This window comes from Silvimonas sp. JCM 19000, assembly GCF_054652575.1.
Map to the genome: position 1 here is coordinate 1 of NZ_BAAIHC010000004.1, position 55406 is coordinate 55406.

Consider the following 55406-nt stretch of genomic DNA (forward strand, 5'->3'; position numbering starts at 1 on the left):
TGGACCCACCCCTTAAAGCCGTGGGCCCCAGCGCTACAGCTCGCTATGCGGCTTTGGAGTTGCACTTAACCACAGAAAAAAAGTGGCATAGCAAAGCGATGCGCCTTGCCATGCCACTTTGAGGGGTGGGTCCAGACCCACCCTCTGCCAGTCTCAGTGAGTTTTAGCGTCGTTACTGCAACGGTTTGCCGGTCAGGTCAAACACCAGCACTTCGGCGTTGTCGCCGTCGCTGACGCTCACCTTGGGTTCGCCGGTCAGCATGGCTGCATCGCCCGCCTGCAGCGCTTTGCCATTGACGCTAACCTTGCCGCGCGCCACGTGGATATATGCGATGCGGCCCATTTGCAGCGGCAGTTCCGCGGCCTCGGCGCCATCAAACAAACCGGCATACAAGCGCACATCCTGATGCAACTTGACCGAACCTTCTGCGGCATCCGGGCTGGCCACCAGGCGCAACTTGCCGCGCTTGTCGGCTTCGCTAAAAGTCTTTTCCTCATACGAAGCATCAACGGCCGCATCCGGAATAATCCAGATCTGCAAAAAGTGCACCGGGTTGGTGGTGGACGGGTTGTATTCCGAATGGGTGACGCCATGACCGGCGCTCATGCGCTGCACGCTACCTGGCTTGATAATCGAGCCGTTACCCATGCTGTCTTTATGTTCGAGTTCGCCTTCCAGCACATAGCTGATGATGTCCATGTGTTGATGCGAATGCTTGCCAAAGCCTTGTCCGGCCGACACGCGATCTTCGTTGATCACGCGCAACGGGCCAAAATGCACATGCTTCGGGTCGTGATAGTTAGCGAACGAAAAGCTATGCCAGCTATCCAGCCAACCATGGTTGGCGTGACCGCGTTCTGTGGCAGGGCGAATGGTGATCATGCTGCTTCTCCTTCAGTGGATTTCAACGATGAAGCGATTATAGGCTGGCGTTTTCCGGCTTGATATTAGAAAATATGCGACAAGTTGTTCAAAAAATCGATATTAGAAAACGGGGTGCAAAATGCTGCGGTTAAGCCTGGAAGCGTTGGAGATTCTTGACGCAATTGCCCGCAAAGGCAGCTTTGCGGCCGCCGCAGAAGAAGTACACCGCGTGCCGTCCGCCGTGACCTATGTGATCAAGAAGATCGAAGACGAGATGGGGGTCAATTTATTTGATCGATCCGGCCACCGGGCCAGACTGACGCCGGCGGGCGAAACCTTGCTGGAAGAAGGTCGGCATTTGCTGCGAGCGGCTGGCGATCTGGAATATCGGGTCAAGCGCGTCGCCACCGGCTGGGAGCCCGAACTGCGCATCGCCGTCGATACCATGATTCCGCTGAGCCTGCTGCACCCGTGGATACACGAATTTGATCAGTTGCAATCGGGCACGCGGCTGCGCTTCTTGCATGAAGCCTTGGGCGGGATGTGGGATTCATTAATCGACCATCGCGCCGATCTGGCCATAGGCGTGCCGATTGAAGGCCCACATGGTGGCGGCTACAGCACCGTGCCGCTAGGTGATGTTGATTTTGTGTTTGTGGTGGCCCCCAACCATCCGCTGGCTGATGTGCCCGACCCGCTGCCCACCGCCTTGATCCAGCAACATCGAGTGGTGGCGATTGCCGACAGTTCGCGCGCTTCGTTGCCGCGCACCGTGCATATCCTGTATGGCCAGGAAACGCTGACCGTACCTGATGTCAACGCCAAGCTGGCGGCGCAGCTGGCAGGCCTGGGCTGCGGATATATTCCGCGTTGTCTGGCGCGGCCGCATATCGAGGCCGGTTGGCTGGTGGAAAAACACCCGCAAGAGCCGCGTAACTCACCGCGCTTTTATGCCGCCTGGCGCAATGCCGGCGGCGGCAAGGCGCTGAAATGGTGGTGCAGCAAAGTGGAAAACGAACGCCGCATCGACGACTGGCTGGCCGGACGCGTGTTGCTGCCCAGTCGTTAGGCCATAGCCGCTGGACCAAAAAAAACCCACCGTGCGGTGGGTTTTTGCAGCTGTTGAGGCCGGGCCAGTTATTGCTTGGCGGCTTCAACCGGGATAACCAGATGCACTTCGTCCGAAATAGCCGGGACGAAGGTGGTCATGCCAAAGTCGCTACGCTTGATGGTGCCGGAGGCTTCCGCGCCGCAGACAAATTTCTTCAGCATCGGGTGGTCGCCGCAACGGAACTGGCTCACCGACAGGGTCAGCGGCTTGGTCACGCCCAGCAGGGTGAAGTTGCCGTCCACCGAAGTCAGCTTGTCGCCGTCAAACTTGAACGAGGTAGCCTTGAAAGTCATGGTCGGGAATTTTTCAACGTTGAAAAAATCCGGTGACTTCAGATGCTTGTCGCGTGCGGCCCAATGGGTATCCAGGCTGTTGGCGTCGATAGTGATGTCGGCGCTACCGGTTTTCTTTTCGGCATCGATCACGATGGTGCCGTCGACCTTGGCGAAGGTACCGCGCTGGATGGAGTAGCCAAAGTGGCTGACTTCAAAGTACGGCTGGGAATGCGAGCCATCTACCACCAGCGTGGTCGGAGCAGCAAAAGCGGCAGAAGCGAGGCCGGCCAACAGCACGGCGGCGAGTTTCAGTTTCATTGAGGTTTCTCCTGGAAAAAATATAAGACGCTTATAAGGGTGTAGCGAACGACGCGGTATCAGCCGGGCTTGCCAGCCAGTACCAGTTTGAATTTGACGGTGACTTCATCGGCCACGGTACCGGTATCGGCCCAATCGCCATCACCGATCTTGAATTGCAGACGCTGGATAGGAAAACTGCCTTCCACATCGGTATTGGCGCCATCGGCTTTGGAGGTCAGCGTGGCGGTCACGTCGCGGGTGATGCCTTTGATGGTGAGCTTGCCCTTGGCTTCGAACTTGCCACCGCCCACCGCCTTGACCGAGCTGGCCACAAAGGTGGCTTTGGGCGTGGCGCTGGTGTTAAACCAGTCCTTGCCTTGCGTGGTCTTGTTGCCATCGGCGCTGCCGACGTCAATGCTGGTCAGGTCGACCGTGATATTGGCCTGGGTTTTTTCCGGCTTGGCCGGATCAAAATCCACTTTGGCGTCAAAGCGCTTGAAGCTGCCTTCCACCGGCACATTCATTTGCTTGAAGGCAAAGCCGATCTTGCTTTGCGCTGGCACCAGCGTCTGTGCGGCAAGTGCGGGTACTGCAGCGAACATCAGGCCAGCGGTGGCCAGCAATGCGGCAAGCTTACGTGTCTTCATATTCAACTCCAGATTAAGGCAGCACTGCGCGGGGAGGCGCAGCGGCCTGGATAGCAGAGATTGCTGATTTCAATCATCAATGTTTGCCCGGCAACATGCGGCGCAGGGTTTCGTCACGGTCAATCACATGGTGTTTGAGCGCGCCAGCCACATGCAGGCCCACCACGGCGGCCAGTATCCAGGCCAACACCACGTGCGCGGTCTCCAGTACTTCGCCCAGATCATGGTTGACCGGCACCCAGTTGGGCAGCGGTAGCACGCCGTACAGCACCACCGGAATACCCTTGGCCGAACTCATGGCCCAGCCCACCAGCGGCAACACAATCATCAACAGATAGAGTGAATGGTGCACAGCGGCAGCCAGTACCCGTTGCCAGCGCGGCTGGCTGGCCAGCGGGTCAGGCGTACCTTTGGCTTTGCGATAGCCCAGTCGGATACAGGCGAGGATTAATACGCTGATGCCCAGCCATTTGTGATAGCTGTACAACTTGAATTTGAGCGGCGACAAGGGCAAGTCGTCGAGATAGAGCGCCAGGATAAATGCAGCGACGATCAGCAGCGCGATCAGCCAGTGCAGCGTTTTTTGCATACCGTCGTAACGCAGTCGCGCCATCGCAGTATTCCTTGTAATGGGTTGTGTCAATCAGCCAGCACTATAGTCGGCTGTCGGGCAAGCTATCTAGCGAAAAGTTCTGCTCAACTCCTTCAGAATTTTTAAATAAATGCGGCAAAGCGCCGTTTATAAGGCGAAACAGCGCGGCAATCTACTGCCTTAATACCGAGGCCAGCACCGCTTTGCGCCTGCGTTTGCAGCATACGCCGCGGTATGTTGCGATTTTTTGCGCAATCTGTAGCGGGCGTTTGCCGCCCACTCCGGTACAATCTGCCGCCGTATTCGCGCTCACGCGTTACGTCACTGGACCGGATATCACAGCAAAAACAGGAGATTGCACCTTGGACGAGATGGAAAAATTCATCGGCGGGTTTCGTCGCTTCCAGCACAAGTACTTCGGCCGGGAGAGCAATAGCAATCTGTTCGACCAACTCAAGCGCGGCCAGAGCCCCAAGACACTGGTGATTGGTTGTTCGGACAGCCGCGTTGACCCGGCTATCGTCACCGATTGCGACCCGGGCGACCTGTTTGTGGTGCGCAACGTGGCTAACCTGGTACCGCCCTACGAAAAAGACGGCACCTTCCACGGTGTGTCTTCGGCCATCGAATTTGCCGTGTGCGACCTGAATGTGCAGCAAATCCTTGTGTTGGGTCATTCGTCCTGTGGTGGGATTGGCGCGCTGATGAAAGGCTATGCCGCCAAGACCGATGCCAACTTTGTCGGGCGCTGGATGCGCATTGCGGAAACCGCGCGCGAAAAAGTGCTGGCCGAGATGACCGCAAAGCCGCTGGCTGATCAGCTCAAGGCCGCTGAAATGGGCAGTATTGCGGTGTCGATCGACAATCTGCTGACCTTTCCGTTTATTGCCGACCGTGTGCAGCAAGGCACGCTGCAATTGATAGGCTGGTATTTCGATATCGAACTGGGCGAATTGCATCAGCTTGACCACGGCAAGCGCGAATTTCATTCGCTGGTTGAGCCGCTGGAAGAATAATCCCCAGACCGCAGTCGCAAAAGAACGCCGCAGCAATGCGGCGTTTTTTTGTGGTTCAGCCCGCATTGCCCGGCCAGAAGTGACTATCTGGCAACGCCCGCGCGCCAAAAATGGCCTGACCGACGCGGACCACGGTGGCGCCTTCTTCCACCGCAATCTCGTAATCGCCCGACATGCCCATCGAGAGCTCCTGTAGTCCGGCCTGGTTGGGCACTTGCTCACGCAGCTGGTCGCGCAACTGGCGCAATAACACAAAGCAGGCGCGCACCTGCTGCGGATCGCTGGATAACACCGCCAGCGTCATCAAGCCGCGCACGCGCAGGGTGGGCCAGGCACTCAGTTCGCGCACAAACGCAGCGGCATCGGCCGGGGCCAGACCGTATTTGCTGGCCTCGCCCGAGGTGTTGATCTGCACATAGACATCGAGCTGCCGGTCCAGCGGCTGCAGATGCCGGTGCAGCGTTTCCGCCACCCGAAAGCTGTCCAGCGCCTGGAACTCGCAAGCGTGCTGCGCCACCCAGCGGGCTTTGTTGGTCTGCAGATGGCCGATGACTGACCAGCGTAAATCGGCCAGATCGGCCAGCGCGGCCTGCTTGCGCGTGGCTTCCTGCACCTTGTTCTCGCCCAGCTCGCGGCAGCCAGCGGCATAGGCAATGCGGATTTCAGCTTCGGATTTGGTTTTGCTGACGGGCAACAAGCGCACTTCTGCCGGATTGCGTCCGACGCGCTGGCAGGCGGCAGCGATGCGGGCGCGGACTGCGGCCAGATTGCGTTGGTAATCAGCGATGCCATGTGGCGCCGGATAGCGTGGGTCAAGCAGAACGCTGGCGCTTTCGGCCGCTGGTTGAGGCGTGGGGGGCGAGTGGGGCATGGGGCAGACTCCGGTTGAAAAGCGCGCTGGGCGTATTCCCAAAAATTGATGCGCGCTGCAGCAAACAACTGCGATGTGCTATCGTGCCAGTCCAATGTGTACTTTGTCATAGGTCAAAAGTGGAATTGACAGGCAAAACCGCCGCCGAGATTTTTGATTGCATCCGTCTGCACGCCCAGTCCGGCCAGCTTGCGGCTGGCCAGAGCCTGCCGCCGCTGCGCGATCTGGCCAGCGCGCTGGGCGTCAACCGCAATACGGTCGCCGCGGCCTACAAGCGGCTGACCAGCGCGGGCATCACCGAAACCCGGGGGCGGCTGGGGACGGTCATCCGTGCACAGAACACATTACGCGAACAAGAGGGCGCTGCGCCGGCATCGCCCTTGACCGATCTGGCGAGCGGTAATCCCGCGGCGGCGTGGCTGCCTGATCTGGCCACGGTACTGGCCCAGCAAACCCGCCCACCGCATTTGTACGGCGAAACCACCTTGCATGCCGGTCTGGCTGAGCAGGCGCGGGCCTGGCTGGCGCCGGATTGCCCGGCGGTGACGCATCTGCAGGTCACCCATGGCGCGGTCGATGCCATTGAGCGCTTGCTCGAAGCGCATCTGGTCGCGGGCGATACGGTGGCGGTCGAAGACCCGTGTTTTATCACCAGCATCAACACCTTGTGTGTGGCGGGTTTGCAGGCGCTGGGGGTGGCGGTGGATCAGGAGGGCATGCGCGCGGACGCGCTTGAAGCGGCCCTTGCGGCGGGCGCCCGCGCCGTCATCATCACGCCCCGCGCCCACAATCCCACCGGCTACAGCATCAGCCGGCAACGTGCGCTGGCTTTGCGTCAGGTGTTGGCGCGCTATCCGCATGTGCTGGTGATTCTGGATGACCACTTTGCCTTGCTGGCGCGTACGCCGTATTACTCGGTGCTGCCTGCGGCCACCCTGCATTGGGCCTTGGTGCGCTCCCTGTCGAAGGCGCTGGGCCCGGATTTGCGCCTGGCCGTGCTGGCGTGCGATGCGCAAACTGCCGCGCGCTTGCAAACCCGGTTGGCGCCGGGCACGCAGTGGGTCAGCCATCTGTTGCAAGGGGTGGCGCATACCTGCCTGAGCGATGTGACGATACGCGCCCGCATTGCCGCCGCAGCCGCCGATTACATGCGGCGGCGTGATGCGCTGCTGAGCGCGCTGGCGGCGTCGGGCATCGCCACGGCCGCGCCGGGTGATGGCCTGAATGTGTGGCTGCCGCTGGCACGGCCCGGTTTGGCGATTGCCCATGCCATGGCCCGGCTTGGCTGGCTGCTGCGCAGTGGCGAGGCGTTTTCAGTGCAGCACACCGTGCCTGGTTTGCGCATCACCATTGCCGAGCTGGAACCCGCGCAATTGCAGCGCCTGCTACCGGATTTGCAGCGTTGCCTGGCTTGACCGGCGCGACCCATTCCCGATGCGGGCGTGTATCCATGCCCGCGCTCGGACCCCGAGCGGTTATCCCCGCTCTTATTGCTGTAAAGGAGTTTGTGTAATGTCTAGCAAAGCTGTGTTTTTCCACGCCGGTTGCCCGGTATGTATCGAAGCTGAACAGCAAGTGGCCAGCGCCCTTGATCCGGCCCGGTTTGACGTAGAAATTGTGCATCTGGGCACCGACAAATCGCGCCTTGAAGAAGCCGCCGCCCTCGGTGTGAAGTCGGTGCCGGTGCTGGTGATCGATGGCTTGCCGTTCCATATCAATTACGGCGCGGCGCTGGACGACCTGCGCTAAGCGCGGCGGTTAAACCTACGCCAACAAAAAGGCAGCCTGCAGGCTGCCCTTTTTGCGTATGCGCGGATGCGGCTTAGTCTGCAGCCACCGATTCAGCCAGCGGCGGCAGTTCAAACAATTCCCGCAATTTGTGCGCCACAGCGGCCTCGGAATTACGTCCGATGCGCGGCACATCGGGCAGCGTTTCCATCAAGCGCGGCGCGGCATTGCCCATCATGAACGGATGGCCAGCCGTCTTCAGCAAGAAGATATCGTTCAGCCCATCGCCAAACGCAACGCAATCGGCTGCCGGCAACTGCAGTTCATCCAGCACTACTTGCAGCGCATGACCTTTCGATACGGTGGGCGCCATCACTTCCAGACAGTCCGGCATTGAGAACGTGATATAGAGCGTGTCGCCAAAGCGCTCCAGCAACCGGGCTTCCAGATCGAGCAGATGTTCGTGTTCGCCGATGTACAGCACCTTGGCGATGCCTTCGCCGCTGTGGTTTTTCAGGTCGACCACATCAAACGTAAAACCGGAGTCCTGGTGCAGATCAGCCAGCCAGTCCAGATGCCGGTCGGCCAGCCAGGTTTCGTCTTGATAGGCGTTGAGGTGGGTGCCCGCCGAAAACTCCGGCTGCAGCAACTGGCGCGCCATGGCCGGATCGATATCTTCTTTGTGCATCAGGCGGTTATCAGGATCATGCACGCGCGCACCGTTGGAGGTGACCAGCCAGGCGCGGATGCCGAGCACGTCGCGGATGCCTTTGACATCACAGTAATGGCGCCCTGTGGCCAACACGATAGGCACGCCGCGCGCTTGCAGCTCGCGCAGGGTGGTGGCGGTGAACTGATCGACCGTGTGGTCGGCATCCAGCAAAGTGCCGTCAAGGTCGGACGCGATTACCTGATACATAAAGCCATCCTTTTGCGTAAAAGCGGATTCTAAGCCAAACGCCCGCTTCGATCGACCTTGACGATTGCCTTGACCTGGCTCAATAAACCGTTACGCGGCATCCATGAGGAAATCTTGATGTTCCAGGTCTAGACTGGCGCATGGGTCACGCAAGGAAACTCGGCTAATGCCATTGTCCAGTGCCGCAGGCGATGTCAACGCGCATTATCTGCAACGTCTTAACGAGGTTGCCGACCAGCGCGAAGTGCGCGCCAACCGTGATATTTATGCCGAGTCGGGCATGAAACTGCTGGCGGCCGGGGCGCGGGTGGACCGCAGCACCAGCGACCGCCTGCTAATGCACAAGCTGCGCCAGCCACTGGAGCAATCGCTGAAGATAGGCGATGCGGTAGATGCCAGAACATTGTCGCAACTGGCCGATCAGGTGCGCCAGCAAACGCCGACGCTGGCGCGTTTGCTGGCGTCATCCGATCTGGTTGAACGCTTTGCCGCCTTCGGCTTCAGTGACACGGTGCGCGGCGTGCTGACCGTAATGCATGGCGCGGATGGCAAATCGTTGCAGCACGCCATCCTTACCGGTTTGCTGGCGACCGGCCTGGCGCAACGGCTGCAACTGGATAAGGAAGCGATCACCGCGCTGGCATGGGCCGGCTTGCTGCATGACGCGGGTGAGCTGTATCTGTCGCCGCACTACCAACAGCCCGGGTATGCCCTGAAGCTGGCAGATTGGCGCCAGTTGTCGGCGCATCCCGTCATCGGCTATCGCCTGGCCAAAAGCGTGTGTGGTTTCTCCGAAGCCGCCGCCACAGCCATCTTTGTGCATCACGAACGCTATAACGGCCATGGCTACCCGGGCGGCATCCGCCTGCAAAGCATGACCGGCGAGGTACTGGCAGTGGCCGAGGTCATCACCTCCTTATCAGCGCGTGATCATCCGCTGCAACGAGCCGAAGTTGCCCTCAAGCTGGTACCGGGCGAGTTCAGTCCGGCGCTGATGACCAGCGTGTCGATGGCGCTGAATGAGGTAAAGGATGATTCGATACCGATATCGCTGGAGCTGACGCTGGCTGATATTGCTGCGGTGCAGGCGCGTTTGCGCGAGGCGGAATTGCTGTTCAAGGCCTGTGAAGACGTGCCCGGCCTGCATGCGGGTGATCAGGTAGAAAAGCTGTATTTGCGCAGTCGCGCACGCCTGCTCAGCCTGGTGCAAGCGATGTCCAGCACCGGGCTGGGCAGTATCAATACTGACGCGGCCTGGCATGACACGCCGCAATGGCTGCGCTTTGAGATGGGGCTGATCCTGAACGAGATTCGCTGGCGACTGCGCGCGCTGGCCAGAGACATCGCCATGCGCGCGCATTTGTTGCCCGATCTGGCCGGCGACGCGCTGGCACCGGTGGTGCAAGCGCTCGACCGGCCCTGATGCCGCGGGCTCAGGCGAGGGTGGGGTAGTCGGTGTAGCCGTGTTCCGCGCCACCGTAGAAGGTGGATTGGTCCGGCGTATTCAATGCGGCCCCTTGGGCAAACCGCTCGGCCAGATCCGGATTGGCGATATACAGCCGACCATAGCCGATTGCATCTGCCTGGCCGGACTTGATCCGCGCGTCGCCCTTGGCGGCGTCGTAGCCACCGGTGGTGATGATGGCGCCCTTGTATGCCTCGCGCAGCGCATTGCGGAAGTCATCGCTCATGGGCTGGCCGCCCACCCAATCCGGCTCGGCGATATGCAAAAAAGCCACGCCACGCTGGCTGAACTCACGCGCCAGATACAGCGTCATTGCTTCGGCCTGGCTGTCCACCATATCGTGCGCCGGAAAATTGGGCGACAGCCGCACACCCACCTTGTCCGCGCCATACACGCCGATCACGCCATCGATGACTTCCAGCAACAGACGCGCGCGGTTTTCCTGGCTGCCACCGTAGTTGTCGCTGCGTTGATTAATCCCGTCGGCCAGGAATTGATGCAGCAGATAACCATTGGCCGAATGGACTTCAATAAAGTCGAAACCGGCGTTTTTGGCGCGTTTGGCCGCGGCCACATAATCGGCCACGATGCCCGGCAGTTCAGCCGTTTCCAGCGCACGCGGCGGGCTGCACGGATCGTTGCCCGCAGAGCCATCCGGGAACACCACAAAAGTTTGCGATTTGACCGCCTGGATGGCGCTCGGCGCCACCGGCGCGGCACCGTCTTGCTGCAGCAACTTGTTCGAGATCCGACCCACGTGCCACATCTGCAGCGCAATCTTGCCGCCTTTGGCATGCACGGCATCGACTACTTTTTTCCAGCCTGCTTCTTGCGCATCGGTATAGATACCCGGCGTCCAGGCATAGCCCTGGCCCTGGCGCGAAATCTGGGTGGCTTCCGAGATGATTACGCCAGCGCTGGCACGTTGTGCGTAATAGGTGGCATTAAGTTCGGTGGGTACATCGCCGGGCTGGCTGGCGCGGGAGCGGGTCAGCGGGGCCATGACCAGGCGGTTGTTAAGGGTGGTGTTGCCGATCTTGAACGGCGTAAGCAGTTTGTCCAGCGACATGCGTGGTCTCCCGAGGGTTGGGTGGGGTAGAGATCGGATGCTCGTTACTGCGACCGCGCCCGGGGTGCCGAGTGCAATCGCGTGTAAAACAGATTTTTGCTACGGCCGCGCGGGACCGTTTGAGCAAGATGGGGCAGGGGTCGTCAAATACTAGACCAGTCGTCTAAGTTTTTCTCGCGGCATGAGCTGCGCAACCCGGCGCGGGCACATAAAAGAAAACCGGGCCTGCATCTGCAAGGCCCGGTTTGGGGAGTAGGTTCAGGGCGTCAGCAACTGGCGCGTGATCACCATGGCGGTGTCCAGCCCTTGCGCGTCACGACGCAGTTTGGTCATCAGGCTGGCGCCCAGCCAGAACTCATACAAGGCCAAAGCCAGCAAAGGCGCGGGTTGTACACGACTGATGCTGCCGTCTTGCTGGCCTTGTTCCACCGTGCGGGTGATGGCGGCGACAATGATTTCCGCGCCGTTTTGCAAAGCCGCGCGCATGGTATCGGACAAATCCGCCACCTCGGCTGCCAGTTTCACCACCAGACAGGGCACCGAGGCGCCGCATGAGCGCTGATGCCAGCCGCTAAAGAAACCAAGCACGCGTTCATACGGCGAGCCGTCGACCGCGTTGAGGCGCTGCTTGAGTTCTTCGGTGTAATTGGCGAAATACCGTTCCAGCAAGGCCACGCCAAACGCTTCTTTGGAGACAAAGTAGTGATAGAACGAACCCTTGGGTACGTCGGCAGCGGACAGGATTTCTGCCAGACCGACCGCGGCAAAACCCTTGCCCAGGATGATCTGTTCGCCCGTGGCCAACAGATGTTCGCGAGTATCTTCAAAGCGCTTTTTTACCATGCGCGGCATTCCAGTGAAATCTAAAAGACCCTGCGGGCAGGGCGCGTAACGATAGCGGAAACTGCGTAATTATTGCAATTGGCAAATATCCAGCAACGGCGCGCCCGCCACATTTATTGCCCGGCTTGCAGCGCCTTGCTGACAATTTCAAAGGTGTCCGACGACAAGCCCGGTTCGCGCGCAATGCGTTCCAGCTCGGCTTTCATCAGTGCGCGACGGCCCGGCTCCAGCCGCGTCCAGCGGTTGAAACACGCAGCCATCCGCGCTGCGATTTGCGGATTAAGCTTGTCCAGTTGCAACACCCGGTCGGCGGCAAAGGCGTAGCCATAGCCATCGGCCGCATGGAACGCCACCAGATTGGAATGGCAGAACGCACCGATCAGCGAGCGCACCTTGTTCGGGTTGGTAATGGCAAAGGCCGGGTGTTCCATCAGCTTTTGCACCCGGCTCAGCGTGCCCGGACGGTCGCTCAGCGCTTGCAGCGCAAACCATTTGTCCATCACCAGCGCGTCGTCCTGCCACATGGTGGCGAAGTCTTCCAGCCAGGTTTCGGCGCCGTCGCGCTGGATCAGCGCTTTGAGCGCGGCCAGACGGTCGGTCATATTGTCGGCGCGACGATACTGGTTGCTCAGCAGTTCGGCCATCATCGGCTCGTCCAGCTCGGCCAGATAGCTCAGGCACACATTCTGCAGACTACGCCGTCCGGCTTCCTCGGCGCTGTAGCGATAGGGCGCGCCAGTGTGGTGTTTCTGATAAGCCGCAAACAGTTGCGAGCGCAGCTCACGCGCCAGCGATTGTTGCAGGCCGTGGTGCACCGCGTGCAGACGGGCCGGATCAACGTCGCTGAGCGCTTCAAACAGATAGTTCTCGCTGGGCAGTTCCAGCATCAACGCCACTAGCGCCGGATCCAGCCGGTCTTGCGTCAGCAGGCGCGCAAATGCCGCCACCAGTTGTTCCGGTGCTTGCGGCTTGCCTTCGCTGCGATACAACTGCAGCAGCAGGCGCACCAGATAGGTATTGCCGGCTTCCCAACGCGCAAACGGATCGGTGTCGTGTGCAATCAGGAACACCAGTTCGTCGTCGGTATACGGATAGTCCAGCTTCACCGGCGCGGAGAAATCGCGTAGCAACGACGGCACCGGTTTGCTGCTGATGCCGGTGAACACATAGCTTTGCTCGGCTTCACGTACATGCAGCACGCGGCTGGTCAGCGGCTCGGCCGGGGCGTCTTCGCCTTGCAGAACCAGCTTGAGTTCAGCGCCAGATGGGTCAAGCAAGCCCATCGCCAGCGGAATGTGATAAGGCAGTTTTTCTGGCTGGCCCGGCGTCGGCGGGGCCGACTGGCGCACGTTCAGGGTAAAGGTTTGTGCGGTCGCGTCGTAGATGCCTTCCACATGCAGTTCCGGCGTACCGGACTGGCTATACCAGCGCTTGAACTGGGTCAGATCAAACTGGTTGGCATCCTGCATGGCATTGGCAAAGTCGTCGCACGTCACCGCCTGGCCATCGTGGCGCTTGAAGTACAGATCCATGCCTTTGCGAAAGCCATCGCGGCCGACCAGCGTCTGGTACATGCGGACGACTTCGGAGCCCTTCTCATACACCGTCGCGGTATAGAAGTTATTGATTTCGAGATACGAATCGGGGCGGATCGGGTGCGCTTGCGGGCCGGCATCTTCCGGAAACTGGCGTTCACGCAGCACGCGCACATTGGAAATCCGTTGCACGGCGCGGCTGCCGATATCGCTGGAGAATTCCTGATCGCGAAAAACGGTCAGGCCTTCCTTGAGCGACAGCTGGAACCAGTCGCGGCAAGTCACGCGGTTGCCGGTCCAGTTGTGAAAATATTCGTGGCCGACCACGGCTTCGATGCCGTCAAAGTCAACGTCGGTGGCGGTTTCGGGCTTGGCCAACACATATTTGGTGTTGAAGATGTTCAGGCCCTTGTTCTCCATCGCGCCCATATTGAAGTCGGATACGGCCACGATCATATAGGTATCGAGGTCGTATTCCAGGCCAAAGCGTTCTTCGTCCCATTTCATGGCGGCTTTGGCCGAGGCCAGCGCGTGATGGCATTTGTCTTGTTCGCCCGGCTCAACCCAGACTTCGACATTGACGGTTTTGCCACTGGCCGTGGTGTGGCGATCGGCCAGCACCACCAGCTTGCCCGCCACCAGCGCAAACAGGTAGGACGGTTTCTTGAACGGATCAACCCATTTGACCCAATGGCGGTTCTTGTCCAGATTGCCCTGGCCCACGCGATTGCCGTTGCCCAGCAGCACCGGATAGCGGGTTTTGTCCGCCACGATGGTGGTGGTGAACTTGGCCATGACATCGGGCCGGTCCAGATAATAGGTAATGCGGCGGAAGCCTTCGGCTTCGCACTGGGTAAAGAAATTGCCGCTGGATACATACAGGCCGCTTAGCGTGGTATTGCTCAGCGGATTGATGCTGTTGGCAATTTCCAGAATGGCTTCGTCCGGCAGATCGGGCAGCGTCAGCGTTTGCTCGCCCAGGGCGTATTCCGTTGCCGTCAGCTGACGGCCATCGACCTTGATGCTTTCCAGCGTCAGTTCTTCGCCATTAAGCACCAGCGGCGCGCCGGCCACGGGATGGGCCGGATTGCGCTTGAGCACCAACCGCGACAGCACGCGCGTGTGGGTTTCTTCCAGTTCAAAGGTCAGATCGACGCGATCGATCAGGAAGGCGGGCGGGGTGTAATCAAGGCGCTGAATGGCGGTTCTTTGTTCTGTCATGACATACCTGGATAAGGTTGGGCGCAACGCGGGTAACAGGGGGGCGGGCTGTAAGGCCCGGTCGCACGGGTAAGTGCTCGTGGCGAATATGGTAGCCCCCGCTCCCAAAATCAAGCTTTTTGAGAGGGGGGCGCTGCAGCGGGCCATTTGCGTCCCGGCGGTACTCAGAATCCTCATGGCCCACCTGGCCACTCCGGTTCTTCCGTTCCGGCGGTACGCAAACTGACCCCACTGCAGCGCCCCCGACACGGCTTTGTTGATTCTTGCAATGCGCTTCGCTGTTGCTGGGGCCAGGTCAAAAGCGGAAGCCGGAGCGACGGGGTGCATAGGGTGGGTCGAGACCCACCGTCCAAAGTGGCTGGAGCGGGGCGCCGCCGACACGGCTTGGTTGATGCTGCGAGGCGCTTCGCTGTCGCGGGGCCAAGTCAAAGCCAAAGCCGAAGGGAGGACTGTTTGAAGGTGGGGTAGGGGGGAATTGCGGGAGTGCGTGGGGGCTTTGCGGTGGCGGACGTCGCGGTGGATTGCGGTGGCGTAAATGCATTTATCAATTTGATCGATAACGCTTATTTATATTCCCGGTTGCGATTTGGTCAGGCTTAAAGAATCTTCAGACATTTAAACGACGCTGGTATCATCCGCGGTTACGCAATCATTCTTTGGCAGCAGCCTGTATGTACGTTTACGACGACTTTGACCAGAAAATCGTGGATCAGCGCGTGGCGCAGTTCCGTGATCAAACCCGCCGCTATCTGGCCGGTGACCTTACCGAGGATGAATTCCGCCCGCTGCGTTTGCAGAACGGTCTTTATATCCAGCGTTATGCGCCGATGTTGCGGGTGGCCGTGCCGTACGGTGAACTCAATAGCAAACAGGTGCGCATGCTGGCGCATATTGCCCGCACTTACGACCGCAATTACGGGCATTTCACCACGCGCCAGAATATCCAGTTCAATTGGCCTGCTTTAGAAAACGTGCCGCAAATTCTGGCCGAATTGTCGACGGTGCAAATGCATGCCATCCAGACCTCGGGCAATTGCATCCGCAATACCACCAGCGACCAGTTTGCCGGCGTGGCGCATGACGAAATTGTTGATCCGCGCCCGTGGTGCGAAATCATTCGGCAATGGTCCACCTTCCATCCCGAATTTGCGCATTTGCCGCGCAAGTTCAAGATTGCGGTAAATGGCGCGGTCGAAGATCGTGCCGCCATTCTGGTGCACGATATCGGCATCAGCATCGTCAAGAACGAAGCGGGCGAAACCGGCTTTGCCATTTATGTGGGCGGCGGTCTGGGTCGCACCCCCAGCGTGGGCGCGCTGATCAAACCGTGGTTGGAAAAACAGCATCTGCTGTCTTATCTCGACGCCGTATTGCGCGTGTATAACCGCTATGGCCGGCGCGATAACAAATACAAAGCGCGGATCAAGATTCTGGTCAAAGCCATGACCCCCGAGGCGTTTGGCGCCAAGGTGGAGCAGGAATGGGTACATCTTAAAGACGGCCCCACCACCTTGACCGATGCCGAAATCGCGCGCGTTTCAAAATTCTTTGTTGATCCGGCCTACGAAACCCTGCCGGGCGACGACGCGGCTTATCTGGCCGCCAAGGCCTCCAATCCGGCATTTGCCCGCTGGGTGGAACGCAATGTCTTTGGCCACAAGCAAGCCGGCTATGCCGCAGTTACGCTGTCGCTGAAGAAAACCGGCGTGGCGCCGGGCGACGCCACCGATGTGCAACTCGATGCCGTGGCGGATTTGTCCGATGCCTATAGCCTGGGCGAAATCCGCGTATCCCACGAACAGAATCTGATTCTGCCCTACGTGAAACAGGCCGATTTGTTCACCGTTTGGGAAAAAGCCAAAGAGATCGGTTTTGCCACGCCGAATATTGGTTTGCTGACCGATATCGTGTGCTGCCCCGGCGGTGATTTCTGTTCGCTGGCCAATGCCAAATCGATTCCGATTGCCGAAGGCATCCAGCGCAAGTTTGATGACCTGGATTATTTGTTTGATCTGGGCGAACTCGATATCAATATCTCGGGCTGTATGAATTCCTGTGGTCACCACCACGTCGGCCATATCGGGATTCTGGGCGTGGATAAGAGCGGCAGCGAGTGGTATCAGATTTCGCTGGGCGGCCGTCAGGGCAAGCACGCGGCGCTGGCCAAGGTGATCGGCCCGTCGTTTGCGCAAGAAGCGATTCCGGATGTGATCGAGCAGATCATCAATGTGTACGTCGAATCGCGCGAAGAAAACGAACACTTTATCGATGTGGTAGACCGTCTGGGCATTGCTCCCTTCAAGCAACGCGTTTATGCCAAGGAGCTGGCGCATGACTGACATCATCAAGCATCGCCAGATTGTGGCGGACGACGCGCAATTGATCCGCCTGAATGAAGACGGCAGCTTTGCTGAATTGCCAGCAGCAGGCCGGGTGATTGTGCCGCTCAAACAATGGTTGGCCCAGCGCGACGCATTAAAAGCGCGCGGTGAAGTGGGCGTATGGTTGGCCAGTGACGAAGAAGCGGAAGCCATTGCCGACGATATCGATCAACTGGCGCTGATTGCCCTGGATTTCCCGGCGTTTATTGATGGCCGCAATTACTCCAATGCACGTTTGCTACGCGATCGCTTTGGCTATAAGGGCGAATTGCGCGCGATAGGCGATGTGTTTAAAGACGTGATTCTGTATATGAAACGCTGCGGCTTTGATGCCTTTGCCGTGCGTGCCGATAAAGATATCCATGAAGCGCTGAAAGGCCTGGATGACTTTACCGAGTATTACCAGGCGGCCACCGATGAACCCTTGCCGCTATTCCGCCGCCGCGCCTGAACGACAGGGAAGCACACAAAAAAAACGGGGTACGCCATAGCGTGCCCCGTTTTTTATTGCGCCGCATAAGCGCGCTGGCTGCGTTAGACCACATCGGCCAGCGCACTGGCTGCCAGGGCGCGCATTACGCTTTGCCAGCCAGCGACAGCCTGCGCCCCGGCATTTTCAAATACTTCATTCAGCAATTCATATTGCGGCCCGGATAGTGCGGCTTCCAGTTGTTTGCCCGCGGCGGTCAGGGTCAGGCATTTAACCCGGCGATCTTCTTCATCGGGCGTCGATTGCACCAGACCGGCATCAACCAGCGCTTTGAGTGGTCCGTGCACGGCTTGTTTGCTGACGCCGAGTTTTTCCAGCAAACCATTTACCGAAATACCGGGGTCGCGATTAATAAAGTGCAATAAACGATGATGCACGCGATTCCAGCCGCGTTCGTCCAGCAAGGCATCGGGCGCGGCGGTAAAGGCGCGGTAGGCAAAGAACAGTAGTTCTTGCGCTTCATTCAGGTGTTTCGGGTTCATAAATTAAGGCTCAGTAGCTGATCACGATATAGCCAGCGTGGCGCGGTGCAGATCGTGCGTAAGCGCAAACTGTGCTGCTGAAAAACAAGGGTCAATGATATTGACATCATTCAGCGTAACAAAGAGCATAAGGTCAAATTGATTGACCTTTTTTGACCGCCGGAGTAAGCCATGTTTGCCCAACGTATTGAACGCCTGACGTCCTCGCTGGTGCGGGATATCCTTGCCGCCGCCAGCCGCCCCGGCATGATTTCGTTTGCAGGCGGACTACCGGCCAGCGAGGCGCTATTTCAGCCCACTGCGGGCGATTTTGCTGTGCTGGACTGTGCGCAATATGGGCAGACCGAAGGTGAGCCGCGCTTGCGCGAGCTGATCGCGCAACGCGGTCGCGCCATGGGTATCGATTGCACGGCGGCCCAGGTTTTGATTCTGAATGGCTCGCAGCAAGGCATCGACCTGGTGAGCAAGCTGTTTGTGGAAGAGGGCACGCCACTGGTGGTAGAAGCGCCCGCCTATCTGGCAGCGCTGCAAGCCTTCAAATTATTCGGTGCGGCGTTGCGGCCGGTCACGGTGGATGCGCAAACCGGCCCGGTCTGGGCTGAACTGCGCGATGCCTTGCCGACCGCACGTTTGTGTTATCTGACGCCGACATTCCAGAATCCGTCCGGCTATTGCTACAGCGAAACCGAACGCGCCACCACCGCCGAATTGCTCGACGCAGCGGACGTGCCTTTGTTTGAAGACGACCCGTACCGCGCGCTCAGCTATGACGGCCCGGCCCCGGCCCCTATCGTGGGTCGCTTGCGTAAAGCGCGCTGGGTTTACCAGGGTTCGTTCTCGAAAACACTGGCGCCCGGTTTGCGCCTGGGCTTTTTGATTGCGCATCCGGATCTGATCACACCGCTGACGCGTTTAAAGCAAGCGGCTGATCTGCACAGCAATCGCTTTAGCCAGCATCTGGTGGCCAATTTGCTGGCGGCAGAGCGGCTGGACGCGCACGTCGCCGCCGCCCTGCCGTTGTACCAGGCGCGGCGTGCCGCCATGGATGCGGCGCTGCAGACGCACCTGGCCGACAAAGCCAGCTGGCGTTTGCCCCAAGGCGGCTTGTTTTTCTGGGTACGACTGCACACGCCGCGCGATACCTACGCCCTGATGCAACAAGCATTAGCAGCAGGTGTGGCGGTGATGCCGGGCGATGCGTTTTATCAAGGCACGGCACCGGCCAGTTATTTGCGGCTGAACTTCAGCCATGCCCACGAGGCTGATATCGCCAGCGGCATCGCGCGGCTGGCGGCCTTGATCGCCTGAGGCGCAGTGCAAATTGACAAAAAGCCGGTGGTTGCCGCGCCATCGGCCCGCGTACAATGGCGCGTTTTGCGATCCTTAGAGAAGCAGCAATGCGCGCGAGCAAGTTTCAGAAAGGCCAGTTAATCCTGCTGGCTGTGGTGATCGTGGTGGGCGTGGGCTCGATGTTGCTCGACGTGACCGGCGTTGGCAGCAAAGGCGGTGCGGGCGCGCCCCTGAGCGTGGGCGGTCAGGCCGTAGCGGCACGCGCTGGCGCTTATGCCTGCGCTTATGCAGACACCGCACGCAAGACGGTCGAGCTGATCGCGCAAGGCAATCAGGACAAATTCGAGACCTTTTTTGATAGCAACGAGTGCCGCGAGATCGATCGCGATCTGAAGCTGGAAGTCGTGGCGCTGGATGGCGACTTTGCCCAGGTGCGCGGCCCCGGCACTTTCTTTGGTCGTAGCGGTGGCGTATGGGTGCCCCCCGGCATGCTGCACGGCGTGGCAGCCAGACCGTAAAGCAAGCTCCTGGTTGAAACCGGCGTGGCAGTGAGCGGCGTCGCAGTCGGCGCTACTGTAGGAATCCGCTCTCCGCAGGTCGCGCGGCGGCGATGACATCGCCCGGCCCGACCGCTCCCTACACTGCAAGCGTCATGGAGGGAACCGGTGAAACAGCCGGAGTCGGCCTGGATTGTCCGCTCGGACCATCCACCCATCCCCCGGCCCAATCAACAAGGAGAAACAGAATGAAGCGTGCTGCCGTAGTAGCTGGCCTGTTGGCCATGTTGGCCCTGAGTGCTTGCAACACCGTTGCCGGTGCAGGGCAAGATGTACAGTCCGGTGGTCAAAAGCTGGAAAACGCTGCAGACAAGGCCAAGAACAACTAAGGCTTTGGTCATGCCAATCAACAACGGGCCGGATGCGCATGCATCCGGCCCGTTTCTATTGCGGGCGCCCGGATCGGGTTTAGCGCTGGCCCGCCAGTTGCGGCGGCAGATTGCTGTCCAGCAAGCGTTTGACGCTATTCAGGGGTAGCAGGGCGCGCGTGAATACGCCCTGGCCCGGCGCACTGCGGATCTCCATGCGTCCGCCAATGGCAATAACCCGATGCCGCATGCCTTGCAGACCATGGGTACCCTCGGGCAGCGCGGTCATATCCATGCCCACGCCGTTGTCTTCGATTTCAAGTTTGAGATGCTCGGTATCGACCAGCATGCTCACGCTGACCTTGCCGGCTTCGGCGTATTTGGTGGCGTTGTTCAGCGTTTCTTGCAGTATGCGATAGGCGATCAGGCCCAGTACGTCGTCGATGCGCGCGTCTTCATCCGGCAGGGTCAGGTCCAGTTGCCAACCACAACGTTGCGCCGCGTCTTCCGCCAGTGAGCGCATGGCGGCGACCAGGCCAAAGGTGGTCAGCAAAGAGGGATGCAGTTCTTGCACCACGCGGCGCTTGAACTGGATGCCCTGGTCCAGATTGCTGAGGGTTTTTTCCAGCTTGGTCAAAATGCGCGGCGAGCTATCGCCCAACTGGCGCTGCACCCACGAAATATCCATTTTGGTGGCGGTGAGGATGGCGCCGAGCTCGTCATGCAGATCGCGCGCCAGCTTGGAGCGCTCGCGTTCCACATCCACCTGATATTCCAGCGCCAGCCGTTCCAGTTGCCCGGTACGCTCGGCCACAATCTGGTCCAGTTCGGACTGGCGTTGCTGCAATACCAGCGCCTCATCAGTGCGGCTCTCCAGCTCGGCCAGCAAGCGCCGCAAGCTCCACAGCACCAGCGCAATCACCACAATCCAGCCCAGTGCGACCGAGACGCGCAAACCCAGCACCATCCATTGGCGTACATCGCGCTGGGCCGCTAGCGCGCCGGTTTCGGCGGCAACGATGTTATTGATATGTTCAGTGATTTGCTGGCTGGCTTTCAGGCCGCGGTCGGTGGCGATGATTTCGCGCGCTCGCTCCAGATCGTTCTTGCGGCCAAAGTCGAGCGAGAGATCCATTTCGGAAATCTTCTCGCCGATCTGTACGGACAAGGTCTGGATCTCGGCACGGTTACGGTCCGGCACGCTTTCCGGCACATTGCGATAACGCTCAGCCAGATCGTCTATCAGCCGGCGCGCGCCCTGGATGGCATCGTTATACGGCGCCAGGTATTGCGTGCTGCCATTGACCAGAAAGCCGCGCTGTGACGATTCGGCTTCCAGCAACTGGGTGCGCAAGCGGAATAACAACAAGATGCGCGCGCGCGTGGCGCCGATTTCTGCGCCTTGCTGTTCCGAGATGCGGATCAGGTTTTGCGTGGCCACGATGGCCAGCAGCGCACCCAGCGCGCAAGCGGAGAGGGCGAGCGAAACGCGCCAGCCGATGCGGCGTAGCGCGTGCTGAAAACGGACGAGCTGGTTCTTCATGTGCGAAAACAAATTGGCGATTCTTCTGATTTTGTAGGAATGCGCTTACTTTAGCTTCAGTGCGCATACTCTGTTGACCGTTGCCCCGGATGAATACATTAACCGTCAAGCATGCAGGACGATACAGGGGGTTGAGCGACTTGATCAAACCGCCTGCAAGGTACTGCCAGAGTGGTTCGTTGTGACCACTGATATTAGATAGCGCAAAAAAAGCAATGTAGCCGGTTTTTGTCGTAGCACGGCAATGACCTTCACTTAGCCACGCTGCCGCGCCGCCTGGTTCCGTCTAGCGAAACCAGGGCCGGTTTCAGGAGCCAGCCATGAACGCCAACGCCGAATTCAATATGGACGTCGAAGAAATTCGCCGTCGTGCCCGTCAATCCGTGTTTGATGGGGCCCAGACCTTTACATACGAAGGCGATGTCAACGCCGTCATCAAGATGCTGAACGAAGCCCTGGCCACCGAACTGGTCTGTGTGCTGCGTTACAAGCTGCATCACTTTGTGGCCACCGGCATACTGTCTGAGCCGATCGCCGCCGAGTTTGCCGTACATGCCGACGAAGAAATGTCGCACGCCAACAAGATTGCTCAACGCATCGTCCAGCTGGGCGGTGCACCGGATTTCAATCCGGAAGGTTTGCTGTCGCGCTCGCATTCCGATTACGTGGCCGTAGACAAGCTGGATGATATGATCCGCGAAAATCTGGTGGCCGAACGCATCGCTATCGACAGCTACCGCGAAATGATCCGCTATCTGGGCGATAAAGATCCCACCACGCGGCGTATGCTCGAAGAAATTCTGGCAGTAGAAGAAGAACACGCCGACGAGCTGTCTGACTGGCTGGAGCGCGGTTAACAGACAGCAGCTATGCGGGCCGGTGCGCGACGTCGCCACTGCCCGATTTTGATGGCCCGGCAAGGCACGGGTCCAGGACACTGAGCGAGGTTAAGCAGCAAATGAAAAAACGCATTTTACTGGTGGATGATCACGGTATTGTCCGCTCGGGTCTGCGCTCGCTGATCGAGCAGGAAGACGACCTGTCGGTGACCGGCGAGGCCGCTTCGGGTATGGAAGCGCTGCAACTGGTGCGCAAGCAGGAATTTGATATCGCCATTCTCGACATCTCGATGCCGGACAAGAACGGCGTGGATACCCTGCGCGATCTGCAGCATATCCGTCCCGAACTGGCTGTGCTGATTCTGTCGGGCTACGCGCAAGAGCAATATGCGCTCAACCTGATCCGCGCGGGCTGCCGTGGCTATCTGTCCAAAGATTCGGCGCCGGAAGAAATCATCAAGGCCATCCGTACCATCTGCAACGGTCGGCGTTATCTGTCGCCCGAACTGGCTGATCTGCTGGCCTCCGAGCTGACCCGCCCCAGCGACAAGCGCATGCATGAAACGCTGTCGGAACGCGAATTCCAGGTGTTCTACAAACTGGCCAGCGGTAAATCGCCCACCGAGATTGCCTCTGAGCTGTTCTTGAGCGTCAAGACCGTCAGCACCTACCGTGCCCGTGTGCTCGAAAAAATGAATCTGCGCACCAATGCCGATCTGACCTATTACGCCATCAAGAATGAGCTGATCAGCTAAGCGCAGCAGGCATGCGGCCGCAACGCCGCCACGCCGCAACACCCAGGTAACACAACGCTACCGGCGCGTTAGCCTCCGGCAGGCAGGAAAAAAATGGCAGTCAATCTGATTGAAGGGCGCACCGCACGGGCCGATGACTCCCCGCCAGAAGGGGTGATCGACGTCATGTTGGTGGAAGATTCGGCGCTGATCCGCGAAGCGCTGGTCGATGCCTGCGCGGCGTCGGGCAAAGTCGCGTTTTCGGCTTTTGCCGCCACCGCACGCGAAGCGGTGGATATTTTGCGGGACCGTACCTTTCCGCTGATCATCATCGATCTTGAATTAATGGAAGGTACCGGCTTTGATGTGCTGACCTTCCTGGCACAGCCCGAGCAGGAAGGGCGTCGCCCGGTGCGCATGGTGCTGACCAACCATGCGTTTGCCTTGTATGAAAAGCGTGCCCGTATGTTGGGCGTCGAGTACTTTTTTGACAAATCGCTGCACTTTGATGAAGCCGTGTCGACGCTGGAACGCGAAGCTGCGCGGCTGGCCGCTTTAGGCCGCACCACCCACTAAGCGGCACAGAACCGCATCGGCACCACCCGCTCCGGCGGGTTTTTTTCAGCCTGACGCCGATGTCTGCATCGGGGCAGTCCGGTATAAAACTTGCTTTGGTCAAACAATCGCGCCAGCCAGTGCGACAACGGCGCGCGATAAGGAACACGCGGCGCGTGTTTACCGGACAACGGCGCCAGCTGGCGCCACGCAGGGAGCGGTCTGATGCAAGCGTATGTCGAGTTTCTTGGTCATTTGCCGCAATTCCAGTACGACGCCGCGCGGCACAGCGCCACCCACTTGCTTAGTGGCGCCACCGTGGTGTGTGTTGACGGTTCAGATGAGCATCATCAACTGTGCGTGCATTTTCCGGGCGCGGCACATGCAGATTGCGAAGTCGACGGCGCCAAGCTCACCTTGCTGTACATCCACGAGGCTGCCTCGATGGGGATAGCCACCGCGGCGGAATATTCGGCCACCCTGGTCAATATGCTGCTGAAGGCGCAAAACGGCGGCAGCCCGTCGCCTTGACGGCTTTGGTCGGCATGCGCCATGCCGTAACGCCCCACGTTTAGCCTGCTCTCTGGTTTACCCGGGCAGCCCATCCTGGCCCGCTTGCCCGGCCCTCGCGCCCCCGCAGCGCGCGCAAGTTGCAATTCCATCCCTTGGGCCGCCCCACTCATCCCGCTTGCCTAACCGCCTGTCTTTTGGCGCCAGCTTACCGCCTGCCCAGGATTCGCCCTGGTGAAAGCAAAAATGCTTACGCGCCATCTGGCAATGCCTGGCCTGTTTCTTATCTTTGCTGTAATCAATATTTTTGAAGGTTTTTCCGGGCTGGTGCCGACGTAACAAAAAATATTCAACAAATACAATATGTTGTGTTGATATTTACGCCAGTATTTTTCGGCTTACGCTTGCTCGAAATCAATAATCCTACATAAGAAGTCAGCTTGGATGTATGGATTTGTCAATCAATAGGCACATCCCTTGCCGCAACGTCAAGGGTTAGTACTTCATCGAATACTTATTTAGTGGCCTAATTCACCCCAAGCAGCACTGGCAAGGGCCAGCGCAAACGGTCAAGTCGGCATCGGGTGAAGGGGTTAGGCAAATGGGTAAGGTCAACTACAAAGTACAGGCAGCGCGTAGTGCGCTTGCAGTTGCGATGATTGCTGCACTGGCCGCATGTGGCGGTGGTGGCGGTGGCAGCAGCAGCAGCGCAACCGTGGGTAGCACCAGCGACAGCGCGGCAGCAGCGGGCAGCACCAGCAGCAATACCAGCAGTGCGGCGGCCGTCACCGTCGTGACCGCAACCGGCAGCAGCGCCGCGACCGGTGCCACCACCAACGCCGCCAGCGCCACCGCCAGCTTGCCCACTACCAGCAGCAGCAGCGGCAGCACCGCCACGGTGGGCACTGCAGGCACCACCACGGTTACCACCGTTACCGCAGGCACCATCACCAGCACCGCCCCCGGCAAGACCGTCGCGCCCACCGTTGCCGGTGCCGCTGATGAAACGGTAACCCCGGTGACCCGCGCCGACGCCCAACGCCTGCTTGAACAGGGCGCATTTGGCCCGACCGAATCCGATATCGCCAGCGTGCAGGCCCTGGGTGTCAAAGGCTGGATCCGCCAGCAGATTGCCACTTCGACCACTGGCTACCCCGGCTACTTTTATGTCGACCCTTTCCTCGGTGCGGCGTGCGGCAATGAAAAACACATCATTGCGCAATCGACCGATGCGCTGGCTATCAAATGGTGCAGCCGTGATTTCTACGGTCCGGCACCGATCCAGCGCAAGTTCTTTACCAATGCACTGAACGCCCCCGACCAGTTGCGCCAGCGCGTGGCCTTTGCCTTGTCGCAAATCTTTGTGACTTCGGGCTACGAAGCCTATGCGCAAGCTGATTATCAAAACATGTTGCTGAACGACGCGTTCGGCAACTTCAAAACCCTGATGACCGATGTAACGCTGCACCCGACCATGGGTGACTGGCTGGATATGGTCAACAACGACAAGCCCAACGCGGCCAAAGGCATCCAGGCCAACGAAAACTATGCGCGTGAGTTCATGCAATTGTTTACCGTCGGCACGCAAATGCTGAACGCCGACGGCACCACGCAACTGGACAGCAACGGCAAGCCGGTGGCGGTGTATACCCAGGCGCAAGTGACCGATCTGGCCCGCGTGTTTACGGGTTGGTCTTATCCGCCGCATGACGGTCTGGCGCCGAGCTGGAACGCCGGGATCAACCATATGGGCAAGATGATCGCCTTTGATGCGCACCACGATACCGATGCCAAGACCATCATCGGCGGCGTAACCCTGGCCGGTGGCCAGACCGCGCAAGCCGATCTGGATGCGGCAATGACTGCGGTGTTCAATCACCCGAATGTGGGCCCGTTTATCAGCAAGCAACTGATCCAGAAACTGGTGACCAGCAATCCCACCCCCGCCTATGTCGGCCGTGTGGCGGCGGTGTTCAACGATAACGGTGCCGGTGTGCGCGGTGATATGGCTGCGGTAGTCATGGCCATCCTGACCGATAGCGAAGCACGTGGCGACGTCAAGACCGATGCCAACTACGGCAAGCTGCGTGAACCGGCCGTGTATATGGCGTCGATCCTGCGTACCCTGGGCGGCACCACCGATGGCGTCGGTCCGTCGTACTGGGCCAGCCAGCAAGGCCAACCGCTGTTCATTTCGCCTTCGGTGTTCAACTACTACTCGCCGTCGTATGTCGCTCCGGGCACCACCCTGTACGGGCCGGAATTTGGTGTGCTCAATACCAGCTCGCAAATCCTGCGCAGCAACTTTGTGGCACAGATCATCTTTCTGGGCGGCGTGCCGGCAGATACCTCGGTGACCGGTTCGATTGGTACTCATACCGATCTGCTGGGCAAGTTTGGTGGTTACAGCGATCGCGCTGCCGCCGTGGCCAAGTTCAACGACGTGCTGCTGCACAACTCGCTCAGCACGCAAGGCACCGCAGCGATCATGCGTTACCTGAACATGCTGACCAACGCACAAGTGACCTCGATGCCGCGTCTGCTGTCCGCTGATAGCACCTACCTGATCCTGACTTCGCCGCAATACGAAATCCAGAAATAACAAGCAGGTTGTAGCGGTCCTTAAGCCGGGCACCCCATGGGTAGCCCGGTTTTTTTTATGCCTGGATCGGGTGGATGTGGGCGGTTGCGGCGCTGCGTGTTTCATCCGATAGTGCAGGGCATGCCGACCCCGCCGCCGCCACGAGCCCGCCCATGACCCAGCCCGCGTCCGAACATCCTTTATATCTGGCCGCCGTGCGCAAGCATCTGGCCGGTGACGTTGCCGCGGCCGAGGCCGACTACCGCGCCTTGCTGGCGCAGCAACCGGGCCATGCCGCCGGCCAGCATTACCTGGGTTTCCTGCTGCAGCAGTCCGATCGCCTCGCCGAGGCCGACGCCGCACTGCGGCTGGCTTTGCAACTGGATGATCGTCACGCCGAATGGCATTTCAATCACGGCATCGTGCTGGCGCGGCTAGGGCGCACCGACGCCGCCATCGACGCATTCTGCCAGGCATTGGCGCTGGATCCAGCGCCGTATTTTTACTGGACCAATCTGGGCGCGGCGTTTGAGACGCAACAGGAATGGCTGCGCGCCGAGCAGTGTTATCACAAGGCGGCGCAGCTTGATCCCGCTTGCCCTGATGCCTTCTATTTGCTCTCGGCCCTGTTGCTGAAACAGCAACGCTATGACGAAGCGCGCCACTTCAATCATCGCGGCATCGTCGCGGACCCGGATAAAGCACCCTCGCGCATCATGCTGGCCCAGGCCTGGCATGCGCTGGGTGATCCGGCCGCGGCCATCGCCGTGTTGCAACAATGGCAACGCGACGATCCCGCCAATGCAGAGGCCGCCCATTTGCTGGTGGCCTATCAGGGCCAGGCGGCGCCTGAGCAATGTAGCGAGACCTATGTCGAACAGGTGTTCGATGCCTTTGCCGCCAGCTTTGATTCGATTCTGACGCGGCTGGAATACAGCGGCCCGCGTCTGGTTGAAGCCTGGTTGCAGCAGCATCAGCAATGCTTTGCCAACGCGCTTGATCTTGGCTGCGGCACGGGCCTGGTGGGGCAGGTGCTGCGGCCGTTTGTGGAGACGCTGGTGGGCGTTGATCTGAGCCAGCGCATGCTCGATCACGCCGCTGAACGCGGCATTTATCAGCACTTGCATCACGCCGAACTCAGCGCCTTTTTGCTCGCGGAGCCGTCGCATTACGCCTTGATCAGTTGCATGGATACGCTGACTTATATCGGCCAGCTTGCACCGGTGCTGGCGCTGATCCATGCGCGTTTGCAGCCGGGTGGCATATTGCTGTGCTCCACCGAGCGACTGGACGATCCTGGCCTGCATTACCGCCTGAATACCAGCGGCCGCTACAGCCACAGTCCGGCCTGGCTGGCGGCGCTATTGCGCGAACAGGGATTTGTGATTGAAGACATGCTCGATGCCGTCATCCGCAAAGAGGCGGGCTATCCCTTGCCGGGCCAGTTTATTGCAGCGCGCCGCCCGCACTGAGGGCGAGCACCAGCGCATAAAAAACGCCCCGACCATGCCGGGGCGTTTTGCGTGGCTTTGCCTCAAGTCGAATTACGGCAGCGTCTTCAGATGCGGTGCCACCGTATTGGCAAAGTTGTTGTTATTGCTGGCGTCCCAGTTGGTCGACCAATCCATTACGCCACGCAGACCGGGGTATTTGGCAACCGGTATATAGCTGCCGCAATGCGTGCCCTGGGTCAGGCAATCCACGGCGTTATTGACCACGGACGGATCGACATAGCCGCTACCCGCGCCCGAAGCCGAAGCCGGCAAGCCCAGACCCACCTGGCCCGGCTGCAGATACTGCAACACGGTGTCGGCCTGCGCGGTAATAAAGTCCACCGTGCCCTGGTTGTAGTTCTTGCCGTCGCGACCGGGCATCGAACCCGAGTTGTAGTACTGCGTGTTGACCATGGTAATGATGCTGCCCAGGTCACGCGCTACTTGCAGATAGGCGCCAGCGCCCGGAATGTTGGGCAGCATGTCGATGGTCTGCGGTGCCATGGTGATGATCAGGTTCGGCCCGACTTTGGCGCTGAGTTGGCGCAATGCGCTTTCCAGATTGGCCACGTTGATGGCGTTTTCCAGATCGATATCGATGCCGTCAAAGCCGTATTGCTGGATCAGGGCATAGGCACTGTTCACAAAGTTGGTGACGGCCGTGCTGTTGCCCAGGGTGATGCTGCCGTTCTGGCCGCCCACCGACAGAATCACAAAGCGCCCCTGGCTGTGCAGCGTTTTGATGTCATTGGCAAATTGCGCGTTGGTGTAACCGCCAGACACGGCCTTGGACAAGCCCGAATCGATATTGAACAGCAGACCGCCATCGTTGGCCGGATCGGCATCGGCAAAGGCCACTTCGACCACGTTGTAGCTGGTCGGCACCTGCGCCAGCGTTTGCACCGCTGCGCCGTTATCAAAGTTCTGCCAGTAGCCCACCAGCACATGCTTGGGCAGGCTGCCGGTCGGCGTTGGAGCCGGGGTCGGCGTGGGCGTGGGTGCCGGGGTTGGTGCGGGTGTCGGTGCTGGCGTCGGTGCCGGGGTCGGGGCTGGAGTGGGTGCCGGGGTCGGAGCGGGCGTGGGCGCTGGCGTCGGGGTTGGTGCGGTGCCGCCGCAGGTGCCGACCACGGTCCACGGTTGGCCGCTGCCGACCGGGCCACTGGCGGTGGACGGATTGTTGCCTTGCGTCCACCAGTTGGCTTTGTAGTTAACGCCGTTGTAACTCACGGTCGCGCCGCCGTTATAGGCGGTGGTGGCGCTCCATGTGGCGTAGCAGCCTGCCGCCGGGGTCGGCGCGGGTGTGGGCGCTGGCGTCGGGGCGGGGGTGGCAACGGGCGTGGGTGCTGGCGTCGGTTTCGGGGTAGGTGCCGGGGTGGGGGCGGGTGTCGGTGCGGGCGTCGGTGCCGGGGTCGGCGTGGCGCTGCTATCTACGCCCAGATCTTTCCACAGGCTGGGCGTGGCGGCCGGGTTCCAGTTGGCGCCCACATAATCGGTTTGCGTAACCAGCGCTTGATAATCGTGGCCGTTATAAAACACCACGGTGCCAGCGCTATAGGTGCCGCCGTCTACCCAGGTGGGGTAAGCAAATGCGGACAGGGCGGCAAAGGCAGCCGGCAAAGCGGCGAGCGCCAGCTTGCCGCGCCCGAACAGGCGAGACTTCGATTTCATGGGTACATCCTCCGATAGGTTTCTTGTCTTTCTTTAGTTGAACTGCGCGCGCGCTCGTAGGCGCGCGTGGGCCGATCATAGTCAACAAGTGGATACACGACTACGCAGTCACCGCCCGCCACCAGACCCGCTTCCAGCAAACATGCGGCTTGGCGTAGCTACGCGGTGATACATTGGTTGACAGACGGTGTCAGTGTCAGGACCAGCGGAGCGCCCCTGACACGCGGGCTGGCGTGCTCGTCTGGCAGGCCGTCGGCGCGTACGGTGGTGGCACCGCATTCGCTCCCACAGCACATTACGTGCGCCGCATACACCCAAGCCCGGCCAGCTTGCGCACACTGGGCTTAGCGACGATCCCGTCCCGAGGAGCCCTGCCATGCGCGCCCTGACTTATCACAAAGCCCATCATGTAAGTGTCGATACCCATCCCGATCCCATCCTGCAAGACCCGGATGACATCATCCTGCGGGTGACTGCCACCGCCATTTGCGGTTCGGATCTGCACTTGTTTCGCGGCAAGGTCCCGGGTATGGAGGCGGGCGATATCCTGGGCCATGAATTCATGGGCATCGTCGAGGACGTTGGCCCCGGTGTGACCAAAGTCAAACGCGGCGATCGGGTGGTGGTGCCGTTTACCATCGCCTGCGGCCACTGCTTCTTTTGCGAGAAAGCCATGTACGCCGCCTGCGAAACCACCAATCCGTCGCGCGGCACCATCATGAACAAAAAGTCGATTCGCAGCGGTTCCGGCATGTTTGGCTACACCCATCTGTATGGCGGTTACGCCGGTGGCCAGGCCGAGCTGGTGCGGGTGCCGCGCGCCAATGTGGGCCCGCTGGTGTTGCCCGCAGGGCTGGCCGATGAGCAAGTGCTGTTCTTGTCCGACATCCTGCCCACCGGTTACCAGGCAGTACTGAATGCCGAAGTGGGGCCGGGATCAACCGTGGCGATTTTTGGCGCAGGCCCGGTGGGCCTGATGGCCGCCGCCTGCGCGCGCATGCAAGGCGCGGAACGCATCTTCATGATTGACCATCATGCGTACCGGCTGGCGTTTGCGCGTGCCACCTACGGCGTTGAAACCATCAACTTTGATGAGGTGGATGACCCGGCTGCACTGATGATCGAAGCCACCGATTACCGTGGCGTGGATGCCAGCATCGACGCCATCGGTTTTGAGGCCAAAGGCAGCTTGCTGGAAACCACGCTGGCCAATCTGAAGCTGGAAGGCGCCAGCGGCGTGGCATTGCGCCAGGCCATTGCCGCCACGCGCCGTGGCGGTGTGATCAGCGTGCCGGGCGTGTACGCCGGTTTTATCCACGGCTTTATGTTTGGCGATGCGTTCGACAAGGGTCTGACGTTTAAGATGGGCCAGACGCACACGCAGCGTTATATGCCCGAGCTGCTGCAGGCTATTCAGGAAGGCAAGCTGCATCCGGACGTGATCATCTCGCACCGTTTGCCGCTGGCGGAAGCGGCGCGAGGCTATGAAATTTTTAATGAGAAGAAAGAGGATTGCCGCAAGGTGGTGCTGACGCCCTGAGGCCGGGGCGGGCGCGCAAACAAAAATAGCCCCGAAATTGCATGATTAAACTCATGCAACTTCTGGGGCTGTGGGTCCGGATTTCAGCGCAGGGGACTGCGTTAACGCCGGAAATGAAAAAACCCGCCGAAGCGGGTTTTTTCATTAAAACTGTTGGTGCCCAAGAGAAGACTCGAACTTCCACGCCCTTGCGAGCGCTAGGACCTGAACCTAGTGCGTCTACCAATTCCGCCACCTGGGCTTCGCTGCCGTTGTTGCTTGGCTGCGAGAGAGGCGCATTATGGTCAATGCCCCTTTTTGTGTCAACACTCTCGCTCGAATATTTCTTAAAAAATCGCTAAGCCCCTGATTTATCGATCAGCCAGCAAAATCACCACGCCCTCGTGCGGCTGCAAAGTGAAATCGCCATTGGCCTGGCTGCCCACGCGTTCCAGCAAAGTCGACAGCAAAACTTCGCCATGCAGCAGGTGGCCGTGCTCGACCGGCTGCGGCGATCCGCCAAAGTTAAGCAGCACCAGCAGGCGCCGTCCCTCAAAACTGCGGGTATAGCCAAAGACCTCGGCGGGCGTGCCAAAGTCATGGTACGAGCCGACGGCCAACGCAGGCTCCTGGCGCCGCAACGCCAGCAAGCGGCGATAGAACACCAGCATCGAATCATTTTGCGTTTCGAGCGCGGCGACGTTATTGGTTGGGGCATCCGGCGGCACCGGCAGCCACGGTCGGCCCGTGCTGAAGCCGGCGTTGGGGCTGGCGTCCCATTGCATGGGGCTGCGTTCCGGATCACGCCCCAAGCCTATGCCCGGTTGTTTTTTCTCGAACGGGTCTTGCACCAGTTCGGGCGGCACGTCGATGTCATGCATGCCGATTTCGTCGCCGTAATACATGGTGGGCGTGCCGCGCAACGTCAGCAGCAGCATCGCTGCCACGCGCGCCTGGGCTGCGCCGATGCGCGTGAGCAAACGATGATTGTCGTGATTGCCCAGCACCCAGTTGGGCCAGCCATGATCGGGCAGGGCGGCCTCATAGCTGTCCACCGCATTGCGGATTACGCTGGCATTCCACGGCAAGGTAATCAGCTGGAAATTAAACGGCAAATTAACGCCATCGCCGCCCGTGCCGTAATAGGTCACCAGCTTTTGTACCGGCAGATAAATTTCGCCCACCATCATGCGCTCGTGATATTCATCCAGCAGTTTGCGCATGCGGCCGATCACCTGATGGACTTCGGGCCGGTCGGTGGTATAGGTGCTGAGCAGTTTGTTTTGCTCGCCGGTATTGGGGTCGTAATCAGGATTGGGCGGATTGGCGCGGAAATCCTCGTCCTTGATCAGATGCCAGATCACATCAATGCGAAAGCCATCCACGCCGCGATCCAGCCAGAAACGCATGACATCCAGCATGGCATCCTGCACTGCCGGATTACGCCAGTTCAGATCAGGCTGCTCTTTTAAAAACGCGTGATAGTAGTACTGCTTGCGCACGTCATCGAATTGCCAGCCACTGCCGCCAAAACTGGACAGCCAGTTATTGGGCGGACCGCCATCGGCAGCCGGGTCTTTCCAGATATACCAGTCAGCCTTGGGATTGATACGCGACTGGCGTGACTCTTTAAACCAGGCGTGTTGGTCCGAGGTGTGGTTAGGCACAAAGTCGAGCAATAACTTCATGCCGCGGCCATGGATATCCGCCAGCAAAGCGTCGAATTCGGCCAGCGTGCCAAACACCGGATCGATATCGATGTAATCCGAAATGTCATAGCCGAAATCGGCCATCGGTGATGGATAAATCGGCGACAACCAGATCGCATCAACACCCAGCGATTGCAGATAATCCAGCCGCTGGCGTATGCCGTTCAGATCGCCCACGCCATCGCCGTTGCTATCCTGAAACGAGCGCGGATAAATCTGGTAGACCACCCCTTTTTGCCACCACAGATACGAATCGGACATGACAGGTCCTCAAGACGGTTTGAATTGGAAAAGACAGCGGATTGAAGGCCATGCTGCGGCAGGCAAGGCGGCTTGCGTATCGGTGTATGGCTGACACTTGCCGCTGGCGGGGATTTATTTCTCGGGCGGTAGCGGCGCGCCAGCGGCTTGCCGTACGGGTTGACCCAGCCGTTGCATCAGTCGCTGCGCATCAAACGGCGCGCGTACCTTGATGTCGTTATCAAAGTAGCAAAAAACTTCTCGCGCAGTTGCAGCCGCCGGTTCAGCCACCCGCGGACCATCCAGCGCTGTGTGTCCGCCCATCCACGCTTTGATGCGGGCGGCCCAATCATCCAGCGCCGCGTCGGTATAGCCGCTGGCATAGAGTTTCTCGGCGCCGTGCAATCGCACATACACAAACGGGGCAGACAGATCTTCCAGATGCGGCCATTTGCCAGCGGTATCGGCAACCACCAAAGCCACATGATATTTACGCAGCAGGGCAATAAAGTCGGGCGTGGCAAATGATTCGTGCCGGATTTCCACCGCATGCCGCATGCGATGGTTATGCGGCACCGCCAGATCGGCTTTGGTGCGCAGATGGCTATCGTGTTTCTCGGCAATCCGGGCGGCGGCGTTCAGATCACGCGGCAAGCGGTCCAGAAAGCGCTCAAACAGATCGGCGTCGAAGCGAAAAGAAGGTGGAAACTGCCATAACATCGGGCCGAGTTTTTCTTTTAACTCGAACACGCCCGAGGCAAAGAAATTGGCCAGCGGTCCATCAATATCGCGCAGGCGGCGGATATGGGTAATAAAGCGCGGGGCCTTCAGGCTGAAAATAAAATCGGGCGGCGTGGCATTGTACCAATCGGCGTAGCGCTCCGGCGTTTGCAGGGCATAAAACGAGCCATTGATTTCGATGCTGGATAAAGCGCGCGACGCGTAAAACAGTTCGTCGGCCTGGCGTAGTTCCTCGGGATAAAACACTTTGCGCCAGGGTTCATACCGCCAGCCGGAAATACCGATATGCGCGTGCGCCATGCTCAATTTCCACCGTGACAAGCACTGCGATCCAGCGCTTTACCGGTGCGCCCTTGACCATCGACCGCCTTGTACGGCACGCAGGCATATTTCTGCTCGCCCAGCACCAGCGTGGCACTGCTACACACGCCATCGCTACGCTGGCCCACCAGTTTGCGACCGGGCGCGCCATCCGAAAAAATGAAATGCATCTGCTGCGGCTGCAACGCCTCCGCCACGGTTTTGCCTGGCGCTGCTTTGCCTTGTGCGTCCACGCATTGCCATTGATAGCGCTGCCCCGCCTGGGCGGTAGCGGCCAGGCACAGGCTGGCAAGCAATATCCAGCGCGTTGAAGACATATAGGCTCCTGAGAAAACACAGCAAGACAGCACTCAGCCTAATCGCCGTGCGGGGCGGCCGCTGTAGGCGGCTGGCGCACGCCAGCGGCAGCGAATGCAGCATCAGCGCAAAATCATACTCAAAACGAGTATGATCATACTCATTATGAGTACGATTTCTTCCGGGCTTGGTGCCGTTCTGTTTAGTCGCGTCCAGCAAAAACTGCTGGCGCTTTGTTTTGGCAACGCCGATCGCAGCTTTTATACCAATGAGCTTATTCGGCTGGCCGGCGGCGGCAATGCATCGGTGCAACGTGAACTCAAGCGCATGAGCAGCGCCGGTTTGCTTTCAAGCACGACCGTGGGCAATCAACGTCACTATCAGGCCAATCGTGACTGCCCGATTTACGCGGAAATGGCTAGCCTGATACGCAAAACTTTCGGAGTTTCTGACCTTGTGCGGCAGGCACTTTTGCCGGTAGCGGGCCAGATTGATATCGCTTTAATCTACGGCTCGATAGCGCGCGGTGACGAGCACGCGGGTAGCGATGTTGATCTGCTGGTGATCTCCGAAACGCTGACCTACGCCGACTTGTACACGCAGCTGGAGGGGGCCGCACAAGCCTTGTCGCGGCCGATCAATCTCACCGTTTACAGCAAAGCCGAATGGACACGACGCGTACGCAACGGCAACGCTTTTGCCACCCGATTACTGGCGCAGCCGTTGCTGCCCCTGATCGGCAGCGAACATGACGCTCGACAACTTGCTGCGCACGGGCAACCTTAAATCAGAGCCGCCTGCTCCCGCCGAGTTTGCTGGTTTGTTGCACTCTGCCAGCCTGCGTACGCACGCTTGCTGCAAGACCTGCTCGTCGCCGCAGACTGGCTGTTGCAAGCCGTGCGTGCCTTGCCTCCGCTCGCACCAGCGCAGTGAACCTAACGCCCGATATGCGCCACCAGCGGCAAATGGTCCGAAGCCTGGCGGGCCAGCCGGGTGTTATGCGCCCAGACCCGCACCAGGCGTTCGCGGGGGTGCAGCCAGATGCGGTCGAGCGCAAATACCGGGCGCAATGAAGGGAAGGTGAGCGGGGACGGGGTTTTCTGAAAGCGCGTGGTGAGCCAGCGCAGGGGGCGGCCCCAGACAAACCATTCGTTCAGATCACCGAGCAACACCACCGGCATGGTGTCGGTATCGAAGGTTTCCAGCAGACGTTTGACTTGATTACGCCGCTCGGCCGGGCGCAAGCCCAGATGGGTAGCAACCACGCGCAGCAAATGACCATGGCATTCGATATCCGCATCCAGCGCCCCGCGCGGTTCGGCCGAGCCAAACGACAAGTCGACATTGCGTACCGCGCGGATGGGATGCCGCGTCAGCACGGCATTGCCGTAGCGCCGATGTTGATGGTCGATGGTCGGCCCGGCCACGGCCTGGTAGCCGGTGAGGTCGGTAATGGCCGCCAGGATGTCGGGGATGTGTTCGTCCCCCATCGGCACTTCTTGCAGCGCTACCACGTCGGCATCGATCTGGCGCAGCACCGCCGCCACGCGCTGGGCCGAGCGGCGGCGGTCGTAGCCGACCGCGCCATGGATGTTATAAGTGGCTATGGTCAGCGGCCAGGGCGAGTCAGCCGGATTGCCGTCCTGAAGCTGCATATCGAGGCGTTCAGTTTTTGCGTTCATGCCGGCTCCATGCCCTGGCGTTCGCCCGCGCGGCGCAACAAACGGCTGGCAAAGAAGGCCACACCGATCAACAAGGCAGCCAGCCCGATCAGCGCACCAAAGGTGCCGGTGCTGGGGTGGCGCACGGCTTCGGCAAAGTGGTGCACAAACAGCACGGTAATAATGGAACCGGGCGTCATGCCTATCATGGTGCCGATCATGAAATCACGCAGGCTCAGGTGTGAGGCGCCGCAAATCAGATTGACGATGACCACCGGCCCCAGCGGAATCTGCCGCAGCAACGCCACGCTGATAATGCCGCGCCGCGCCAGCTTCATCGACAGCCGATTGGCACGCTGGCCTGCGATGCGACGCAATGCATCACGCGGCAGCCATGTGCCCATCCAGAAGGTAAACGCCGCCGAAGCAGCCGTGCCTGTCAGGGCATAAGCAATGCCCAACGCAGGGCCGAATACCAGGCCGGTGGCGATGACCAGCACCGAATGCGGAAACATCAAAACCGTGCCCAGCACATAAGCCGCAATCACGATCAGGGGTGACAGCGGCATATCCCGCACGCGGGCGGCCAGGCGCGATAAGGCTTGCGGATCAACGTATTGCGCCAGCGGCGTCCAGCGCCAGAGCGCGGCCAGCGCCAGGCAAACCAGCGCCACGCCAGCGATCACCATCAAACGGCTGCGCAACGGCCGTTTGGCTGCGTGCGGTACCAGTTGCGACACAAGTTGATCGGTGGGGACGATGCGTTCCGGGTCGAGCACGGACAAAGCCGGCACCACCGCTTCGTCTTCGGGGCGCGCCACCGGATCCAGCGGGGCCAGCGTACGGCCTGGCTTTTGCAGTGCTTCGATCGAGGGGATCAGGCGGCCATGTTCGGCGATGGCGGCGGCCACGTCTTCCGGCTCGCAAGCCAGATGCTCGCTGAGCAGGCGTGCCCGCACGCGTGCAATACCGGCACGGATATCGGCACGGCCGCGCGCTTCAATGGCGATATTGCATTCGGTATCCATCACCATCGAGCGGTTATTGATATTGGCCGAGCCGATGCTCAAAAAGTCATCGTCGGCGATCACCACCTTGGCGTGCACATTGATGCAGGTTTCTTCCAGGCCGGGCATCTCGGGCGAATACAGACGGTAGTGATCATGCTGGTCCGCTTGCTTCATCAAGGCATGCACCCGGGCCCGTTGCACCCCCATCGTAATGCGCTCCAGCCAGCCGTTATTGACGCGGCGGCTTACCACCACGATATCGGGCGCATCTGCCGTGGCCAGGCGCGCGGCCAGCTCGGCGGCGATGGCGCCAGAGCTGAAATACTGGTTTTCAAAATAGAGACTGCGTTGCGCCTGCGCGATGACGTCATCGTAGAGCTGGCGAATTTCCTGCACGCCGTTGCTTTGATCGGTGGGTGGCTCGGTGCGCGAAACCGCCAGTTGCACCTGCTGGAAATCGGGCTCGACATCGGCAGGCCACGGGTTGTTGTCGGCGGAGGTGAGCGATTCTGGCCAGAGCGGCACGCGCACGCCGGTTGCGTTATGCCAACGCTCGCGCACCAGTTGCGCGGCAATGCGCGAAGCCGGGCCATCAAACATGGCCTGCACGTCATGGAAGGGTTGATAGGGCGCGCCGTCGGCGTTGCAGCGTAATTCGTGCTCGCAATCATGCGCTGGCGTATCCCAACGGCTGTGCGTCAGATCGATGCCGCCGACAAAGGCCAGCCGGTCGTCGATCACCACCACTTTTTGATGATGTGAGCCGCCCAGTACCGGATGCGCATCCAGGCGAAAATGTAGCCGCCGTTGGCCTTGCCAGCTGAGTTTGAGCGAGCTGAGCCATTCGCGGTCCATGGCAAACAGCAGGGTGTAATCCCAGTTCAACACATAGATATGCAAGCTGCGCTGCCGCGCCAGCACCGCGCGCAAAAAATCCCCCAGCGCTTCGGGCAGGCCGTCGTTGGCGCCGTTGGGTTGCAGGCACAAGCGGCTGTCGATATCCCAGCCCACGATAAATACCGAGTGCCGCGCCTTGGCGATGGCGCTGCGCAAGGCGCTGAAATACGCGTCGCCATCGATCAAAACGGCGACCCGGTCGGCCTGGGCAATCTGCCAGCAATTGCGGCCAGGTTGCAGCAGCGCTTGGGCTTGGTGAGGTTCTTCGGGCTTCATGGCCTTGTGTTCAGTCTGGCCTGATCAGGCGGAGGGCCGGGGCAGGGCGACCGGTTATCCAGTGCGGTTGTCTGGGAGTTGATCATCCCCGCGCGCTGCCGCCCATGCCGTCGGACGGCAGCGGATACGGCTGTGAGACGCGCACGCTTTCCACGGATGTAGCCGCTGCAGACCATTCCGCCGGCGCCGCGCCGCTAGTACGCCAGCGCCGCGCCGCCGCCATGCCGTAACGGTTCGCTCACGGCCGTGATGCTGCCATCAAGGTTGAACTGCAAGCCGTTGGCGGCCCCGATTTCGTCCCCGGCTTTCCAGCGATAGCCATACCGTTCAAGCGCGCGCTGTTGCGGGCTGCCGATAAACTGCAACAGCGTTTCGACCTCGGTGACGTCGTTATTGCGCTGGCTTATGCGCGGCGCGGCCACGGCATCGGCCAGCGACATGCCGAAATCAAGGTGGTTGACGATGGTCTGCAAGACCGTGGTGATGATGGTGGCGCCGCCGGGCGAACCGATCGAAAACGCAGGCTTGCCGTCTTTGAACACCAAGGTTGGGCTCATGCTGGAACGCGGCCGCTTGCCCGCTTCCGGGATATTGGGCGACGGCCCGCTAAAGTCGAAATCCGTCATTTCGTTATTCAGCAAAAATCCGCGCCCGGGTACGACCATGCCGCTACCGCCCCAGCTTTCGATGGTGAAGGTGTAGGCGACGATATTGCCTTGCGCGTCGGCGACGGTCAGATGCGTGGTGTGTGCGGGCTCAGTCTGGCTGGCCGAAACGCGGACAGGGCGCAATGGATAAGACGCATCGTTCTGGAACGGATAGGGGTCGCCCTGCGCCAGCTTGCCCGGGTCCGCTTGCATATCGATGCTGGCCGCGCGTTGTCTGGCAAACGCGGGCGACAGCAATCCCGCTTGTGGCACATCCACATATTCCGGGTCAGCCACGTAGGCATTACGGTCGGCAAACGCCAGCCGCGATGCTTGCAGATACAGATGTTCGGCCTGGGCGCGGGGCAAATGCGCCATATCAAATTGCTGCAGGATGTTCAGCGCCTCGGCAATGGCAATGCCGCCGCTGCTGGGAGTGCCCATGCCGTACACGTCATAGCCGCGATAGCGCGTATGCACTGGCGGCCGCAGCCGGGCCTGGTAGTCTGCCAGGTCGGCCAGGCTCATCTGGCCGGGGGTGACCTCGACACCAGGCGCGGCTGGAGGCTGGTTAACGGTCTTGATCACATCCTGTGCCAGATCGCCGTGGTAGAAGGCGTCGGCACCGCCTTGCGCCAACAGGCGATAGGTCTGTGCCAGTGCGGGATTGCGAAACAAGCTGCCTTGTGGCAGCGCTTTGCCCGCGTGTAGATAAAGCTGGCTGGTGCTGCTAAAGCGGGCGAATTTGGCTTCGTTTTCCGTATTGATGCGATGAAAATTGGCGCCGATCACAAAGCCGTCTTGCGCGACGCGGATGGCGGGCTGCAAGACCTGGCTTAACTTCATGCTGCCATAACGATGCAAGGCTTCGTCCCAGCCGCGCACGGTGCCGGGGACGCCGACCGCGATGCCATTGGGCACCGCTTCAGCCCATGGCAAAACCTTGCCGTCGCGGGTAAACACCTGGGGCGTAAACGCGGCAGGCGCGGCTTCGCGGTGGTCGATGCTGATAACGCGGTTTTCTTTGGCCGAGTAAATCAACATAAAACCGCCGCCGCCGATGCCGCAACTGAATGGATCGGTAACACCCAGCACGGCGGCAGCGGCCACGGCGGCGTCAATGGCGTTGCCGCCCTGGCGCAAAATCTGCAGGGCAGCGCGGCTGGCGGGTTCGGATATTGTCGCCACCGCCGCGTGTTGGCCTGTTGCAACCGGCGTGGCCGCCCAGACCGGGCTGCACGCCAGCAAAGCGTAGCAAAGGACGATTAATTTGAGCGCACGCCAGCTATTCATTGCGATGTCCTATGGAGCAAACGCGTTGATTCTGGCACAGCCACTGGCCCGCGTCGTAACGGGTGCCAGCGATAGGATGGCTTATGCCTGATGCGACTGATTGCTGGCGGGGTGCGCGGTATGGCGCATGCGTCCGGCATTGAGTGCCACAAACAACATCAGCAAACCCACGCCGCCAAAGGCCAGCGGCAGCGAGGTGGCGCGGGCGATGTAACCGACCAGCGCCGGGCCAGCCAGCATGCCGGTGTAGCCCAGCATCACGATGGTCGGCAAGGCGGCCGACGCATCGACCCCGTGCACGCGGCTCCCCGCGCCAAACAACACGGGCACCACGTTGGATGCGCCCAGGCCGACCAGCACAAAGCCGACCAGGCTGAGCCACGTCCACGGCGCGGTGACGATGACCACCATACCAAGCGCGGCCGTCAGCCCGCCAAACAGCACAACCTTGAACGGACCAAGCGCGCGTACCACGCGGTCACCGGTCAAGCGGCCGGCGGCCATCGCCACCGAGAACGCGGCATAACCAATGCCCGCCGAGGCTTCTTCTACGCCGCGCTCAAAATGCAGAAACACCGCGCCCCAATCCAGCATGGCGCCTTCGGTCAAAAACGAGCAGAAACACAGCGCGCCGATCAATAACACCGTGCCGTTATTAAAAGCCAGATGCGATTTTTTCTGGTCGCTCGGGCGTTCGGTGTGCTGCACCAAGGCGCTGAACTGGGTAAAGCACAGCACGGCGCACAACGCGCCGACCACCACGGCACACAGCAACAAAGACACGCCTGATTTCAGTAACGCTGCCAATGCCGCGCCACCAACCAGACCGCCCACCGAGAACAAGCCATGGAAGGACGACATCAAGGGGCGGGCAGCCATGTTTTCGACCACCACGGCCTGATCGTTGATCGAGACGTCAAGCACGCCGATCAAGGCGCCAAAGATAAATAGTGTCACTGCCAGCAACAGTGGCGTGGGCGCCAGCACCAGTGCAGGGATGACCAGCAACAGCGCCAATCCGGCGGCGCGTATCACTTGCGCGCTACCCCAGTGCCGCAACAGACGGCTGGTCAAAGGCATGGCCAGCATGGCGCCGCAGCCCAGCGTCAACAAAATGGAGCCGAGCACGGCATCGTCCAGATTCAAACGCAATTTGGCGTAGGGCACCATCACCGCCCAACTGGCGTTGGCGATGCCAATAATCAAAAAAATCAAGCGTGTAGCGCGGCAAGCAGGCTGCCAGGCAGCAGTGGACGACGACATCGAATACTCCAGCGTGAGATTGTTTTGTTGTTGTGCGGTACTACGGATTAGCCAGCGACGATTACATCGACCCCTGCCGCCCGCAGCCGTGCTAACTGCGTGGCATCGGCGTCGGGTTCGACCACCAGATGGTTGATATCGGCGAGGTCGGCAATGGCAAAAGGCGCGCCGGTGCCCAGCTTTTCATTGGTTGCCACCGCCACCAGCGCGCCACAACTGGCGGCGAGCTGGCGCTTGAACGCCGCGTCTTCGGCATTGCCCGCGCCGATGCCGACTTCGGCGTCGATGGCGCAGATACCCATAAAACATAGATCGGGATGCATGCGCTGCAGCTCGGATGAGGCTTGCGTGCCCAGCGTGCCGCCGATATGCGGATCAAAACTGCCGCCAATCAACACCACCTTGATGTCGTCGCGCCCGGTCAGTGCGACCGCGACGGCGGGCGAATTGGTGGCGACCGTCAAGCCAATGTCTTCCGGCAATTGCCGTGCGATTTCGACATTGGTGGTGCCGCTATCCAGAAAAATCAGCTGTCCGCCCTGTGCCAGCCGCGCCGCCGCGCGCGCCAGTTGCTGCTTGCGCCCGACATGCTCACTGCTGCGCTCTTGCACCGGCCGATTGGCCGCTGCCATGGCAATTGCCCCGCCATACACGCGCAAACAGGCACCGGCCGCCGCCAGCTCGCGCAAATCGCGCCGCACCGAGTCTTCCGAGATGCCGAATTCTTGCGCCAGATCTGCCGCAAGCACCCGACCCTGCTGCGCCAGGCGCTCGCGGATAATCTGATGCCGATCCGCCGGAAAGCTGGCATTGCTAAAGCGATCTTTGCGTTCTGTGTTGTTCATGCGCTTGCACGTTTCCCGGTATAAACGTGTGCAATCGTGCATCAATGTGCATGCGCGGTCAATCGTGATGCGCAGAGTGGGCAGCGAGCGGTGAAGTTCTACCCGGCGGCGGGGCGCGGGCGTTGCTGCGGATGCAGTAGCTAGCCCGGTTCCAGATCACAAGCTATGCAGCCAAACTGTACAGCTAAACTGTATTAATGTTATTGTCCGCCGCATGCCAGAAGCCATCCCCAACTCCGGACATCCCGAATTGCTTGAACTGGCCGGCGAGTTACGCATCTCGCTGGCCAAGCTTATCCGTCGCCTGCGCGAGCAAGCCGATCCAGGTGATCTGACCCATGCGCAGAAATCCGTCTTGTTACGGCTGGACCGCGATGGGCCCGCTACGGTGAGTGCGCTGGCGCGGGCCGAGAGCGTGCGCCCGCAATCGATGCGGGTGACGGTAGCGGGTTTGCAAACGCTGGGGGCGGTGGCGGGGCAGCCGGACCCCAACGATGCGCGGCAGACGCTGATTGCGCTCACTGACGCTTTTCGCGAAAAGGTAAAACACACACGTGCTGTCAAAGAAGACTGGTTGTTGCGTGCCTTGCAGGCTCAGTTGACGGCGGACGAGCAAGTCACGCTGGCCGCTGCCGTGGCCTTGCTGCAACGCCTGGCCGAATTCTAGATACAGGGGAAAACTGAATATGCAGACGCTTGTTTCAGCGCACTGGCTGGCGTATTTCTGGGGCGGCGCATTCTTGTGCAATGCCGTGCCGCATCTGGTTGCGGGCGTGATGGGCGCGCCGTTTCAGACGCCATTTGCCCAGCCCTCGGGTAAGGGTTTGTCGTCGTCGACGGTGAATGTGTTATGGGGATTTTTTAATCTGCTGGTGGCTTATGGTTTGTTGATGCGGGTCGGCGCTTTTGATTTGCGCGTGACGGGCGATGCGTTGGCGGCGGGCTTGGGCATGCTGGCTATGGCCTTGTTTGCCGCACGCACCTTCGGCCCTTTGCACGGGGGAAATCTGCCCAGGTCGGCCGAGCGGACTGCGCAATGAATGCGGGCGTTTTTCGTTCGCTCAAGGTTTTTAATTACCGGGTCTGGGCCGCTGGCGCACTGGTATCCAATATCGGCACCTGGATGCAGCGTACCGCGCAAGACTGGCTGGTACTGACCCGGCTAACGCATCACAACGCCTCGGCCGTCGGCATGGTGATGGCACTGCAATTCGGGCCGCAATTGCTGCTGTTGCCTTGGACGGGCTCGGCAGCCGATCGCTACCAGCAACGCAAGTTGTTGATGCTGACGCAGGCCACCATGGGTGTGCTGGCGCTGGGGCTGGGTCTGTTGACGGTCAGCGGCGTGGTGCAACTGTGGCACGTTTATGTGTTTGCCTTTCTATCGGGGTGTACCGCGGCGTTTGATGCGCCGGTGCGGCAGACCTTCGTGGCGGAACTGGTGGGCGATGCCGATTTGCCCAATGCGGTCGGCCTGAACTCCACCTCATTTAATGCGGGCCGCATGGTGGGCCCGGCGGTCGCCGGTATGGTGATTGCTTCGGTGGGAACCGGCTGGGCGTTTCTGCTTAATGGCGCCAGCTTCTTTGCCGTGCTGCTCTCACTGACTTGTCTGCGCCAAAGCGAGTTGCGGCCCAATCCACGGGCGCGGCGCAGCAAGGGCAGCTTTGTCGAAGGCTTGCGATATGTCTGGGCGCGACCGGATCTGAAGGCAATCTTGCTGATGCTGTTTCTGATCGGCACCTTTGGTCTCAATTTTCCAATCTTTATTTCGACCATGGCAGTGAGCGTGTTTCATACCGATGCGCGCGGCTACGGTTTGCTGTCGTCGGTGATGGCCATCGGTACCCTCTCGGGCGCTTTGCTGGCAGCTGGGCGCGGCACGGCCAGTTTCCGCGCTCTATTAATTGGCTCGGGCTTGTTTGGCGTGGGTTGCACGCTGGCCGCACTGGCACCGGCGTACTGGGTGTTTGCACTGGCGCTGGTGTTGATCGGCGTGTCGGCCATGACCTTTACCAACGGCACCAATGCATTAATGCAGTTATCCACCGAGCCCGCCATGCGTGGTCGCGTTATGGCTTTGCGGCTGGCGATTGCCCTGGGTGGTACGCCCATTGGCGCGCCCGTGGTGGGCTGGGTGGCGGACCATGCCGGGCCACGCTGGTCCCTGGGCATAGGCGCCGCCTCAGGCTTTGCTGCGGCGGCGGTGGCGATCTATGCCCTACGCCAGCGTTTACATACGCCCGAAGGCTGAGCGCGCCCGGCTGGCCCGCCGAGCAAAAAAAACCGCGCTCAGTCTGCACTGGCGCGGTTTTTATATTTAAGGCTAGCGGCTTATTGCCCGGGGCTGATCGGATTGCCTGGCACGTGCGGCGAAGGCGAGAGCGGCGTGATCGGATCGGGCGGCACCGGCAGGCCCGGCTGCGGCGGCGTGCCAGGCAGGCCGGGTGCGGGATCGGTTTGCGGCAGATCGCCCGGGGTGGAAACCGGTTCTGGATTGATGATCGGCATGGCGGGTGCTCCCTGTATTGAGTGCGGTTGCGATGAAACCATTCTGGGCTTTGCCGGTGGCAGATGCTGTGCGCGGGCTGCGCGATCCGATGTCGGCGCATGCCGCGCAGGCGGGCAGGACGCACATGCCAGGCATATGCTGACGCGCGATCACGCCTATGCCTTGCAGGCTACCCGCGGCCATGAGCGTAAAACTGTGCTGTGTAATTGCAACCAGGAGCGCTGCCATGACCCAGTTCAACCGACCCGATACCCCGCTGTCGCGTGACACCGCCGCGCGCGGCTATGTGCCGAATGCGTCGGCCGAAGAGCTTGATGATCCCGAGACCAATAATCTGAACAAGCATCCGATGGAACATACCAACTGGGTTGATCCTGCCGGCCGCGTGGATCAGGCCGCCAGTGATGGGCAGATTGCGGATGAGGCCAATGGCCGTGATGCCAATCCCTTGTATGCCGATCGCGCCGATCGCCGCGAGGGCCCGCCCCAGGGCACCAATACACCGCTGGATGTGAGCAATCGCAAACAGGTTGGTGGGGTGGATGGCGATATCAATATGCCAGTACGCGGGGTGGTGCCGGGTAATGTGGGTTTGCCCAATCAAACAGATGACAAACGCTAATGCCAGGCTAATCTGGATAAGGCGCGGATTTAAATGCAGAAAGTAATACCGGAAATGAAAAAACCCGCCGAAGCGGGTTTTTTCATTAATACTTTGGTGCCCAAGAGAAGACTCGAACTTCCACGCCCTTGCGAGCGCTAGGACCTGAACCTAGTGCGTCTACCAATTCCGCCACCTGGGCACTGTGCTACGCTAGAATGAACTCGCGTTGCAACGAAGAAGCGCGATTATCAGGAAACCCGAAAACAATGTCAAGAAAGAAAACAGCGATTATCACATCTACTTCTGGCGCTATCGCCACTCCGTCCTTACGTCAACAAGATCCGCATCTCGAGCGCGAAAAGCAGCGCTACGATAATCCATTGCCCTCGCGCGAATTCGTGCTCAAGGTATTGGCCGATGCTGGCGCACCGCTCGAGGTGGATGTGCTGGTGCAGATGCTGGATATCACCCCGCCTGAGCGTGCGTTCTTTGAACGCCGTCTGGGTGCCATGAGCCGCGAAGGCGAGCTGATGATCAACCGTAAAGGCGCGGTGTGTTTGCCGGAAAAGATTTCGCTGGTGGCCGGTCGGGTGCAAGGCCATCCCGAAGGCTTCGGCTTTGTGGTGACTGATGAGCCGGGCAATGACTTTTATCTGTCGCAACGCGAGATGGAAAAAGTGCTGCATGGTGATCGTGTGCTGGTGCGCGAATCGGGCGTTGATCGGCGTGGTCGCAAAGAAGCCACCATTGTTGAAGTGACCGAACGCGCCAATAGCACGCTGGTCGGGCGTTTGATTGCCGAGCAGGGTGTGTTTATCGTCGCCGCAGAAGACAAACGCATCGCGCGCGATATCCTGGTGCCGCCGCACGAAACCGGCGGGGCCAAACCGGGCCAGGTGGTTGTGGTGGCGCTGATCCAGCAGCCGGAACGCCATGTGCAGCCGCTGGGCCGCGTGGTGGAAATTGTCGGCGATTACGGCGACCCCGGCATGGAAATCGAAATTGCCCTGCGCAAGCATAATCTGCCGCATGTGTTTTCGGATGCCGCCAGAGCGCAAGCAGAAGCCACTTCCCAGAAAGTGGGCAAAAAAGAATTGAAACCGGTGCAAGGCGTCGAGCGCGAAGATTTGCGTGATCTGCCGCTGGTGACAATAGATGGCGAAACCGCGCGCGATTTCGACGATGCGGTCTATGCCGAGAAAAAAGGTAAAGGCTGGCGCCTGGTGGTGGCGATTGCCGATGTCAGCCACTACGTGACGCCGGGCGATGCGCTGGATGCCACGGCAATTGAACGCGGCAATTCGGTTTATTTTCCGCGCCGGGTGATTCCCATGCTGCCGGAAGAAATCTCCAACGGCATATGTTCGCTTAATCCCGCAGTGGATCGGCTTTGCATGGTCTGCGATATGAATGTGGGCGCCTCGGGCAAGATCAAGAAATATCGCTTTTACCCCGCAGTGATGCATTCCAAAGCGCGCCTGACCTATAACAAGGTCTGGGACATGATAGAAAATCCCAAAGGCGACAATGCAAAGCAATACAAAAAAGTACTGCCGCATATCAATACGCTTTACGACCTGTTTAAAGCCTTTGCTGCAGCCCGCGGCAAGCGCGGCGCAATTGATTTTGAAACCACCGAAACCGAAATCCGCTTTGACGATAATGGCAAGATTCGCGAGATCGTGCCGGTGGTACGCAATGACGCGCATAAATTGATTGAAGAATGCATGTTGGCTGCCAATGTATGCGCGGCAGATATCCTGATTAAAAACAAACACCCCAGTCTGTTCCGGGTGCATGAAGGCCCGACGCCCGAGAAGCTGGACAAGCTGCGCGAATATCTGCGCTCATGCGGCTTGACGCTGGAAGGGGGCGAAAGCCCGCAAGCGGCGGATTATTCGGCGGTGATGGCGCAGATCAAGCAGCGTCCAGATATGCCGCTGCTGCAAACCATGCTGCTGCGCAGCCTGCAACAAGCGGTGTATAGCCCGGACAATAAAGGCCACTTTGGCCTGGGCTACGAGGCGTATACCCATTTCACTTCGCCAATCCGGCGCTATCCGGATTTGCTGGTACATCGCTCGATCAAGGCGATTCTGGCTGGCAAGAAATACAAGCCCGCGCAAAAGTGGGATGCGCTCGGCGTGCAATGCTCAGTGACCGAGCGCCGCGCTGATGAAGCCAGCCGCGACGTGCTCAACTTCCTCAAGTGTTATTTCATGCAGGACAAAGTGGGCGAAGTGTTTGAAGGCAGCGTCGCCGCTGTCACCGGCTTTGGCTTGTTTGTGCTGCTCGATAATCTGTATGTCGAGGGCCTGGTGCATATTTCGGAACTGGGCAGTGATTACTTTCAGTACGACGACCGCCGGCATGAATTGCGTGGCGAGCGCACCGGCCAGGTGTATCGCCTGACCGACCGCATTCGCGTGCGCGTGGCGCGGGTGGATCTGGATACCAGCAAGATTGATTTTGTGCTCGCACCGTTGGGCGCGCCGGCCAGTACCGAGCCGTATAGCCCGCCGGCACGCAATGGCGATCGGCGCGGGAATACGCGGTCGCGCTTTGCCAGCAATGCACCCGTGGTAGAGGCCCCACTCGCGGCGCAAACGCCGTTGGCTTCGCCGGCAGAGGCTGCGGTTAACCAGGCCGTCGCCAGCGTGGCGCTTGCCGAGCCGGGCAAAAAGCGTCGCAGCCGTGATCGCAACCGCAATCGCAACGCCACGCGCAATGCCAACCTGGCGGCTACCTCGAATGCGGCGGTACCTGCGGCCGCAACCTCAACGACGCCACCCGCTAATCGCAGCGGCCGCAATTCGGTCAAGCCCAAACCCGTCGCCGCCGCTGTGGCAGCACCCGCGCCCAAGCAGAAAGCTACGCGCGCAGAACGGCGGGCCCGTGCTGCGGCACGTGCGGCACAAGTAAACAATGAGGTGCTGAGCGCTGCGACGCCTGCGCCCGCAGTGACGGAGCCCCCAGCCCGGCCGACTACTGCGGCAAAGTCGAAGACGCCAGCCGTATCGGCACAGAAAACGACGACGGCCCCCAAAGCGGCGGCAGCCAAAGCGACGGCAGCCAAAGCAGCGGTGGCCAAGCCCGCAGTGGCAGCACCCGAAGCAGCCAGCGCCAAAGCAAAACCAGCCGCGTCGAAAGCCGCGTCGCCCAAGGCAAAGGCCCAAGCCGCTGCACCGAGCACCACAAAAGCCAGCGCCACGACGGCGCAGCAAGCAGCGAGCAAAGCGCCTGCGGCCAAGGCAAGCAAAGTGACAGCGGCGCCCGCAGCGGCAACCCGGGCGGCCAAAGCCAGCCCCGCCGCAGCACCGGCCGCCACAGCGAGTAGCACCAAAGCGGCGGCCAGCCCCGCCACCCCCGCCGCAGCCAAGCCCACTACGCGCAAGGCCAGCAGCGCCAAACCCGCAGTAAGCAAAGCCGGCACTGCCAAGGCCGCCACGCCCAAAGCCGCCCCGCCCAAAGCCAAGGCCACCGCCGCATCGACTGCGCCAGCACCGTCGGGCAAAACCGCTGCTGCGACTAGCCCGGCACCGGCTGCTACAGCGCGATCACGTAAAAAGGCGCAAACTGCGCCCGATGCTGATGTTGCAGCGCCCACAGCCGCACCGCGTAGTCGCAAAAAGCCGCCCGCTGCGCAATAAAGCGCGCGCGTACGGCAGGGCAGCGGTAGTTTAGTTGTCTTGTCGTACGCTGCTGGCGAGAAATTCGCGCTGGCTGGCGTCCATGTGCACGATGCGGCATACCAGCTTGAAGCGGCTGAGTTTGCCCACCAGGGTGCTGCTGGCAATCTGGCCACGGAAGTCGAGATAGCCGCGTCGGCCTTGGGTGTCCAGCACATCCAGGCAGATGCGGCACTCCACCCCGGCAGGCACGTTATGCTCAGACAGGATTACAAATGATTGTTCGCTGGCTTCCATGGCCCGGCCAAAGATGGGCGTGCTGGCATGGTCCAGGATCAGGGCGGCGCGCCAGCCCACAAGCTTGCGCCTGGTCTGGTCAGGGTATCCGGCGGGCAGGTTCATTTTTTTTGGCCATGCAGCAGGGCTGCGGGTCTTTAGTAGTAACGGGTTTTTGATGTTCTGGTTTTATTTTGGAACGCGAGTGCGATTTTACTGCACTGCGTCAAACAGGAGGAAGGTTCCCACATGTTTATCGTTGATCGCTCTGCCGCGCTGATCCGGCCCAAGCAACCGTTTCTGGACTGGCTTAATGCTTTGCCTGGCAATGAAGTCACCCTTACGCTCGACGATATCCGCGCCGATTGCACCGTGATTCTGGTGCCGGAAGTCAGTGAACCCGAAGATGGTATTTCTTACATCGATGATGTTGCTGATCGCTTGTTCGAGATGGAACTTGCGTCGTGGGCCGAGGACGAAAGCCAGTGGCCGACCAAACGTAATCTCAAGTTGTTCTGGGAATGGTTTGATGTCGAAATCCATCTGGGCGTAATGGACAGTGTCTCTGAAGACATCCACAACACGCCCGCGGACCACGGTTATCACTAAGCAGAACGCGCGGTGCGCCGTGATTTGATTTGATCAGTGATTGCAGCGGCTACGGCCGCTGCAGTTTTATGGAGTGTTACATGCGTCGCTTCAAGTACCTTGCTGTGGCTGCCCTGGTCTGTGCCGGTCTGGCGCAGGCCGAGCCGCTCAACTACAACGTGGTGAATCTGGAAGCCAGTGCCAGCAAGGACGTCAGCAATGATCTGGCGACCGCCACCTTGTTTGTTGAACTGACTGACAGCGATCCGTCGCGCCTGGCCGACAAAGTGAACCAGACGCTCAATGCCGCGATCAAGCTGGCCAAACAGAACAGCTCGATCCAGACCGCCGGTACCGGCTATGCCACTTATCCGGTGTACAACAGCAAAACCAACAAACAGGAAGCCTGGCGCGGTCGTGGCGAATTGCGTCTGACCAGCCGCGATTTTCCAACCTTGTCCCGTTTGCTGGGCCAATTGCAGCAACCATTGGCCAGCGGCTTGCCCTTACAACTGGCGGGCATACGCTATGGCGTTTCGGACGAAGCGCGCAAGCAGACCGAAGACATGCTGATCGAGCAAAGCATGAAGGCCTTCCGCCAACGGGCCGATCTGGTTCGGCAAGGCTTTGAAGGCGCCAGCTGGCGCATGGTCAACGTCAATATCAATACCAGCGACAGCGGTCCGCAGCCCATCATGGCCAAAGCCATGCTGATGCGCGCGCCAGTGGCCGAAGCCGCACCGGCGCCGCTTGAAGGCGGCGACAGCAAGTTGTCGGTGACGGTGGCGGGCTCGATCCAGATTCAATAACCCGAGCGCCTTGTGCCCATGACCGCGCCCGCCCTGATGCTCACTGTGGTGACATCGCGGCGGGCGTGCTTATGGCTACGCGGCATGACTGTGCTGGCGCTGATCACCGCGCTGTTTTTGCCATGGCCGTGGCGATTAGTCATGCTGCTCGGCGTGGTGTGTTATCAGCGGCGGGCTACGCCGCCGTACCCGCTCACAGTGGAAGTCGGCCCCGGTGGCTGGACGCTGGCCCAGGGCGGGCAACCCGCACGCTCATTGCGTTGGCTGCCTGGCACGCTGATTACGCCGCAGTTGGTGATTCTGCACGGCCGGGATCGGGCCAACGGCCGCTTTGTGGCGCTGCCAATCTGGGCGGATAGTGTTTCGGCCGACGCCCACCGGCAGCTGCGGCGGCTATTGCGCTGGGGCGTGCGGCTGGATCAGGCCCCACAGCGCAATTAATTAATGCGCGTCCAGTTTTGCGTACGCGTATTAAAGAATCCCGATTCGCGATAAGCGCGTTCGATCACCCCTTTGGCACGCAATTGCGCCAGGCCTTTTTCCAGCGCGGCGTAGGTGGCGGCGCCATTCGGGGCCAGCTTGCTGACAAAATAATGGCGGCTGCCCTCCAGCCCGACCTTGATTTGCGGAATTGGCACCAGCTTGTAGCCGACCAGCGACAAAGACATATCCGGCGTGGGCTGGAACGGGGCCAGCAGCACATCGGCGCGGCCTTTTTCGACCATACCCACCATGGAATCCCAGCTTTGCGTCTGCAGCACATTGCGCAGTTTCAGGCCGTTGAGCGTTGCGACATCCGGCAACCAGCTTTCTGCCACCACCGCCGTCAGCATCTGCACGTCGGCCAGGCTGCGTGCCGCCAGCGCGGCTTTGTTTTCCGGCGTGGTGTAGAGGCCCGCTTCAAATTCGCCGGGGCGGATCATCGGTGCTGACACAAACACCTTGTCCTTGATCGAGCCCAGATCAACCAGCCATGCGGTATTGCCACCCATGGTGGCGTTGCCGGACAGAATTTCCTTGAGATAACGCGTGTACGAATCGCTGGTGTTATCCACCTTCACCAGCTTGATCGGCACACGCAAACCGCCCAGCGCCAGGGCTTGTTGCACCAGCACCAGCTCAACCACATCGCGGCGCGAGCCCTGTCCATCAAAGTGGTTCAGGGTTAGCGGATCCCGGTTATCAATAAACCGGATGTAGTCGTTATAAACATCTTGCTGAGTCAGAATCGTGATCGGCTCATTGGCAGCGCGGGCAGGGGCGGTCAGTTGCAGCAGCAACAAGGCACCCAGAAGCAATCGGAAGGCGCGGAGCATGGTGGTTTCTGTTCCTGAAATGAAATCAGATGTGCCGGGGTCGGTGCCCGCGGCATTTTATTTTTGGGAGCGCGGCATATCATGGCAAGGCCGGCAAAATTCGACAACCGTCGCGCTGCTGCAGCGCGCAATTTCAGACAGTTTAGCTACAGCACCATGGCGCGGGGCCGGGCAGCATGCACCGGCAAAGTGTGCAGCTTTGATGCATGCAGATTAAGACGTTGATAGTTTTCTTAAATTAGCAGGATGAACTTTCCCGATTTGACAGTCTGGTGTGAGCGCCCCTATTGTCACCGGGTTTTCAGCAACCACTCTCAGGAGATCAACATGGCCGTTCTCGTTGGCAAGCAAGCCCCGGATTTCACCGCAGCCGCAGTGCTGGGCTCGGGCGAAATCGTCGATCGCTACAACCTCAAAGAAGCCACCAAGGGCAAGTACGCTGTGGTGTTCTTCTACCCGCTGGACTTCACCTTTGTGTGCCCGTCCGAACTGATCGCATTTGATCACCGCCTGGCTGAATTCCAGAAGCGCAATGTGGAAGTGATCGGCGTGTCCATCGACAGCCAGTTCACCCACAACGCATGGCGTAACACCCCGGTTGAAAACGGCGGTATCGGCAAAGTGGGTTACACCCTGGTGGCCGACACCAAGCACGAAATCGCCAAAGACTACGATGTTGAATCGGCTGATGGCGTTGCTTTCCGCGGCACCTTCCTGATCGACAAAGACGGCATCGTGCGTCACCAGTACATCAATGACCTGCCGCTGGGCCGCAACGTGGACGAATTCATCCGTCTGGTTGATGCACTGCAGTTCACTGAAGAACACGGCGAAGTGTGCCCGGCAGGCTGGACGCAAGGCCAGAAGGGCATGAAGGCTGACACCGCAGGTGTTGCTGAATATCTGGCCGCCAATGCTGCCGCGCTGTAATTTGTAACAGCCATACTGTTTGCCAGGGCGCCGCAAGTCGGCGCCCTTTTGCTTTCCACGGTGCGGCATGGCGCGCCGCCGCTTTGTTGCTTGCCATGGTGAAATCTCCCTACGTTCAGCCCGCCACCGATACCCGATTGCGGCCGGTGGCTTTGGCCTGATACACCGCGGTATCGGCTTGTTTAACCAGTTCAGCCTGCTGCTGCCCCGGCAGTGGATACATACAGGCGGCACCCACGCTGATCGTAATCTGCCCGTTGGCGCTGGCGCCATGCGGAATCCGCAAATCCAGCACCGCCTGGCGCAGGCGTTCGGCCACCTCGTAACAGCCGACGATATCTGTAGCCGGCAGGATCACGGCAAACTCTTCTCCGCCATACCGCGCGGCCAGATCGCCGGGGCGCTGGGCAAAGTCGCCTATGGTCTGGGCAATCTGATACAAGGCCTGGTCGCCCATCTGATGGCCATACAGGTCGTTAAACAGCTTGAAGTGATCGACATCAATAAACAGCAAACCCACCACCCCACCGCTGCGGATGGTGCGTTGCCATTCCTGGTTCAGTTGCAGGTCAAAGGTATGGCGATTGGCCACGCGGGTCAGGCCATCCATCGAGGCCAGTGTAATCAGATGTTTGTTGGCGGCTTCGAGGGCCAGTTGCGCTTCTTTTTGCTGCGTGCCATCGCGCAGGTTGAGCAGATAGCGCACCTCGGAAAATTCGCGTCCCTGCATGCGGCGATACAAGGCATCGATCCATTGCCATTGGCCGGTGTCCAGCCGTTTGATGCGATAGGTGCTGCTGGCGCTTTCGTCACCATTGTTCAATGCTTCGAACGCGGCCTCAATCTGCGGCAAATCGTCCGGATGCACATTGCTGAAGGCCTGCAGGCCGAGCAATTGCGCCGGCTCGCAGCCATACAGCACGCGGGCCGCAGGCGACACATAAACCCGGGTACGTTGTTTATCGAGCAGGACGGTCATGTCATCGCTCGATTCGGTCATCATGCGAAACCGCGTTTCACGCTGGCGCAAGCGTGATTCCAGCCGTTTGCGTTCGGCCAGGGTGGCGGCCACCGGAAAAATCATCAACACGCAGGTCAGGATAAAACCCTGCAACAGCAGCAGATGCGACGTGGTGTCGCCCGGCACCAGCATCATCGGCCCATGTCCGGCCAGGGTCAGCCACAGCGCCAGCCCGCTGCCCAACACCACAGCCAGCAACGCACCGTGCAGGCCCATGCTGAACACGCAGCCGAGGATGGCGGGCAGGCACAAGAACAGAATCGGGTAACGGTTTTGCGCAAACACCAGCGCGGTAACGGCCAGCGTGCCGCTCAGCCATAACACGCTGGATTGCCACTGCGTGCGGCTGAACAGCCACGCCACCTGGTGCGCGCGCAAGGACACGGCCAGCGGCGTCAGCACAGCCAGGCCCAGCGCGTCGGCCGGGTACCACACTGAAAACGTGTCCCACAGCGGTTTATCAAACATGAACCACAGCAGGGCGGACGCCATCATGCCGGACACCGCCGGGCCCAACAGCATGCCGGACACGGCAAAGTGCCGCAGGATCTGAAAACGAGTGAAATCGGGCAGGCGCTCGGCGTGGTCACGCCAGGGCAGGGCCGCAATCCAGATTTCGATGGCATTGCAGAATGCCATGCCCAGCGACATCAGCGGCTGGTCATGCATGGCCATGCTGGCGCCGAAATTGCCCAGCATGGCGCAGAACAAAAACATCGGCCATTGCTCGCGCGGGCGCCCGAGCAAAACGCTCAGCACCACGGCATTGCCCAACCAGACCGGCGAAATGCGGCCTGCGCTGTGGCTGAACCACATCGCGAGCGCCGCCAGCACGCCGCTGGCCAGCGCGATGCCCAGCAAATGCCATGACACCAGACGGGGGCGCGGCGGGGCCGAGGTAGTGAAGGCGGGTTCCACGAGTTGCATCGCGATCATCCGGTTAGTAATGACAGCGAGTCTACAAATGGCCGGGACTATTTACGCCCAGGACCGCTCCTTGTTAGCGCAACGGCGGCGACTACATGCTCAGGCGCGGGCCTCGGCCAGCAACCACTGCGCAAAGCACTGCAGCGCCGCTGTGCAGGCCGGTAGCGCCTGCGGCATGACCAGGCTG

Annotated in this window: 53 protein-coding genes and 2 tRNA genes (1 of these 55 running past the window's edge); 28 read left to right on the plus strand and 27 right to left on the minus strand. The window is 60.1% G+C overall.

Translation table 11 applies throughout. The annotated features are described in order from the left end of the window. Positions 1-172: 172 nt before the first annotated feature. Complete coding sequence (locus ACYQ1A_RS05075) at positions 173-883, minus strand: pirin family protein (protein WP_499360740.1); 711 nt, start codon at positions 881-883, stop codon at positions 173-175. Between the two features lie 121 nt (positions 884-1004). On the opposite strand from ACYQ1A_RS05075, the gene ACYQ1A_RS05080 reads away from it, so the two are divergent. Next, a complete protein-coding gene (locus tag ACYQ1A_RS05080; RefSeq protein ID WP_499360742.1) occupies positions 1005-1934 on the plus strand; it encodes a LysR family transcriptional regulator in 930 nt (309 codons plus the stop codon). Between the two features lie 68 nt (positions 1935-2002). Here ACYQ1A_RS05080 and ACYQ1A_RS05085 read toward each other — a convergent pair whose 3' ends face one another. From ACYQ1A_RS05085 to ACYQ1A_RS05095, 3 genes are all read right to left on the minus strand, one after another. Then, positions 2003-2569 carry a YceI family protein gene (locus ACYQ1A_RS05085; RefSeq protein ID WP_499360744.1) on the minus strand — a complete coding sequence of 189 codons (567 nt, stop codon included), beginning with the start codon at positions 2567-2569 and terminating at the stop codon, positions 2003-2005. A 59-nt stretch (positions 2570-2628) separates the two neighbouring features. Then, positions 2629-3198, minus strand: a complete 570-nt coding sequence (locus ACYQ1A_RS05090; RefSeq protein ID WP_499360745.1) for a YceI family protein — start codon at positions 3196-3198, stop codon at positions 2629-2631. 76 nt (positions 3199-3274) lie between these two features. Then, positions 3275-3811 (minus strand): cytochrome b, encoded by a 537-nt coding sequence (locus ACYQ1A_RS05095; protein WP_062224878.1) that lies wholly within the window; start codon positions 3809-3811, stop codon positions 3275-3277. Between the two features lie 350 nt (positions 3812-4161). Here ACYQ1A_RS05095 and ACYQ1A_RS05100 point away from each other — a divergent pair, with 350 nt between their 5' ends. Next, positions 4162-4806 carry a carbonic anhydrase gene (locus tag ACYQ1A_RS05100; RefSeq protein ID WP_499361084.1) on the plus strand — a complete coding sequence of 215 codons (645 nt, stop codon included), beginning with the start codon at positions 4162-4164 and terminating at the stop codon, positions 4804-4806. Positions 4807-4861: 55 nt separating this feature from the next. On the opposite strand, the gene ACYQ1A_RS05105 is transcribed toward ACYQ1A_RS05100, so the two are convergent. Then, positions 4862-5677 (minus strand): YggS family pyridoxal phosphate-dependent enzyme, encoded by an 816-nt coding sequence (locus ACYQ1A_RS05105; protein ID WP_499360747.1) that lies wholly within the window; start codon positions 5675-5677, stop codon positions 4862-4864. 119 nt (positions 5678-5796) lie between these two features. On the opposite strand from ACYQ1A_RS05105, the gene ptsJ reads away from it, so the two are divergent. Together ptsJ and ACYQ1A_RS05115 are read left to right on the plus strand one after the other, a co-directional pair. After that, entirely contained in the window at positions 5797-7092 is a 1296-nt protein-coding gene (gene ptsJ / locus ACYQ1A_RS05110) for a MocR-like B6 salvage transcription factor PtsJ (protein ID WP_499360748.1), read from the plus strand. 97 nt (positions 7093-7189) lie between these two features. Then, on the plus strand, positions 7190-7426 hold the full coding sequence (locus ACYQ1A_RS05115; RefSeq protein ID WP_499360749.1) for a thioredoxin family protein: 237 nt from the start codon (positions 7190-7192) through the stop codon (positions 7424-7426). 73 nt (positions 7427-7499) lie between these two features. On the opposite strand, the gene ACYQ1A_RS05120 is transcribed toward ACYQ1A_RS05115, so the two are convergent. Further along, a complete protein-coding gene (locus ACYQ1A_RS05120; RefSeq protein ID WP_499360751.1) occupies positions 7500-8324 on the minus strand; it encodes a Cof-type HAD-IIB family hydrolase in 825 nt (274 codons plus the stop codon). Between the two features lie 166 nt (positions 8325-8490). Between ACYQ1A_RS05120 and ACYQ1A_RS05125 the strand changes: the two genes are divergently transcribed. Then, positions 8491-9747, plus strand: coding sequence for an HD-GYP domain-containing protein (locus tag ACYQ1A_RS05125; protein ID WP_499360753.1), 1257 nt, complete (start codon positions 8491-8493; stop codon positions 9745-9747). A 10-nt stretch (positions 9748-9757) separates the two neighbouring features. Here ACYQ1A_RS05125 and ACYQ1A_RS05130 read toward each other — a convergent pair whose 3' ends face one another. From ACYQ1A_RS05130 to pepN, 3 genes are all read right to left on the minus strand, one after another. After that, on the minus strand, positions 9758-10858 hold the full coding sequence (locus ACYQ1A_RS05130) for an alkene reductase (RefSeq protein ID WP_499360755.1): 1101 nt from the start codon (positions 10856-10858) through the stop codon (positions 9758-9760). Between the two features lie 258 nt (positions 10859-11116). Continuing rightward, complete coding sequence (locus tag ACYQ1A_RS05135) at positions 11117-11701, minus strand: TetR/AcrR family transcriptional regulator (protein WP_499360757.1); 585 nt, start codon at positions 11699-11701, stop codon at positions 11117-11119. A 113-nt stretch (positions 11702-11814) separates the two neighbouring features. Beyond that, positions 11815-14457, minus strand: a complete 2643-nt coding sequence (gene pepN, locus ACYQ1A_RS05140) for an aminopeptidase N (protein ID WP_499360758.1) — start codon at positions 14455-14457, stop codon at positions 11815-11817. A gap of 671 nt (positions 14458-15128) precedes the next feature. Between pepN and ACYQ1A_RS05145 the strand changes: the two genes are divergently transcribed. Then, on the plus strand, positions 15129-16796 hold the full coding sequence (locus ACYQ1A_RS05145; RefSeq protein ID WP_499360759.1) for a nitrite/sulfite reductase: 1668 nt from the start codon (positions 15129-15131) through the stop codon (positions 16794-16796). Then, positions 16789-17289: a DUF934 domain-containing protein gene (locus tag ACYQ1A_RS05150; protein WP_499360760.1), complete on the plus strand. Its 501-nt coding sequence runs from the start codon at positions 16789-16791 to the stop codon at positions 17287-17289. Before ACYQ1A_RS05145 ends, ACYQ1A_RS05150 begins: the two co-directional genes overlap by 8 nt. Positions 17290-17372: 83 nt before the next feature. Here ACYQ1A_RS05150 and ACYQ1A_RS05155 read toward each other — a convergent pair whose 3' ends face one another. Then, positions 17373-17810 carry a MarR family winged helix-turn-helix transcriptional regulator gene (locus ACYQ1A_RS05155; RefSeq protein WP_499360762.1) on the minus strand — a complete coding sequence of 146 codons (438 nt, stop codon included), beginning with the start codon at positions 17808-17810 and terminating at the stop codon, positions 17373-17375. Between the two features lie 171 nt (positions 17811-17981). Between ACYQ1A_RS05155 and ACYQ1A_RS05160 the strand changes: the two genes are divergently transcribed. From ACYQ1A_RS05160 to ACYQ1A_RS05170, 3 genes are all read left to right on the plus strand, one after another. Then, positions 17982-19118: an aminotransferase-like domain-containing protein gene (locus ACYQ1A_RS05160; protein ID WP_499360764.1), complete on the plus strand. Its 1137-nt coding sequence runs from the start codon at positions 17982-17984 to the stop codon at positions 19116-19118. Between the two features lie 89 nt (positions 19119-19207). Continuing rightward, a complete protein-coding gene (locus ACYQ1A_RS05165; RefSeq protein WP_499360766.1) occupies positions 19208-19618 on the plus strand; it encodes a hypothetical protein in 411 nt (136 codons plus the stop codon). 227 nt (positions 19619-19845) lie between these two features. Further along, the gene (locus tag ACYQ1A_RS05170; RefSeq protein WP_083458775.1) at positions 19846-19986 is read left to right on the plus strand and encodes an entericidin A/B family lipoprotein; all 141 of its coding nucleotides are present in this window, start codon (positions 19846-19848) and stop codon (positions 19984-19986) included. Positions 19987-20065: 79 nt separating this feature from the next. Here the strand turns inward: ACYQ1A_RS05170 and ACYQ1A_RS05175 are convergent, their stop codons facing one another. After that, positions 20066-21508: a CHASE3 domain-containing protein gene (locus ACYQ1A_RS05175; protein WP_499360768.1), complete on the minus strand. Its 1443-nt coding sequence runs from the start codon at positions 21506-21508 to the stop codon at positions 20066-20068. Positions 21509-21828: 320 nt separating this feature from the next. Between ACYQ1A_RS05175 and ACYQ1A_RS05180 the strand changes: the two genes are divergently transcribed. The 6 genes from ACYQ1A_RS05180 (at position 21829) to ACYQ1A_RS05205 (ending at position 28199) form a co-directional block, all read left to right on the plus strand. Next, a complete protein-coding gene (locus ACYQ1A_RS05180; RefSeq protein WP_062222601.1) occupies positions 21829-22365 on the plus strand; it encodes a ferritin-like domain-containing protein in 537 nt (178 codons plus the stop codon). A 101-nt stretch (positions 22366-22466) separates the two neighbouring features. Further along, positions 22467-23102 carry a response regulator gene (locus ACYQ1A_RS05185; protein WP_053936651.1) on the plus strand — a complete coding sequence of 212 codons (636 nt, stop codon included), beginning with the start codon at positions 22467-22469 and terminating at the stop codon, positions 23100-23102. A 93-nt stretch (positions 23103-23195) separates the two neighbouring features. Then, entirely contained in the window at positions 23196-23657 is a 462-nt protein-coding gene (locus tag ACYQ1A_RS05190) for a response regulator (protein WP_499360770.1), read from the plus strand. A gap of 204 nt (positions 23658-23861) precedes the next feature. Then, positions 23862-24167 carry a hypothetical protein gene (locus ACYQ1A_RS05195; protein WP_062222597.1) on the plus strand — a complete coding sequence of 102 codons (306 nt, stop codon included), beginning with the start codon at positions 23862-23864 and terminating at the stop codon, positions 24165-24167. A 580-nt stretch (positions 24168-24747) separates the two neighbouring features. Beyond that, positions 24748-26748 (plus strand): DUF1800 domain-containing protein, encoded by a 2001-nt coding sequence (locus tag ACYQ1A_RS05200; RefSeq protein ID WP_499360772.1) that lies wholly within the window; start codon positions 24748-24750, stop codon positions 26746-26748. 152 nt (positions 26749-26900) lie between these two features. Then, the gene (locus tag ACYQ1A_RS05205) at positions 26901-28199 is read left to right on the plus strand and encodes a methyltransferase domain-containing protein (RefSeq protein WP_499360774.1); all 1299 of its coding nucleotides are present in this window, start codon (positions 26901-26903) and stop codon (positions 28197-28199) included. A gap of 72 nt (positions 28200-28271) precedes the next feature. On the opposite strand, the gene ACYQ1A_RS05210 is transcribed toward ACYQ1A_RS05205, so the two are convergent. After that, a complete protein-coding gene (locus ACYQ1A_RS05210) occupies positions 28272-29888 on the minus strand; it encodes a chitinase (protein WP_499360776.1) in 1617 nt (538 codons plus the stop codon). Positions 29889-30264: 376 nt separating this feature from the next. On the opposite strand from ACYQ1A_RS05210, the gene ACYQ1A_RS05215 reads away from it, so the two are divergent. Then, entirely contained in the window at positions 30265-31428 is a 1164-nt protein-coding gene (locus ACYQ1A_RS05215) for a zinc-dependent alcohol dehydrogenase (RefSeq protein ID WP_499360777.1), read from the plus strand. A 154-nt stretch (positions 31429-31582) separates the two neighbouring features. Here the strand turns inward: ACYQ1A_RS05215 and ACYQ1A_RS05220 are convergent. The 4 genes from ACYQ1A_RS05220 to ACYQ1A_RS05235 all read right to left on the minus strand — a co-directional run bounded on the left by ACYQ1A_RS05220 (position 31583) and on the right by ACYQ1A_RS05235 (position 34735). Beyond that, a tRNA-Leu gene (locus ACYQ1A_RS05220) sits at positions 31583-31669 on the minus strand. 109 nt (positions 31670-31778) lie between these two features. Beyond that, a complete protein-coding gene (locus tag ACYQ1A_RS05225) occupies positions 31779-33377 on the minus strand; it encodes an alpha-amylase family glycosyl hydrolase (RefSeq protein ID WP_499360779.1) in 1599 nt (532 codons plus the stop codon). Between the two features lie 114 nt (positions 33378-33491). Next, positions 33492-34397, minus strand: a complete 906-nt coding sequence (locus ACYQ1A_RS05230; protein ID WP_499360781.1) for a DUF72 domain-containing protein — start codon at positions 34395-34397, stop codon at positions 33492-33494. A gap of 2 nt (positions 34398-34399) precedes the next feature. Next, positions 34400-34735 carry a hypothetical protein gene (locus ACYQ1A_RS05235; RefSeq protein ID WP_499360783.1) on the minus strand — a complete coding sequence of 112 codons (336 nt, stop codon included), beginning with the start codon at positions 34733-34735 and terminating at the stop codon, positions 34400-34402. Between the two features lie 130 nt (positions 34736-34865). Here ACYQ1A_RS05235 and ACYQ1A_RS05240 point away from each other — a divergent pair, with 130 nt between their 5' ends. Beyond that, the gene (locus ACYQ1A_RS05240; protein ID WP_499360785.1) at positions 34866-35501 is read left to right on the plus strand and encodes a nucleotidyltransferase domain-containing protein; all 636 of its coding nucleotides are present in this window, start codon (positions 34866-34868) and stop codon (positions 35499-35501) included. Between the two features lie 149 nt (positions 35502-35650). On the opposite strand, the gene ACYQ1A_RS05245 is transcribed toward ACYQ1A_RS05240, so the two are convergent. From ACYQ1A_RS05245 to ACYQ1A_RS05265, 5 genes are all read right to left on the minus strand, one after another. Then, entirely contained in the window at positions 35651-36397 is a 747-nt protein-coding gene (locus tag ACYQ1A_RS05245) for an endonuclease/exonuclease/phosphatase family protein (RefSeq protein ID WP_499360787.1), read from the minus strand. After that, on the minus strand, positions 36394-38559 hold the full coding sequence (locus ACYQ1A_RS05250) for a VTT domain-containing protein (RefSeq protein WP_499360788.1): 2166 nt from the start codon (positions 38557-38559) through the stop codon (positions 36394-36396). Before ACYQ1A_RS05250 ends, ACYQ1A_RS05245 begins: the two co-directional genes overlap by 4 nt. A 194-nt stretch (positions 38560-38753) precedes the next feature. Continuing rightward, positions 38754-40499, minus strand: coding sequence for a gamma-glutamyltransferase (gene ggt / locus ACYQ1A_RS05255; protein ID WP_499360790.1), 1746 nt, complete (start codon positions 40497-40499; stop codon positions 38754-38756). Between the two features lie 81 nt (positions 40500-40580). Then, entirely contained in the window at positions 40581-41762 is a 1182-nt protein-coding gene (locus ACYQ1A_RS05260) for an MFS transporter (RefSeq protein ID WP_499360791.1), read from the minus strand. Between the two features lie 47 nt (positions 41763-41809). Continuing rightward, positions 41810-42607 (minus strand): DeoR/GlpR family DNA-binding transcription regulator, encoded by a 798-nt coding sequence (locus ACYQ1A_RS05265; protein ID WP_499360792.1) that lies wholly within the window; start codon positions 42605-42607, stop codon positions 41810-41812. A 214-nt stretch (positions 42608-42821) separates the two neighbouring features. On the opposite strand from ACYQ1A_RS05265, the gene ACYQ1A_RS05270 reads away from it, so the two are divergent. From ACYQ1A_RS05270 to ACYQ1A_RS05280, 3 genes are read left to right on the plus strand one after another with little or no spacing between them, the layout of a single operon-like run. Continuing rightward, positions 42822-43274: a MarR family winged helix-turn-helix transcriptional regulator gene (locus ACYQ1A_RS05270; RefSeq protein WP_499360794.1), complete on the plus strand. Its 453-nt coding sequence runs from the start codon at positions 42822-42824 to the stop codon at positions 43272-43274. A gap of 19 nt (positions 43275-43293) precedes the next feature. Continuing rightward, complete coding sequence (locus ACYQ1A_RS05275; RefSeq protein ID WP_499360795.1) at positions 43294-43647, plus strand: hypothetical protein; 354 nt, start codon at positions 43294-43296, stop codon at positions 43645-43647. Beyond that, entirely contained in the window at positions 43644-44861 is a 1218-nt protein-coding gene (locus ACYQ1A_RS05280; protein ID WP_499360797.1) for an MFS transporter, read from the plus strand. The genes ACYQ1A_RS05275 and ACYQ1A_RS05280 overlap by 4 nt, the downstream gene beginning before the upstream one ends. 80 nt (positions 44862-44941) lie before the next feature. Here ACYQ1A_RS05280 and ACYQ1A_RS05285 read toward each other — a convergent pair whose 3' ends face one another. After that, on the minus strand, positions 44942-45118 hold the full coding sequence (locus ACYQ1A_RS05285) for a hypothetical protein (protein ID WP_499360800.1): 177 nt from the start codon (positions 45116-45118) through the stop codon (positions 44942-44944). A gap of 227 nt (positions 45119-45345) precedes the next feature. On the opposite strand from ACYQ1A_RS05285, the gene ACYQ1A_RS05290 reads away from it, so the two are divergent. Then, complete coding sequence (locus tag ACYQ1A_RS05290) at positions 45346-45741, plus strand: hypothetical protein (protein ID WP_499360802.1); 396 nt, start codon at positions 45346-45348, stop codon at positions 45739-45741. A 94-nt stretch (positions 45742-45835) separates the two neighbouring features. On the opposite strand, the gene ACYQ1A_RS05295 is transcribed toward ACYQ1A_RS05290, so the two are convergent. Continuing rightward, positions 45836-45922 (minus strand) — tRNA-Leu (locus ACYQ1A_RS05295). 67 nt (positions 45923-45989) lie between these two features. Here ACYQ1A_RS05295 and rnr point away from each other — a divergent pair. Continuing rightward, positions 45990-49373: a ribonuclease R gene (rnr, locus tag ACYQ1A_RS05300; protein WP_499360804.1), complete on the plus strand. Its 3384-nt coding sequence runs from the start codon at positions 45990-45992 to the stop codon at positions 49371-49373. 30 nt (positions 49374-49403) lie between these two features. On the opposite strand, the gene ACYQ1A_RS05305 is transcribed toward rnr, so the two are convergent. Then, positions 49404-49709, minus strand: a complete 306-nt coding sequence (locus ACYQ1A_RS05305; RefSeq protein WP_499360805.1) for a hypothetical protein — start codon at positions 49707-49709, stop codon at positions 49404-49406. 168 nt (positions 49710-49877) lie between these two features. On the opposite strand from ACYQ1A_RS05305, the gene ACYQ1A_RS05310 reads away from it, so the two are divergent. From ACYQ1A_RS05310 to ACYQ1A_RS05320, 3 genes are all read left to right on the plus strand, one after another. Then, a complete protein-coding gene (locus ACYQ1A_RS05310; protein ID WP_062225625.1) occupies positions 49878-50237 on the plus strand; it encodes a hypothetical protein in 360 nt (119 codons plus the stop codon). Between the two features lie 80 nt (positions 50238-50317). Further along, a complete protein-coding gene (locus tag ACYQ1A_RS05315; RefSeq protein WP_499360808.1) occupies positions 50318-51025 on the plus strand; it encodes an SIMPL domain-containing protein in 708 nt (235 codons plus the stop codon). An 18-nt stretch (positions 51026-51043) separates the two neighbouring features. Continuing rightward, positions 51044-51466, plus strand: a complete 423-nt coding sequence (locus tag ACYQ1A_RS05320; RefSeq protein ID WP_499360810.1) for a protein YgfX — start codon at positions 51044-51046, stop codon at positions 51464-51466. On the opposite strand, the gene ACYQ1A_RS05325 is transcribed toward ACYQ1A_RS05320, so the two are convergent. Beyond that, positions 51463-52341 carry a hypothetical protein gene (locus ACYQ1A_RS05325; protein WP_499360812.1) on the minus strand — a complete coding sequence of 293 codons (879 nt, stop codon included), beginning with the start codon at positions 52339-52341 and terminating at the stop codon, positions 51463-51465. The two genes, ACYQ1A_RS05320 and ACYQ1A_RS05325, sit on opposite strands and share 4 nt — an antisense overlap. Between ACYQ1A_RS05325 and ACYQ1A_RS05330 the strand changes: the two genes are divergently transcribed. Both ACYQ1A_RS05330 and ACYQ1A_RS05335 read left to right on the plus strand, forming a co-directional pair. Further along, positions 52340-52558, plus strand: a complete 219-nt coding sequence (locus ACYQ1A_RS05330; RefSeq protein ID WP_499360814.1) for a hypothetical protein — start codon at positions 52340-52342, stop codon at positions 52556-52558. The genes ACYQ1A_RS05325 and ACYQ1A_RS05330 overlap by 2 nt on opposite strands. Before the next feature lie 110 nt (positions 52559-52668). Next, positions 52669-53271 (plus strand): peroxiredoxin, encoded by a 603-nt coding sequence (locus tag ACYQ1A_RS05335; protein WP_499360816.1) that lies wholly within the window; start codon positions 52669-52671, stop codon positions 53269-53271. 115 nt (positions 53272-53386) lie between these two features. Here ACYQ1A_RS05335 and ACYQ1A_RS05340 read toward each other — a convergent pair whose 3' ends face one another. Beyond that, the gene (locus tag ACYQ1A_RS05340; protein WP_499360819.1) at positions 53387-55219 is read right to left on the minus strand and encodes a sensor domain-containing diguanylate cyclase; all 1833 of its coding nucleotides are present in this window, start codon (positions 55217-55219) and stop codon (positions 53387-53389) included. A gap of 99 nt (positions 55220-55318) precedes the next feature. Then, on the minus strand, positions 55319-55406 hold the end of the coding sequence (locus tag ACYQ1A_RS05345; protein ID WP_499360821.1) for a LysR substrate-binding domain-containing protein. 788 nt of this gene lie beyond the right edge of the window; the window shows 88 of its 876 coding nt (coding positions 789-876); the start codon falls outside the window, past its right edge — the gene reads right to left on this strand; its stop codon occupies positions 55319-55321.

Bases quoted from the DNA above. Each gene is read 5' to 3' on its own strand.
- ACYQ1A_RS05135 (WP_499360757.1), bottom strand. From the start codon at position 11,701: ATGGTAAAAAAGCGCTTTGAAGATACTCGCGAACATCTGTTGGCCACG.
- ACYQ1A_RS05100 (WP_499361084.1), top strand. From the start codon at position 4,162: ATGGAAAAATTCATCGGCGGGTTTCGTCGCTTCCAGCACAAGTACTTC.
- ACYQ1A_RS05290 (WP_499360802.1), top strand. From the start codon at position 45,346: ATGACCCAGTTCAACCGACCCGATACCCCGCTGTCGCGTGACACCGCC.
- ACYQ1A_RS05215 (WP_499360777.1), top strand. From the start codon at position 30,265: ATGCGCGCCCTGACTTATCACAAAGCCCATCATGTAAGTGTCGATACC.
- ACYQ1A_RS05165 (WP_499360766.1), top strand. From the start codon at position 19,208: ATGCGCGCGAGCAAGTTTCAGAAAGGCCAGTTAATCCTGCTGGCTGTG.
- ACYQ1A_RS05270 (WP_499360794.1), top strand. From the start codon at position 42,822: ATGCCAGAAGCCATCCCCAACTCCGGACATCCCGAATTGCTTGAACTG.
- ACYQ1A_RS05105 (WP_499360747.1), bottom strand. From the start codon at position 5,677: ATGCCCCACTCGCCCCCCACGCCTCAACCAGCGGCCGAAAGCGCCAGC.
- ACYQ1A_RS05250 (WP_499360788.1), bottom strand. From the start codon at position 38,559: ATGAAGCCCGAAGAACCTCACCAAGCCCAAGCGCTGCTGCAACCTGGC.
- ACYQ1A_RS05245 (WP_499360787.1), bottom strand. From the start codon at position 36,397: ATGAACGCAAAAACTGAACGCCTCGATATGCAGCTTCAGGACGGCAAT.
- ACYQ1A_RS05235 (WP_499360783.1), bottom strand. From the start codon at position 34,735: ATGTCTTCAACGCGCTGGATATTGCTTGCCAGCCTGTGCCTGGCCGCT.
- ACYQ1A_RS05240 (WP_499360785.1), top strand. From the start codon at position 34,866: ATGATCATACTCATTATGAGTACGATTTCTTCCGGGCTTGGTGCCGTT.
- pepN (WP_499360758.1), bottom strand. From the start codon at position 14,457: ATGACAGAACAAAGAACCGCCATTCAGCGCCTTGATTACACCCCGCCC.
- ACYQ1A_RS05325 (WP_499360812.1), bottom strand. From the start codon at position 52,341: ATGCTCCGCGCCTTCCGATTGCTTCTGGGTGCCTTGTTGCTGCTGCAA.
- ACYQ1A_RS05160 (WP_499360764.1), top strand. From the start codon at position 17,982: ATGTTTGCCCAACGTATTGAACGCCTGACGTCCTCGCTGGTGCGGGAT.
- ACYQ1A_RS05090 (WP_499360745.1), bottom strand. From the start codon at position 3,198: ATGAAGACACGTAAGCTTGCCGCATTGCTGGCCACCGCTGGCCTGATG.
- ggt (WP_499360790.1), bottom strand. From the start codon at position 40,499: ATGAATAGCTGGCGTGCGCTCAAATTAATCGTCCTTTGCTACGCTTTG.
- ACYQ1A_RS05285 (WP_499360800.1), bottom strand. From the start codon at position 45,118: ATGCCGATCATCAATCCAGAACCGGTTTCCACCCCGGGCGATCTGCCG.
- ACYQ1A_RS05185 (WP_053936651.1), top strand. From the start codon at position 22,467: ATGAAAAAACGCATTTTACTGGTGGATGATCACGGTATTGTCCGCTCG.
- ACYQ1A_RS05210 (WP_499360776.1), bottom strand. From the start codon at position 29,888: ATGAAATCGAAGTCTCGCCTGTTCGGGCGCGGCAAGCTGGCGCTCGCC.
- ACYQ1A_RS05125 (WP_499360753.1), top strand. From the start codon at position 8,491: ATGCCATTGTCCAGTGCCGCAGGCGATGTCAACGCGCATTATCTGCAA.
- ACYQ1A_RS05275 (WP_499360795.1), top strand. From the start codon at position 43,294: ATGCAGACGCTTGTTTCAGCGCACTGGCTGGCGTATTTCTGGGGCGGC.
- ACYQ1A_RS05320 (WP_499360810.1), top strand. From the start codon at position 51,044: ATGACCGCGCCCGCCCTGATGCTCACTGTGGTGACATCGCGGCGGGCG.
- ACYQ1A_RS05200 (WP_499360772.1), top strand. From the start codon at position 24,748: ATGGGTAAGGTCAACTACAAAGTACAGGCAGCGCGTAGTGCGCTTGCA.
- ACYQ1A_RS05095 (WP_062224878.1), bottom strand. From the start codon at position 3,811: ATGGCGCGACTGCGTTACGACGGTATGCAAAAAACGCTGCACTGGCTG.
- ACYQ1A_RS05180 (WP_062222601.1), top strand. From the start codon at position 21,829: ATGAACGCCAACGCCGAATTCAATATGGACGTCGAAGAAATTCGCCGT.
- ACYQ1A_RS05085 (WP_499360744.1), bottom strand. From the start codon at position 2,569: ATGAAACTGAAACTCGCCGCCGTGCTGTTGGCCGGCCTCGCTTCTGCC.
- ACYQ1A_RS05310 (WP_062225625.1), top strand. From the start codon at position 49,878: ATGTTTATCGTTGATCGCTCTGCCGCGCTGATCCGGCCCAAGCAACCG.
- ACYQ1A_RS05195 (WP_062222597.1), top strand. From the start codon at position 23,862: ATGCAAGCGTATGTCGAGTTTCTTGGTCATTTGCCGCAATTCCAGTAC.
- ACYQ1A_RS05175 (WP_499360768.1), bottom strand. From the start codon at position 21,508: ATGAAGAACCAGCTCGTCCGTTTTCAGCACGCGCTACGCCGCATCGGC.
- ACYQ1A_RS05120 (WP_499360751.1), bottom strand. From the start codon at position 8,324: ATGTATCAGGTAATCGCGTCCGACCTTGACGGCACTTTGCTGGATGCC.
- ACYQ1A_RS05340 (WP_499360819.1), bottom strand. From the start codon at position 55,219: ATGCAACTCGTGGAACCCGCCTTCACTACCTCGGCCCCGCCGCGCCCC.
- ACYQ1A_RS05265 (WP_499360792.1), bottom strand. From the start codon at position 42,607: ATGAACAACACAGAACGCAAAGATCGCTTTAGCAATGCCAGCTTTCCG.
- ACYQ1A_RS05260 (WP_499360791.1), bottom strand. From the start codon at position 41,762: ATGTCGTCGTCCACTGCTGCCTGGCAGCCTGCTTGCCGCGCTACACGC.
- ACYQ1A_RS05335 (WP_499360816.1), top strand. From the start codon at position 52,669: ATGGCCGTTCTCGTTGGCAAGCAAGCCCCGGATTTCACCGCAGCCGCA.
- ACYQ1A_RS05075 (WP_499360740.1), bottom strand. From the start codon at position 883: ATGATCACCATTCGCCCTGCCACAGAACGCGGTCACGCCAACCATGGT.
- ACYQ1A_RS05155 (WP_499360762.1), bottom strand. From the start codon at position 17,810: ATGAACCCGAAACACCTGAATGAAGCGCAAGAACTACTGTTCTTTGCC.
- ACYQ1A_RS05145 (WP_499360759.1), top strand. From the start codon at position 15,129: ATGTACGTTTACGACGACTTTGACCAGAAAATCGTGGATCAGCGCGTG.
- ACYQ1A_RS05115 (WP_499360749.1), top strand. From the start codon at position 7,190: ATGTCTAGCAAAGCTGTGTTTTTCCACGCCGGTTGCCCGGTATGTATC.
- ACYQ1A_RS05225 (WP_499360779.1), bottom strand. From the start codon at position 33,377: ATGTCCGATTCGTATCTGTGGTGGCAAAAAGGGGTGGTCTACCAGATT.
- ACYQ1A_RS05280 (WP_499360797.1), top strand. From the start codon at position 43,644: ATGAATGCGGGCGTTTTTCGTTCGCTCAAGGTTTTTAATTACCGGGTC.
- ACYQ1A_RS05190 (WP_499360770.1), top strand. From the start codon at position 23,196: ATGGCAGTCAATCTGATTGAAGGGCGCACCGCACGGGCCGATGACTCC.
- ACYQ1A_RS05315 (WP_499360808.1), top strand. From the start codon at position 50,318: ATGCGTCGCTTCAAGTACCTTGCTGTGGCTGCCCTGGTCTGTGCCGGT.
- ACYQ1A_RS05205 (WP_499360774.1), top strand. From the start codon at position 26,901: ATGACCCAGCCCGCGTCCGAACATCCTTTATATCTGGCCGCCGTGCGC.
- rnr (WP_499360804.1), top strand. From the start codon at position 45,990: ATGTCAAGAAAGAAAACAGCGATTATCACATCTACTTCTGGCGCTATC.
- ACYQ1A_RS05230 (WP_499360781.1), bottom strand. From the start codon at position 34,397: ATGGCGCACGCGCATATCGGTATTTCCGGCTGGCGGTATGAACCCTGG.
- ACYQ1A_RS05130 (WP_499360755.1), bottom strand. From the start codon at position 10,858: ATGTCGCTGGACAAACTGCTTACGCCGTTCAAGATCGGCAACACCACC.
- ACYQ1A_RS05080 (WP_499360742.1), top strand. From the start codon at position 1,005: ATGCTGCGGTTAAGCCTGGAAGCGTTGGAGATTCTTGACGCAATTGCC.
- ACYQ1A_RS05330 (WP_499360814.1), top strand. From the start codon at position 52,340: ATGGTGGTTTCTGTTCCTGAAATGAAATCAGATGTGCCGGGGTCGGTG.
- ACYQ1A_RS05150 (WP_499360760.1), top strand. From the start codon at position 16,789: ATGACTGACATCATCAAGCATCGCCAGATTGTGGCGGACGACGCGCAA.
- ACYQ1A_RS05170 (WP_083458775.1), top strand. From the start codon at position 19,846: ATGAAGCGTGCTGCCGTAGTAGCTGGCCTGTTGGCCATGTTGGCCCTG.